We start from the raw sequence: 57,094 nt of genomic DNA on the forward strand, positions 1-57,094 counted from the left end.
CATCGCCGTGTATGCGGCGTCTGCCTGGGCCGCCGAGCGGGCGCGCCGTAACCTTGGGCCAACCCTGATCGAGTGGGTCACCTACCGCGCCGGCCCGCACTCCACCTCGGACGATCCGTCCAAATACCGCCCGGCCGATGACTGGAGCCACTTCCCGCTCGGCGACCCTATCGCGCGCCTCAAACAGCACCTGATCAAGATTGGCCAGTGGTCCGAAGAGGAGCACACGGCGGTCAGTGCCGAGCTTGAGGCCGAAGTGGTCAAGGCGCAGAAAGAAGCCGAACAGTACGGCACCCTGGCCGGCGGCCAGATTCCAAGCGCCGCGACCATGTTCGAAGACGTTTATAAAGAGATGCCGGAGCACTTGAAGCGCCAGCGTCAAGAGTTGGGGGTCTGACATGAACGATCACAACAACAGCATCGAATTGGAAACCGCCATGACCACCACCACCATGACCATGATCCAGGCCCTGCGCTCGGCCATGGATGTGATGCTTGAGCGTGACGATAACGTGGTGGTGTTCGGCCAGGACGTCGGCTACTTCGGCGGCGTGTTCCGTTGCACCGAAGGTTTGCAGACCAAGTACGGCAGCTCGCGGGTGTTTGACGCGCCGATCTCCGAAAGCGGCATCGTCGGCGTTGCCGTGGGCATGGGCGCGTATGGCCTGCGCCCGGTCGCCGAGATTCAATTCGCCGACTACGTGTACCCGGCCACCGACCAGATCATCTCCGAAGCCGCCCGCCTGCGTTATCGCTCGGCCGGCCAGTTCACCGCGCCCTTGACCATGCGCATGCCGTGCGGCGGCGGCATCTATGGCGGCCAGACCCACAGCCAGAGTATTGAAGCGGTGTTCACCCAGGTCTGCGGCCTGCGCACGGTGATGCCGTCCAACCCGTATGACGCCAAGGGCCTGTTGATCGCCTCGATCGAAAACGACGACCCGGTGATCTTCCTCGAACCTAAACGCCTGTACAACGGCCCGTTCGATGGCCACCACGATCGCCCGGTTACACCCTGGTCCAAGCACCCGCAAGCGCAAGTGCCGGACGGTTACTACACCGTGCCGCTGGATGTGGCCGCCATCGTGCGACCAGGCTCGGCCGTGACGGTGCTGACCTACGGCACCACTGTGTATGTATCGCAAGTCGCCGCCGAAGAAACCGGCATCGACGCCGAGGTCATCGACCTGCGCAGCCTGTGGCCGCTGGACCTGGAAACCATCGTCAACTCCGTGAAAAAGACCGGCCGTTGCGTGGTGGTGCACGAAGCCACTCGCACCTGCGGCTTTGGTGCCGAGCTGGTGTCGCTGGTGCAAGAGCATTGCTTCCATCACCTGGAAGCGCCGATCGAACGCGTCACCGGTTGGGACACACCCTACCCGCACGCGCAAGAGTGGGCGTATTTCCCAGGGCCGTCCCGTGTGGGTGCGGCGTTGAAACGGGTCATGGAGGTCTGAATGGGCACGCACGTTATCAAGATGCCGGACATTGGCGAAGGCATCGCAGAAGTTGAACTGTCGGTATGGCATGTCAAGGTCGGCGACCTGGTGGTTGAAGACCAGGTGCTGGCGGATGTGATGACCGACAAGGCGATGGTGGACATTCCCTCGCCAGTGCACGGCAAAGTGATTTCTCTGGGCGGCGAGCCCGGCGAAGTCATGGCGGTGGGCAGTATTTTGATCAGCATTGAAGTCGAAGGCGCCGGGAATGCCAAGGATGCGCCGGTGGTGGCTGAGCCGGTGAAAGCAGCCCCCGTGGTTGAAGCCAAACCAGCGCCAGTGGTTGAAACAAAGCCGGCAGCCAAGCCCGCTGCTGCTCCGGTAGCCCGTGCCGCCGATGAACGCCCATTGGCTTCACCTGCCGTGCGCAAGCACGCGCTGGATGCCGGTATTCAATTGCGTTTGGTGCAAGGTACTGGCCCGGCGGGTCGGGTGCTGCACGAAGATCTGGACGCTTACCTGCAACAAGGTGCAGCCCAGCCTTCGGGCACCGCCAACCCTTATGCCGAACGCAACAGCGAAGAACAGATCCCGGTGATCGGCATGCGCCGCAAGATCGCCCAGCGCATGCAGGACGCCACCCGCCGCGCCGCGCATTTCAGCTACGTGGAAGAAATCGACGTCACGGCGCTGGACGAGTTGCGCGTGCACCTCAATGAAAAGCACGGCGCCAACCGCGGCAAGCTGACCTTGCTGCCGTTTATCGTGCGCGCCATGGTCGTGGCGTTGCGCGAGTTCCCGCAGATCAACGCCCGTTACGACGACGAAGCCCAAGTCATCACCCGCCTGGGCGCGGTGCATGTGGGCGTCGCCACCCAAAGCGATGTGGGCCTGATGGTGCCGGTGGTACGTCACGCCGAAGCCCGCAGCCTGTGGGGCAACGCCGAGGAAATCGCACGTTTGGCCAGCGCCGCGCGCAATGGCAAGGCCAGTCGTGATGAGCTGTCGGGCTCGACCATCACCCTCACCAGCCTGGGTGCCTTGGGCGGCATCGTCAGCACGCCGGTGCTGAACCTGCCGGAAGTCGCGATTGTCGGCGTCAACCGCATCGTTGAACGGCCGATGGTGATCAAAGGCCAGATCGTGGTGCGCAAAATGATGAACCTCTCCAGTTCCTTCGATCACCGTGTGGTCGACGGCATGGACGCGGCGCAATTCATCCAGGCCATTCGTGGCTTGCTCGAACAACCCGCCAGCCTGTTTTTGGAGTAAGGCATGCCTCAGACATTGAACACCACGCTACTGATCATCGGCGGCGGCCCTGGCGGTTATGTGGCGGCGATCCGTGCTGGCCAACTGGGCATCCCGACCATTCTGGTCGAGGGCCAGGCGCTGGGCGGCACCTGCCTGAACATCGGCTGCATTCCCTCCAAAGCCTTGATCCATGTGGCCGAACAGTTCCAGCAAACCGTGCATCACAGTCAAGGGTCGCAACTGGGCATTGAAGTGGATGTGCCGACCCTGAACATCCGCAAGAGCGTGGAATGGAAAGACGGCATTGTTGACCGCCTGACCACCGGCGTGGCCGCCTTGCTCAAGAAGCACAAAGTGCAGGTGATCCACGGCTGGGCCAAGGTGGTCGACGGCAAGACCGTCGACGTCGGCGACCAGCGCATTCAATGCGAGCACCTGCTGCTGGCCACCGGCTCGAAAAGCGTCAACCTGCCGATGCTGCCGATTGGCGGGCCGATCATCTCGTCAACCGAAGCGCTGGCGCCGACCCGCGTACCCAAACGCCTGATTGTGGTGGGTGGCGGTTACATCGGCCTGGAGCTGGGCATTGCCTACCGCAAGCTCGGCGCCGAAGTCAGTGTGGTCGAGGCGCAGGAGCGCATCCTGCCCGCCTACGACGGCGAGCTGACGCTGCCGGTGGCCGAATCGCTCAAGCAGTTGGGGGTCAAGCTGTACCTCAGCCACAGCGTCACCGGTTTCGAAAACAACCGCCTGCAGGTACGTGACCCGAATGGGGAGACGCTGTCGCTGGAAACCGATCAGGTGCTGGTGGCCGTGGGCCGCAAACCCAACACCCAGGGCTGGAACCTCGAAGCGCTGAACCTGGCGATGAACGGTGCGGCGATCAAGATCGACAACCGTTGCCAGACCAGCATGCGCAACGTGTACGCCATCGGCGACCTGAGCGGCGAGCCGATGCTCGCGCACCGGGCCATGGCCCAGGGCGAGATGGTCGCCGAACTGATCAGCGGCAAACACCGCGAATTCAACCCTGCGGCGATTGCGGCGGTGTGTTTTACCGACCCGGAACTGGTGGTGGTCGGCAAGACCCCGGACGAAGCCAAGGCGGCCGGCCTGGACTGCATCGTGTCGAGCTTCCCGTTTGCGGCCAATGGCCGGGCGATGACCCTGGAGTCGAAAACCGGCTTTGTGCGCGTGGTAGCACGGCGTGACAACCACCTGATTGTCGGCTGGCAGGCGGTGGGCGCTGGTGTGTCTGAGTTGTCTACGGCCTTTGGCCTGAGCCTGGAGATGGGTTCGCGCCTGGAAGATGTGGCGGGCACCATTCATGCGCATCCGACCCTCGGCGAAGCGGTGCAGGAAGCGGCTTTAAGAGCATTGGGCCACGCGTTGCACCTGTAAACTGCCGCATTCCCCTGTGGGAGCGGGCTTGCTCGCGAATGCGGTATATCAGTCACCTATGTGTTGACTGACACACTGCATTCGCGAGCAAGCCCGCTCCCACATAAAGCAAGAATGAAGTATTGTTGCGCCCATCCAGTAAAAAACCGACAAGCCTGCCTTCGACCAGGCGGTTGACCAGAGATAGAGGGTGTCATGGGTAACGAAAGCATCAATTGGGACAAGCTGGGTTTTGACTACATCAAGACCGACAAGCGGTTTCTCCAAACCTGGAAAAACGGCGAGTGGCAAGCGGGCACCCTGACCGACGACAACGTGCTGCACATCAGCGAGGGCTCGACCGCCCTGCACTATGGCCAGCAGTGCTTTGAAGGCCTCAAGGCTTACCGCTGCAAGGACGGCTCGATCAACCTGTTCCGTCCGGACCAGAACGCCGCCCGTATGCAACGCAGCTGCGCACGCTTGCTGATGCCGCATGTGACCACCGAAGACTTCATCGAAGCCTGCAAACAAGTGGTCAAGGCCAACGAGCGGTTCATCCCGCCGTACGGCAGTGGCGGCGCGCTGTACCTGCGCCCGTTCGTGATCGGCACCGGTGAAAACATCGGCGTGCGTAGCGCACCGGAATTTATCTTCTCGGTATTCGCCATCCCGGTCGGCGCCTACTTCAAGGGCGGCCTGGTGCCCCACAACTTCCAGATCTCCACGTTCGACCGCGCCGCGCCACAAGGCACCGGTGCCGCCAAGGTCGGTGGCAACTATGCCGCCAGCCTGATGCCGGGCGCTGAAGCACGGACATCCGGTTTCGCCGACGCGATCTACCTGGACCCGATGACCCACTCGAAAATCGAGGAAGTCGGTTCGGCCAACTTCTTTGGTATCACCCGCGACAACCAGTTCATCACGCCGAAGTCGCCTTCGGTACTGCCAGGCATCACCCGCCTGTCGCTGATCGAACTGGCCGAGACCCGCCTGGGCCTGAAAGTGGTCGAGGGCGACGTGTTCATCGACAAACTGGACCAGTTCAAGGAAGCCGGCGCCTGCGGCACCGCTGCTGTGATCTCGCCAATCGGCGGCATCCAGTACGACGGCAAGCTGCACGTGTTCCACAGCGAAACCGAAGTGGGCCCGATCACCCAGGCGCTCTACAAAGAGCTGACCGGCGTGCAGACCGGCGACGTTGAAGCGCCAGCGGGTTGGATCGTCAAGGTCTGACTCAGCAAACGCAAAACCCAATGTGGGAGCCCGCTCCCACATTTGATTTCGGTGTGCTCACACGTCCTTGGGAATATTCACCCCAATCTTCTTGCCCATACTGATCCTCGGCTCCACCCCATACCCCAGCGCCTCGTAGAACCCCACCACCGCGTCATTGCCGCCCGTAATCTGCAGGTTGATCTTCATACAGCCCAACGCAGTCAACGCCTGCTCGGCATAGCGCACCAGCGAAGCACCCAGGCCCTGCCGACGATAATCACTGTGCACCGCCACTGAATACAGCCAGCCGCGATGCCCGTCATAGCCGGCCAGAATGGTGCCGATCACGGCCTTTTTATCCGTCGCGACAAAGAACAGCCCATCGTTGACCGCGAGTTTTTTGTCGATTGCCAGGCTTGGCAGGTTATGCGCAGTGTCATAGCCAAACGCCTGCTGCCACAACGCTACCACCTGGGATCGGTGCGGACGATCGCGATACGGCCCAATGGGGTGGCGCGATAACAAGGCCTTTTCCATCACCAGCGTGCGCTCATTGCCATGGTAGACGTCGCGCACCGTGTGAAAACCCAGCTTGGTATAAAACGGCTCGGCGGTCAGCGAGGACGGCACGCTCAGGACCGTCACCCCGGCTTCAACGGCACGCAGTTCAACCTCGATCATCAGCAGCCGGCCGATTCCCTGCCCTTGTAACGCCGGGTTGACGAACACCGAGCGCACCACATTGCCATCGAGGGCGGCGGTGGCGACGATCACCTGATCCTGAATCGCCACCAGCACCACCCGGCGCTGCAGCAACGCCAGTACGGCGTCGGGCGTAAAGTTGCTGGCAACCCGAGCAATCACATCCGCCGGGTAGTCCCGCGCATTGCTGCTGTGCAAGGCCGCCAGGATAACCTGGCTGATGCCCTCGGCATCGGTGGGTTGGGCAAGACGAACAGCGGTAGACATGATTGCTCCTGACTGACAGCGGTTTGGCAAATGCCACAATACCAATGTGGGAGCGGGCTTGCTCGCGAATGCTGAGTGTCAGCCGCTACATATGGCGCGAAGACACCGCCTTCGCGAGCAAGCCCGCTCCCACACTTGATCGCATTTCACTTCAGCAGCCGATTCGGCTGCGCCACCTCACTTTTCAGCTTTCCCGGCTGAGCCGCCCTGCCATATCAGCCGGGATTCACCCACCACAGCGCACAAAATAGCCCCACAGCTCACCCCATGGATTCGTGCCCCCATGCAAACCACCAACACCGTCTTGATGATTCGCCCGGCGCGCTTTGCCTTCAACCCGGACACCGCGATCAACAACCGCTTCCAACGCCAGCTACTCGATCCACTGAGCGCGCAGCAAAAAGCGCTGCAAGAGTTCGACGGCTATGTCGACACCCTGCGCCAACATGGCGTGGAAGTGCTGGTGGTACAGGACACTCCGGCCCCGCACACGCCCGACTCGATCTTCCCCAACAACTGGTGGAGCAGCCACGCCGATGGCAGCCTGGTGCTGTACCCGATGGAAGGCCGGAACCGACGACTGGAGCGCAACAAAGGCGTGCTGCAAGTACTGGAGCAGCGTTTCGCGATCCATAGCACCATCGACCTGAGCCACCTCGAACAACAGAACATCTTCCTCGAAGGCACCGGCAGCATGGTGCTCGACCGCCAGCACCGCATCAGCTATGCCTGCCACTCCGGGCGTACCCACCAGGACGCCTTGCGTCAGTTTGCCGAACGCCTCGACTACCAACTCTGCGTCTTCCACGCCGTCGACCGCCACCACGCGCCGATCTACCACAGCAACGTGATGATGAGTGTCGGCCGCGACCTCTCGGTGGTGTGCCTGCAAGCCCTGCCCGATGCCAGCGAACGCCAGGCCCTGGAACGCTCGCTGCACGACACCGGCAAAGACATCCTCGCCCTCGACTTCGACCAACTTGAAGCCTTCGCCGGCAACATGCTCGAAGTCCACGACCGTGACGGCCAACCGCTGCTGGTGATGTCAGCCAGCGCCTGGAGCGCCCTGCACCCGGCCCAGCGCACGCATGTAGAACGCCACACCCGCCCGGTGGTGGTGAACATCGACAACATCGAACGCATCGGCGGCGGCAGTGCCCGCTGCATGCTGGCGGAAGTACACCTGCCCGCCCGCGCCTCATTTCAATAAGGAGTCTTGCCATGACCCGTTACATCGACGTCAACGACCTCAGCTACCTGGTTTCACAAAAAGGCCTGCAAACCTGCATCAGCGAGATGGCCGAATACATCCGCGCCGACTACCTGCGCTGGCAGGACTTCGAAAAATGCGCGCGCCTGGCCAACCATTCGCCGGACGGCGTGATCGAGTTGATGCCGGTATCGGATGCCTCGCTGTACGCCTTCAAATACGTTAACGGCCACCCGAAAAACACCCTGGCCGGTATGCTCACGGTGATGGCTTTCGGCGCCCTGGGCGACGTCGACACGGGCAAGCCGGTGCTGCTGGCCGAAATGACCCTCACCACCGCGATCCGCACCGCCGCCACCTCCGCCCTGGTGGCCCGCTACCTGGCGCGCGACAACAGCCGCAGCATGGCGTTGATCGGCAACGGCTCGCAAAGCGAGTTCCAGGCCCTGGCCTTCCACGCCATGCTTGGCATCACCGAAATCCGCCTGTTCGATATCGACGCCAAGGCCACTGCCAAGCTGGCGGCCAACCTCAAGGCGTTCCCGGCGATCAAGGTGATCCTGGCCGCCAGTGTGGCCGAAGCGGTCAAAGGCGCGGACATTGTCACCACCGTGACCGCCGACAAGGCGTACGCCACCATCCTCACCGACGACATGATCGAACCGGGCATGCACCTGAATGCCGTGGGTGGCGACTGCCCCGGTAAAACCGAGCTGGACCGCCGCATCGTCGAGCGCGCCCGGGTAATCGTCGAGTACGAACCGCAAAGCCGTATCGAAGGTGAAATCCAGCACATGCCGCACGATTCGCCGGTTACCGAACTCTGGCAGGTCATCAATGGCCAGCAGCCCGGCCGCGAGAACCCGCGCCAAGTCACGCTGTTCGACTCGGTGGGCTTTGCCATCGAAGACTACTCGGCCCTGCGCTACGTGCTGGACGTGGCCAAGGCGCTGGATGTGGGCAGCACACTTGAACTGGTGCCCGACCTCGCCGACCCGAAAGACCTGTTTGCACGCCTGGCCCAACAGCCCCGCGCGCAGCACAAAAAGCGCGCTTGAAACCGCTCTGGCCTGCCGCTTTGCGCTGAGGGCGGGCCAGACTTTCATCACTGAAAAGCCGATTTCGCGGGTGGCGCAGCCGATTCCGCTGCATTGCGCTTTTTAACAGCGCAATTTGCGCTTTATGCACGGGGTAAACGACACAAAAAACGCACCACCATGAAGCATTCTCTGCTCCCAGCGACTCACTGCCCTGACATCAATTACAAAATATAGGGACTGTCACATGACTCCATTGCGATCACTCTTCGCCGCGTTGCTGTTGCCACTGTGCGCCAGCGCCGCCCACGCCCAGGACTGGAAAGAAATCCGCTTCGGCGTATTCCCCGAGTACCCGCCCTTTGAGTCCGTCGCCGCCGACGGCAGCCTGCAAGGTTTTGATATCGAACTGGGCAACGCCATCTGCGCCAGGCTTGAAGTCAAATGCACCTGGGTGCACAACGAATTCGACGGCATGATCCCGGCCCTGCGCGCGCGCAAGTTCGACGCGATCATGTCGTCCATGGCCGTAACCCCGTCGCGTGAGAAAGTCATCGACTTCAGCGACCGCCTGTTTCTCAGCCCCACCTCGGTGATCACCCGTAAAGACGCCGACTTCGGCGACACGCCGGAGTCGCTCAAAGGCAAGCAGGTGGGCGTGCTCCAAGGTTCGCTGCAGGAAGCCTATGCACGTGCCCACCTGGCCAGGCTCGGCGCGCAGATCAAGGCGTACCAGTCCCAGGAGCAGAACTACGCCGACCTGCAAAACGGCCGCCTCGACGCCACCCTGACCGACAAGCTCGAAGCCCAGCTCAACTTTCTGTCCAAGCCTGAAGGCGCCGACTTCAAGACCGGCCCGGCCTTCAAGGACCCGACCTTGCCGCTGGATATCGCCATGGGGCTGCGCAAGAACGACGCTGAACTGCGCGCGCTGATCAATAAAGGCATCGCCGCCGTGCAGGCCGATGGCACCTACGCACAGATCCAGAAGAAGTACTTCGGCGATCAGGATATCTACAACGAATAGGCCCACCCCGGCCCCTGTGCTGGATCGAGATCCCCTCAATGAACGAACTCCTCAACCTGCAAGGCTATGGCCCGATGCTGGCCCTGGGTGCCTGGATGACGCTCAAGCTGTCGTTGCTGGCGCTGGCCCTGAGCCTCGCCCTGGGCCTGATCGCCGCCGGTGCCAAGCTTTCGAGCGTCAAATGGCTGCGCGTGTCCGCCACCCTCTACACCACACTGATCCGCAGCGTGCCGGACCTGGTGCTGATCCTGTTGATCTTCTACAGCCTGCAACTGTGGCTCAACGACCTGAGCGAAGTGTTCGGCTGGAATTACTTTGAAATCGACCCGTTTACCGCCGGGGTGATCACCCTGGGGTTTATCTACGGCGCGTATTTCACCGAGAACTTTCGCGGCGCCATTCTCAGTGTGCCGGCCGGGCAACTGGAAGCCGCCACCGCCTACGGCCTGAGCCGCTGGCAGCGCTTTCACCTGGTGCTGTTCCCGCAACTGATGCGCTTTGCCTTGCCGGGCCTGAGCAACAACTGGCTGGTGCTGCTCAAGTCCACGGCGCTGGTGTCGATCATCGGCCTGTCGGACCTGGTCAAGGCTGCGCAAAACGCCGGCAAGACCACCAATGAGCCCCTGTACTTCCTGATCCTCGCGGGCCTGGTGTACCTGCTGATCACCACCCTCTCCAACCGCCTCTTCAAGCGCCTCGAACGGCGCTACAACCTCGGCATCAAGGGGATGGCGCGATGATCGAACTGTTCCAGCAATACGGCCTGGCCTACCTGTTCAGCGATGGCTCAGGGTTGTCCGGGGTCGCCATGACGTTGTGGCTGTTTATCATCTCGGTGGTCGCAGGCTTTGTGCTGTCGATTCCACTGGCGCTGGCGCGCGTCTCGCAGCACGTGTGGTTGCGCTGGCCGGTGGAGGTCTACACCTACCTGTTTCGTGGCACGCCGCTGTATATCCAGTTGCTGATTTGCTACACCGGGCTGTACAGCCTGGAGGTGGTACAGGACAACGCGCTGCTCAACCAGTTTTTCCGTAATGCGCTCAACTGCACGTTGCTGGCGTTTGTGCTCAACACCTGCGCCTACACCGTGGAAATCTTCGCCGGGGCGATCCGCAATATTCCCCATGGCGAAATCGAAGCCGCGCGCGCCTACGGCCTGCACGGCTGGCGCCTCAACCTGTTTGTGGTGGTGCCCGCCGCGCTGCGCCGTGCGCTGCCGGCCTACAGCAATGAAATGATCCTGATGTTGCACGCCACTTCGCTGGCGTTTACCGCCACCGTCGCCGATATCCTCAAAGTGGCCCGTGACGCCAACGCCGAAACGTTCCTCACGTTCCAGGCTTTTGGCATCGCCGCCCTGCTCTACATGCTGCTGTCCTTTGCACTGGTGGGCCTGTTCCGACTGGCCGAACGTCGCTGGATGCGTTTTCTTGTTCCTACCCGAGGCTAACCCATGAATCAGTCCGCGCAGGCCCTGGCCGCTTACCCTGTCGACGAACCCGTTGCCCAACCGGCAAGCGCTGCGATCAAGCTTCAAGTCGAAGGCATCCACAAACGTTACGGCGACCACGAAGTGCTCAAGGGCGTGTCCCTCAACGCACGCAACGGCGACGTCATCAGCCTGATCGGCGCCAGCGGCTCGGGCAAAAGCACGATGCTGCGCTGCATCAACTTTCTCGAACAGCCGGATGCCGGGGTGATCACCCTGGACGGCATCAGCATTGAAATGCGCCAGGGCCGCGCCGGGGTCCGTGCCCCCCATCAAGAGCAGTTGCAAAACCTGCGCACGCGCCTGGCCATGGTGTTCCAGCACTTCAACCTGTGGAGCCACATGACTGTGCTGGAAAACATCACCATGGCGCCGCGCCGGGTGTTGGGCCTCAGCGCGGCCGAAGCGGAAAAACGCGCACGCCTGTATCTGGACAAAGTTGGCCTGCCCGGCCGCGTGGCCGATCAATACCCAGCCTTTCTGTCCGGTGGCCAGCAACAGCGTGTGGCCATCGCACGGGCATTGGCGATGGAGCCGGAAATTATTCTGTTCGATGAACCGACCTCAGCGCTGGACCCGGAACTTGTAGGGGAAGTGCTCAAAGTCATACAGACGTTGGCCGAGGAAGGTCGTACCATGCTGATGGTCACCCACGAAATGGGCTTTGCCCGCCAGGTGTCCAGCCAAGTGCTGTTTTTGCACCAGGGCCGGGTCGAGGAACAAGGCGGCGCCGAGATTCTCGACCACCCCAACAGCGAACGCTTGCAGCAATTTCTTTCCAACCGTCTGAAGTGAACTCATGGATACCAAGGCCCACGGACCCCATTCTTCCCCCTCGCTGGACCGCATCGATGAAGCCATCATCGACGTGTTGCGTCACCAGGGGCGTATCACCTACGAAAAGCTTTCATCTCTGGTGCACCTGACACCCAGGCCGTGCCTGGAGCGGGTGCGCAAGCTGGAGCGACGCGGGGTGATCCGTGGTTATGGGGCGATCATCGATGTGCAGATGGTCTCGCCGGGGCTGTCGCTGCTGGTGCTGGTGGCCTTGTCCAATCAGAGCGGGCGCTCGGCGCAAAAGGCCTTTGAGGCCTGCGTGAAAGCGTGCCCCCAGGTGTTCGAGTGCCAACTGATCAGCGGGCCGTTCGACTACAGCCTGCGCATGCGTTGCCGGGATATGGAGCATTACCGGGTGCTGACGGAGACCTGGTTGAATAACGATGAGTTGCACATTGATAAGTTGGTGGCGCATCCGGAGTTGGCGGTGGTCAAAAACACCGCGACCGAGCTGGCATAGAGCGATAGATCGTTCCCACGCTCCGCGTGGGAATGCATCCAGTGACGCTCCGCGTCACGACGTCAAAGCGGACGCGGAGCGTCCAGGGCGGCATTCCCACGCAGAGCGTGGGAACGATCATCGAGCCAGCTCCCACATTTTTCAAGCGTGCCCGCTTGAGATTTTCTTGCCCGGCCTGGCCCCGATCAGCTTCGCCTGCCCATCCTTCTGCTTGCCCGTGCGCGCCTCGCTGATCAACCCCGGTATCAACTTGCCCTCCGGCAGATTCTTCCAGAACCGGCTGGGCAAATGCCCTTCCATCACCTTGGGGTTCAACCGCGCCGGGTTGAAGATATGGCTGTAATAGGTCAGCCACATCGCGCTGTGGGGGTCTTCGACATTCTGCGCCAGCTGTTGCCAGGCTTCGGGGCACTGGCGTTGATGAATCAACTGTTCACCGTCGTAATACACGCCGTCCAGGGGTGTTGCGATCATCCAGCGATGACGGCCCATGCGTCCGACAAAATGCTGGCTGGCGGACTTCAAGATGTCATGGGCCGGCTCATGCCACGCCACATACTCCGGCAGCTGTGGCCCAGCCTCCGCAGGTAGAGCAATAAACCGCACAAACGCATGCAAGTGATGGGCCTCGCGGCTGACCTGCTTGATGCGCCGTTGCAACTCACTGCCCAGCTTGTCCCCGGCCAGCATCGCAGTGCGGTCGCCGTGGCTGACACGCCACAACACCTCGTACAACAGGCTCCAGCGCTGATCACCGTGGTAACAGGCGGCCGATTCCAACAACTCCAGCAACGCCTTGGGGATTCGCGCCTGAAACGGCCCGAGCTGTTCAGGTACAGGCTCGTCCGTGGCAAACAGGTCCGCCACCTCGGCCTCGCCCCAGCTCACCTGGCTGGGGTCGACCTGATGGCTGAGCAGCCAGCGCGCCTGCTCGCGCCAGGTGCTGAAGAGGTTGTCGCATTCCAGGCTGATCATCCCCACAGCCCCATCTGTTGCGGCTGCGGGCGGTCGCGCAGTTGCTCGCGCAGCAGCACGCTGGTGCTGTCTGCCTGTTGCGGGTGGTAGTCGCTGGTGATGAAAAACGGCTTGGCCTTGGCCAGCACGCAGCGCATGCGGGCCAGGTCTTCGAAACGGATCTTGCGTTCGCGGCGCAGGTCGACCAGGCGCTGGGTGGTGCGCAGGCCAATGCCGGGGATACGCGCGATCAGCGTGGGTTCGGCGCGGTTCAGGTCCAACGGGAACACCTCGCGGTGCTCCAGCGCCCAGGCCAGCTTCGGGTCGATATCCAGGGCCAGATGGCCGGGGCCTTCAAACAGTTCATTGGCGCTGAAACCGTAACTGCGCAGCAGAAAGTCGGCCTGGTACAGGCGGTGTTCACGCATCAGCGGCGGCGCGGCCAGCGGCACACTTTTGGGGCTGTTGGGAATGGGGCTGAACGCCGAGTAATACACGCGCCGCAGCTTGTAATTGCCATACAGCGCCTCGGCGCCGTGCAGGATGGTGCTGTCGTCGGTGTCATCGGCGCCGACGATCATCTGCGTGCTCTGCCCCGCCGGCGCAAAACGCGGTGCGCGCGGTTCGTTGAACACCGTCTGCTCGCCGGTGTAGATGGTCTGCATGGCTTGCTTGATCGAGCCGATCTGCTTCTCCGGCGCCAGGGTTTGCAGGCTGGCGTCGGTGGGCAACTCGATGTTCACGCTGAGGCGATCGGCATAACGCCCGGCTTCGGCGATCAGCGCAGGGTCGGCCTCGGGAATGGTCTTGAGGTGGATGTAACCGCGAAAGTCATGCTCTTCGCGCAACAGTTTGGCGACCCGAACCAACTGCTCCATGGTGTAGTCGGCCGAACGAATGATGCCGGAGCTCAGAAACAGCCCGCTGACGCAATTGCGTTTGTAAAAGTCCAGGGTCAGGGTAACCACCTCCTCCGGGCTGAAACGCGCACGGGGCACGTCGCTGGAGCGGCGGTTGACGCAGTATTGGCAGTCGTACAGGCAGAAGTTGGTGAGCAAGACCTTGAGCAACGACACACAACGCCCGTCCGGCGTGTAGCTGTGGCAAATGCCCATGCCATCGGTAGAACCCAGCCCGGCCTTGCCCTCGGAGCTGCGCTTGGGCGCACCGCTGCTGGCGCATGAGGCGTCGTACTTGGCGGCGTCGGCGAGGATGCTGAGTTTTTCGATCAACTGCATGAAGGGCTACCGATACTGGTTTTTTGTACAGTATCAGGCAGCCCAATCAGTCACAAGTACAGCTTGTCAGCTGGCCGTGGCCAGCAGCAAATCCTGCACCGAGCGTGCCTTGCCACGGTGACGATCGTTTTCATACAGCGAGGCGGCAATTTCATCGGCCCGAATCGGCAGTACCGACAGCAAGGTGTCGCTCAACCCATGGCTGGCCTGGCTGAAGCCCTGGATATAGATACCGGCCTTGCAGCGCTCGTCGGTGACGATCCGATAGTCGCGCGCCACTTCGAAGTCGCCCATATAGGCTTGCAGGGGCGCCAGCAGCTCGCGGTGCATCTGGCGCTCGTAGCCGGTGGCCAGGATCACCGCGTCGTAATGGCTGACGCTGGTGTCGCCGTTGGCGTTGTTGCGCAGTGCCAGTTCGATGCCCAGCGGCCCGGCTGTGGCTTTATCGACCACGGTCATGGTGCGGAAGGCCTGGCGGTTGATGCCGGAGACTTTCTGGCGGTAGAAAATCCCGTAGATGCGCTCGATCAGGTCCAGGTCAACCACCGAATAGTTGGTGTTCTGGTACTCGGCCACCAGGCGCTCGCGCTCGGCGCCGACTTGCTGGAACACCAGGTCGGTAAAGGCCGGCGAGAACACTTCGTTGACGAACGGGCTGTCATCCGCCGGTTTAAGCGCCGAACCGCGCAGGATCATGTCCACCTGCACCGACGGGAAGCTGTCGTTGAGGTCGATAAAGGCTTCGGCCGCGCTCTGCCCGCCGCCGATGATGGCAATGCGCATAGGCTTGCCCTCCACGCACGGCTGCCGGGCCATGCGCTCGAGGTATTGGGAATGGTGGAACACTCGGCCGTCTTCCTTGAGCGCGTTGAACGCCTCCGGCACACGTGGCGTGCCGCCGGCGCTGACCACCACCGAGCGGGTGGTGCGCACATGCTGTTCGCCCTGGGCATCACGGGAGATCACGCGCAGCGCTTCAACCTGCTGCTGGTGCAGGATCGGCTCGATGGCCAGCACTTCCTCGCCATACCGCGCCTGGGCCTGGAACTGCCCTGCGACCCAGCGCAGGTAGTCGTTGTACTCCATGCGGCACGGGTAAAAGGTGCCCAGGTTGATGAAATCCACCAGGCGGTCGTGGGCCTTCAGGTAATTGACGAACGAGTACGGGCTGGTGGGGTTACGCAGCGTCACCAGATCCTTGAGGAACGAAATCTGCAGTTCGCTCTGGGTCACCAGGGTATTGCCGTGCCAGCGGTAGTCGGCCTGCTTGTCGAGAAACACCACGTCCAGTTTGCCCTGGGCTTTTTCACGCTCCTGCAGGGCGATGGCCAGCGCCAGGTTCGAAGGGCCGAAACCGATCCCGATCAGGTCGTGAACCGCGGGCGAAGCAATTGCCTGTGTCATTCCAGTGTCCTCTGGATAAGCCCCTTGGCGGTGGGGCGGGAATACCTGCAAAGCCTGAACAACAGGCCATGTGTTGATAGGAAACGAGGACAATGAAATAAAATTTAACTAATCTGCGATCAGTGCGCGTCCCACTCGCGCATGCGCACCCGGCAATGCTTCATGGCATTAACGATATGTTTTTCCACCAGGCTGCGGGAAATGCTCAGGCGCTCGGCGATTTGCAGGTGAGAAAGGCCGTCGAGCTTGCGTAGCAGGAAGCTGTCGCGGCAGGCGCTGGGCAGCTCCGCCAGGGCTCGTTCGAGCAGGGCCAGGCGCTGGGCCTGATCGTGACTGGCGTGGGGCGAACAGGTGGCGAAGCGCTCTTCACTGTCCAGCACCTCCAGGGACTCGGACTGGCGCAAGGCATTGCGCCGATGGCCGTCGATCACCAGGTTCAGCGCAGTACGGTACAAAAATGCGCGCGGCTGTTCGATCGGCGTATCGCTGGCGCGCTCCAGCACCCGCACATAGGCGTCATGCACCACATCTTCGGCCACCTGACGGTTGCCCAGCTTGGCGTTGAGGAAACACACCAGCTCGCGATAGTAGTTTTCCAACATGACTCCCGACCGTCCTGGGGGGGACGGCATCAGTTCCTTGAGTGCTAACGACGACAGGCCATGGATGATGGCAGTTTGAGTGTGTGCAATTTATAGTAATTCTCATCTACTTTTAAACAAGTCTTGCATCAACCGTCGATTTTTTTATTCGACAGAGCTGTTACTACCTATGTAAGCGCCTAAATCGTCGGGCAATTTTCTCGTATAACTGTCAGCCCTCCGCAACTGCGGCCCACATTCCCGGCTGGAAACAACGCATGAAACGCCCTCGCCCCGCCCGACGCGCCCTGCTGGTTGTCGCGTGCCTGATTCCCATCGCTGCACTGGCGGCCTGGCAGATACTGCCGCCGGGCCGCGACAGCCTCGCCACCGTCACCGTCACCCGTGGCAATATCGAAAACAGCGTCACGGCGCTGGGCACCCTGCAACCACGCCGCTATGTCGACGTGGGCGCACAGGCATCCGGGCAAATCCGCAAGATCCATGTCGAGGCCGGTGACCAGGTCAAAGAAGGCCAGTTGCTGGTAGAAATCGACCCCGCCACGCAACAGGCCAAGCTTGACGCCAGCCGCTATGCCATCGACAACCTCAAGGCCCAGTTGCAGGAGCAGAAAGCCCAGCACGAACTGGCGCGCCAGAAATACCAGCGCCAGCAGCGCCTGGTGGCCGGTAACGCCACCCGCGAAGAAGACGTGCAAACCGCCAGAGCCGAGCTGAGCGCCACCCAGGCACGGGTCGACATGTTCCAGGCGCAGATCCGCCAGGCCCAGGCCAGCCTGCGCAGCGACGAGGCCGAACTGGGCTATACGCGCATTTTCGCGCCGATGAGCGGCACGGTGGTGGCGGTAGACGCACGCGTCGGCCAGACCCTCAACGCCCAGCAGCAGACCCCGCTGATCCTGCGCATCGCCAAGTTATCGCCGATGACTGTATGGGCCGAGGTTTCCGAAGCCGACATCGGCCACGTCAAACCCGGCATGACCGCCTATTTCACCACGCTCAGCGGCGGCGGCCGGCGCTGGACCAGCACCGTGCGCCAGATCCTGCCGATCCCGCCCAAGCCCCTGAATGAAACCAGCCAGGGCAACGGCAGCCCCAGCAGCACCAGCAAAAGCGGGAGCGGCCGCGTGGTGCTGTACACGGTGCTGCTGGATGTGGACAACACCGACAATGCCCTGATGGCCGAGATGACCACCCAGGTGTTTTTTGTCGCCAGCCAGGTCAAGGATGTGCTCACCGTGCCGGTCGCGGCCTTGCTCGGCAGTCACGGCACCGACAAGCAAACCGCCCGCGTGGTGGCAAAAAACGGCTCGATCGAAGCGCGCGACGTGCGCTTGGGCATCAGTGACCGTTTGCGCGTCGAAGTGCTGGACGGCCTCAGCGAGGGCGATCACGTGTTGATCGGCCCAGCCGACGGCAACGGGGGTTGAGTTGACCACGCCGCTGATCGAACTCAAAAACATCCGCAAATCCTACGGCGGCGGCGACAGCCCGCAGGTCGACGTGCTGCGCGGGATCGACCTGTCGATCCATGCCGGGGAATTCGTCGCCATCGTCGGCGCTTCCGGCTCGGGCAAATCCACGCTGATGAACATCCTCGGCTGCCTCGACCGCCCTTCCGAAGGCGACTACCTGTTCGCCGGCGAAAACGTCGCGCACCTGGGCAGCGACGAACTGGCCTGGCTGCGCCGCGAAGCCTTTGGTTTTGTGTTCCAGGGCTACCACTTGATTCCGTCCGGTTCGGCCCAGGAAAACGTCGAAATGCCGGCGATCTATGCCGGTATCAGTGCCACCGAGCGGCATGCCCGCGCCAAAGCCCTGCTCACGCGCCTGGGCCTGGCCGACCGCACCGCCAACCGCCCACACCAACTCTCCGGCGGCCAGCAGCAACGGGTGTCGATCGCCCGCGCGCTGATGAACGGCGGGCATATCATCCTCGCCGACGAACCCACTGGTGCCCTCGACAGCCACAGCGGCGCCGAGGTGATGACCCTGCTGGACGAACTGGCGAACCAGGGCCATGTGGTGATCCTGATAACCCACGACCGCGAAGTGGCGGCGCGGGCCAACCGCATCATCGAGATCCGCGACGGGCTGATCATCAGCGACTCGGCGCACAGTGACACCCATGTGCCGGTCACCGCCAACAGCAACGCGCTGCAAGCCGTCGACCTGCGCCAGCGCCTGGCCGACGGGGCCGAGCACAATGGTGCCTGGAAAGCCGAACTGCTCGATGCCATACGCGCAGCATGGCGGGTGATGTGGATCAATCGCTTTCGAACCGCGCTGACGCTGCTGGGGATTGTGATTGGCGTGGCGTCCGTGGTGGTGATGCTGGCCGTCGGCGAAGGCAGCAAGCGCCAGGTGATGGCGCAGATGGGCGCGTTCGGCTCCAATATCATCTACCTCAGCGGCTCCTCGCCCAACCCGCGCACGCCGCCGGGTATCGTGACCCTCAACGATGTCGCGGCACTGGCGATGTTGCCCCAGGTCAAGCGCATCATGCCGGTCAACGGCAACGACGCCGGGGTTCGCTTTGGCAATCTGGACTACCTGGCCTATGTAGGCGGCAACGACGTCAACTTCCCCGAGATTTTCAACTGGCCGGTGGTCGAGGGCAGCTATTTCACCCAGGAAGACGAGCGCGCCGGGGCGACCGTCGCGGTGATCGGTCACCGTATCCGCGAAAAGCTGTTCAAAAACGTCGCCAGCCCCATCGGCCAATACATCCTGATCGAAAACGTGCCCTTCCAGGTCATCGGCGTGCTCGCCGAAAAAGGCTCCGCCTCCGGCAATAAAGACAGCGACGACCGCGTAGCGATCCCCTACACCGCCGCCAGCGTGCGCCTGTTCGGCACGTACAACCCCGAATACGTGGCGATCGCCGCCGCCGATGCACGCAAGGTCCATGAAGCTGAAATGGCCATTGATCAACTGATGCTCAAGCTGCACAACGGTAAGCGTGACTACCAGTTGACCAACAACGCCGCGATGATCCAGGCCGAAGCCCGCACGGCCAACACGCTGTCGCTGATGCTCGGTTCGATTGCGGCGATTTCCCTGCTGGTGGGCGGGATCGGTGTGATGAACATCATGCTGATGACCGTGCGCGAGCGCACCCGCGAAATCGGCATTCGCATGGCCACCGGCGCGCGCCAGCGCGACATCCTGCGCCAGTTCCTCACCGAGGCGGTGATGCTCTCGGTGGTCGGCGGCTTGTTCGGCATCGCCCTCGCGCTGCTGGTGGGCGGCGTACTCATACTGGCCGAGGTGGCGGTGCAGTTTTCCCTGGTGGCGGTGTTTGGCGCGTTTGGCTGTGCGCTGGTCACCGGTGTCGTATTCGGCTTTATGCCGGCCCGTAAAGCTGCCCGGCTCGATCCGGTTAAGGCGTTGACCAGTGAATAAACGATCTTCCCTGCTGGGCGTGTGCCTGTTGCTCAACGCCTGTACCGGCAACCCGCCAACCGTAGATAGCGGCCTCGCACCGCCGCCCGCCTGGCAGTACGCCGAACGCGATGCCACCCAGGCGACCAACCAACGCTGGTGGACACACTTCGCCAGCCCGCCGCTCGACCGCCTGATCGATCAGGCGCGACGCGACAGCTATGACGTGGCCGCCGCCATGGCACGGGTGCGCCAGGCCCAGGCGAGTGCGGTAATTGCCGGGGCGCCGTTGCTGCCTGAGGTCAAGTTCAACCTCACCGCCAGCCGTGAAAAGCTGCTGCGCGGCAGTGGCAATGCCTCGTTGGACGCCACCGACAGCAACAAGACCGTCGACAGTTTCGGTGCCAACCTCACCGCCAGCTATGAACTGGACTTCTGGGGTGGCCGCGTTGCCGCCCGCGACAGCGCCCTGCAAAGCCTGCGCGCCAGTGAGTTTGACCAGGCCACCGTGGAGCTGACCCTGCTCGGCAACGTCGCCGACCGCTACGCGCAAACCCTCGCCGCGCAGCAACGCCAGCAGATCGCCGAGCTGAACCTGGCGAATGCGCGCAGTGTGTTGAACCTGGTGCAAACCCGCTACGACGCAGGCGCAGCCACCGCCCTGGAGCTGGCCCAACAGAAAAGCCTGGTGGCCGGCCAGCAACGGCAATTGCCGCTGATTGCGCAGGTGGCCGAAGAATCGCGGATCACCCTCGCCGCCCTGCTCGGTCAGCCGGTACAAGCCCTGGACCTGGGTACCGAGCCGTTCCAGGCGCTGACCTGGCCAACCATCGGCCCCGGCGTGCCGAGCCAATTGCTCAGCCGCCGCCCCGACCTGGCCCGCGCCGAGGCGCAACTGGCGGCGGCCAGTGCCGACGTCACCGTGGCACGCGCGGCGATGCTGCCCAGCGTGACCTTGGGCGCGACAGTCGGCTCCGGCGCCTATAAAGCTGAAGATATCCTGCGCAGCCCGTTCTACACCCTGACCTCGGGGTTGGTGGCGCCGATCTTCAACAATGGCCGTTTAAGCGCCGAACGCGACAAGGCCCGCGCCCGCCAGGACGAGCTGCTGCAAGCCTATCGCGGCGCCATCATCAACGGCTTTGCCGATGTAGAGAAAGCCCTCAGCAGCATCACGCGCCTGGACCAGCAACGCCAATGGCAGGCCGAAGAACTGCAACAGGCCCAGGCCGCCTTCCAGATCTCCGAGAGCCGCTACCAGGCAGGTGCCGAGGACTTGCTGACGGTGCTGGAAACCCAACGCACCTTGTACGCCGCCCAGGACTTGAACGTGCAGCTGCGGCTGTCACGGCTGCAAGCCAGCATTGCCTTGTACAAAGCGCTGGGCGGCGGCTGGAATACGGATATCCGACAATAAAACTGTAAAGTCCTACACAAAGCGTTTATTCGCCCTACATTCTTTGACCCTGGGTCCTTGGTAAAAAAGCCGCCCTCACACGGCAGCCCGGACCCTCTTGATGAAACCCAGCGTTCTGGTAAAAAACCTGGCGTGTATCGGCCTCTGGCTGCTCGCGGGCCAGGCGTTGGCCGAGCCGCTGATCGCGCCCACCGCGATCGACTGGCTGCTGGATTGCCCCTTCCCCGCCCAGGAGCGCCCGGACCCCGAGGTGCTGGAACGCACCCAATGCGCCAGTGTGAGCGTGCCACGCGACCATGCCGCGCCCAAACGCGGCAGCGTGCGCCTGGCCCTGACCCGCGTGGGCGCCCGCCAGCCGCTCAGCCGTGAAGGTGTGGTGTTTATCCAGGGTGGCGAGCCGCCAAAGGGCCAGGGCGCAACCTTCGCCCTGCACCTGACCAGCCGCTGGGAGTCCTATTCAACCCAGGCCTATCGCACCCTGACCAACCGCTATGACGTGATCGAACTGAGCCCCCGTGACCTGAGCCAAGCCAATGGCGTTGAGCAAGCGGCGCTCGACATGGAGTATGTGCGTGCCCAACTCGGCGAGGCCCAACTCAATTACCTCGGCAACGCGTTGGCCACCCGCCTTGGCAGTCGTTATGCCGCGCTGTTTCCCGAGCGCGTCGCACGCATGGTGCTGGTCAATGCCGAGCAGGCCGAGCCGGTCGCCGCCGGCATCGAGCAATTGCTGCTCAAGGAGCCGGCCCGCCCTGGCACCGGCGCCGGGTGCATCAACCGCTGGGTCGGCGACTTTCTCGTATTCGGGAAACAGCCGCCTGCTTCCACACGTTGCCTCGACCTCGGCAGCTGGGAATAACCCGCGTATTTGCGACCACCTCAGGCCGAAAACGACACCTTGCGTTGACGCTCCGGCTCAATCGTTATTAAGTGCTATTAATCCGCATTAATAGGATCAATAGAACAACATGCTCAGCCGCCCGCTACGACGCAAACGCCAGAAGCTGTCCGATGTGATTGTCGAGTCGGTCAAACGCTCGATCGTCACCGACGCGCTCAAGCCCGGCGACCGCCTGCCTACCGAGCGCGAGTTGATGGAAAGTTTCCAGTGCTCCAAAGGCTCGGCCCGTGAAGCACTCAAGGCCCTGGAAGTGGAAGGCTTGGTGAGCACACGCACCGGCCCCAGTGGTGGCGCGTACCTGAACCAGGCCGGCACTGAACCGGCCAGCCGCGCGTTGCGTAACTACCTGCACTTCCAGCACCTGGATGGCGAGCAGGTGTACCAACTGCGCAAGGTCATCGAGGTGGAGTTGGCAGTGTCGGTGCTGGGGCGCTTGAGCGAAGACGACTATCAAGCCCTGCAAGACAACGTGGATTTTTGCAGCGCCCCCGAAGACAGCGAAGCCGGCCAACGCGAACAGCGCCTGGCCGAGTTGGAATTTCACAACCTGCTGGCCAAGGCCTGCCCCAACCCGCTGCTGAGCTTTATGGCGCAGTTTCTCAACGACCTGCTACGCGACCTGGTGGTGCTGAAAAAAGCCTACAAGCCCAAGCGCAAACAGTTCGACGCGGCCAACCTCGATTACCACAAGCAGTTGCTGCTGGCCTTTCGCGCCGGGGATGAAACGGCCGTGCGCAACCTGATGCATGAACATATGTGCGACGCCGAACACCACATGACGGCGCTGGAAGGCGAGGTCAGCCCGCACTTTTTGCTGGAGTTTGATCACTCTTAAGAACACCCAGGATCCCAAACTGCAAACCCATTCATTGTGGGAGCCGGCTTGCCTGCGACGCGGGCGCCTGGGTGTATCAGTTGAACCTGGCTGATGCCATCGCAGGCAAGCCAGCTCCCACATTTTGACCCGGTTCCAAGCGTTAGACCGTTTCACTCAATTCAATAACAGGCCTGCCCACAGGCCCTTGCTCCACCGTATCGCCCTTGCCGCTCCTGCCAATAACTAAACCAGGGAGTCACCCCATGCAGCGTCGTACGTTGTTGAAAGCCAGTCTCACCGCCGCCGCCGCGCTCAGCCTTCCGCTGAGTGTGCGCTCTGCATTCGCCGCCGAGCCTTTTACCTTTTACGGCCTCAAGTCCATGTCCGGCGCGTTTGCCAGCTATGGCAAGTTTGCCGACATGGGTTCGCGCCTGGCGGTGGAACAGCACCCCGAGATTCTCGGCCGCCCGCTCAACTACAAGGTCATCGACACCGAAGGCAATGCCGGCAAAGCCGTGCGCAAGGTCCAGGAAGCGATCCAGCAGGACGGCGCGCGGTTCTTCCAGGGCTGCACGCTGTCGTCCTCGGCACTGGCGGTGGCCAAGGAAGTCGACAAGGTCGGCGGCGTATTCATGACCCCGGTGGGCGCCGATGAAGTCACCGGCAAAGACTGCAACAAGGCGACCTTCCGCTGGTCGGTGCCCACCTACGGCGCGATCCGCGAAACCATGCTGCCGCTGATCAAGCTGCTGCCCGACGCCAAGCGCTGGTACACCATCACGCCGCAATACGTGTTTGGCGAAGCCTTGCTCGAAGGCGCGAAAACCGTGCTCAAGGACAATGGCCTGGAACATGTCGGCAACAGCTATCACTCGCTGCAGGAACAGGAATTCTCCGGCTACCTGACCAACGCCATCGCCGCCAGGCCCGATGTACTGGTGCTGCTCAACTTCGGCAGCCAGTCGTCCAACACCCTGCGCCAGGCGGTGAACTTCGGGATCAAGGAGCGCATGAAAGTGCTGCTGGTATGGTCCGCCGGGCTCGACCAGTTCCAGGAACTGGGCAGCGACGTGCTCGAAGGCGTATACCTCGGCGCCCAGTATTGGCACCAGGTCGACACCCCGCTCAACCGTGAGCTGGTCAAGCTCACCCAGGCCAAGTACGGCATCAACCCCACCTATCCGCTGGCGGCTGATTACATCAGCACCAAAGTCATGCTCGAAACCATCATCAGCACCGCCAGCTTCGACGGCCCGACCGTGGCCAAAGCCCTGCAAGGTTTGAGCTACGAAGGCCCGACCGGCAAGGAGTCGATCCGCGCCGGCGACCATCAGGTGATCAAGGATTACTACCTGCTGATCGGCAAAGCCGCCGGCGACATGGCCGACAAGGACGACCTGGCCAAGGTGCTCAGCGCCGGGCAATCGTTCCCGCCGGTCGAGGCGACGGGCTGCACGCTCGCCTGATCCTCTGAATTGCTTAGCGCAGGGCCGCGCGAGCGGCTGCCTGCCGAGGGTTACTGCATGCTTAATCTTTACCTGTTCCAGATCCTCAACGGCCTAGGGTTGGGGATGATCTACTTCCTGATTGCAGTCGGGCTGACGATCATTTTCGGCCTGCTCAACTTCGTCAACTTCGCCCACGGCGCATTCTTTCTGCTGGGTGCGTATATCTGCTACACCGCCGTAAGCCTCACCGGCAACTTCTGGCTGGCGCTGCTCATTGCACCGCTGGTGGTGGCCGCGCTGGCGTGGGTGATCGAGCGACTATTGATCCAGCGGATTTACCACTTGCCGCACATGTTCCAGATCCTGGTGACCCTGGGGATCGCGCTGATCATCCAGGAAGCCAGTGTGATGATCTGGGGCCCGGTGGGTAAAAGCGTCGCCGTGCCGGAACTGCTGCGCGGCGTGCTGGTGGTGGGTGATTTCGTCTACCCCTACTACCGCCTGTTTCTCATCGTGTTTTCCGCGCTGATCGGCCTGGCCTTGTGGCTGCTGCTGGAGCGCACGCGCTTCGGCGCCCTGGTGCGCGCCGGCAGTGAAAGCACCGAAACCGTGTCGCTGCTGGGCACCAATATCTTCCGGCTGTTTTCCATGACCTTTGCCCTCGGCGTGGCCCTGGCCGGTGTTGCGGGTGTGCTGTTTGCGCCCTTGCGCGGCGCGCAACCCTTTGTCGGCCCGGAGATCCTCGGGGTGGCCTTCGTGGTGGTGGTGATCGGCGGCATGGGCTCGTTCAGCGGTGCGCTGGTCGGCGGTTTACTGGTGGGCGTGGTGCAAAGCCTGATGACCACACTCTGGCCCCAAGGCGCGAGCCTGATGATCTACGGCGCGATGGCCGTGGTGATTCTGGTACGCCCTTACGGCCTGTTCGGGAGAGCCTGACATGAGCGAGAAAAACCCCCTGCCGTTTGCCAAGACCCAATCCAAGGCCATGTTGCTGTGGGTGCTGGCGGTGCTGATCGGCTTGCCGTTGATTCTGCCCTCGGCGACCCTGGCCACCGAGATCCTGATCTTTGCCCTCGCCGCCCTGGCCTGCAACCTGTTGCTGGGCTACACCGGGCTGTTGTCGTTCGGCCAAGGCATCTTCTTTGGGGCCGGTGCGTATTGCGCAGCGCTGCTGATGATCCACCTGCAACTGGGCTTGTTCAGCGCATTGCTCGGCGCCGCCATTGCCGGTGGTTTCCTGGCGTTTCTGGTCGGTGCGCTGGCGATCCGGCGCACCGGCATTTACTTCGTGATGCTCACGTTGGCGTTCAGCCAGATGGCCTACTTTGTCGCCTACACCTTGAGCGACTGGACCGGCGGCGACAACGGCCTGCTCAGCGTGCCGCGCCCGGAGATCCGTATCGGTGACACCGTGCTGCTGTCGCTGGCCGATGCCCGAGTGTTCTATGGCTTTGTCGCGGTGCTGTTCCTGCTGATCTTTATCGGCGCGCGCCGGGTAATCGCCTCGCCGTTCGGCAGCACCTTGATGGCGATCCGCGAAAACGAAACCCGCGCCTCGGCCATCGGTTATGACACGCGGCATTTCAAGATCCTGGTGTTCGTGCTGTCCGGCGCGGTCACCGGTATTGCCGGCGCGCTGTACGCCATGCTGCTGCACTTTGTGCCGCTGTCGAACATCGACCTGGCGATGTCCGAGAACATCCTGATCATGACCATCGTCGGCGGCACCGGCTCGCTGTTCGGCTCATTGCTGGGCGCAGGTTCCATCGTGCTGTTGGGGGATTTCCTCTCCGACCTGTGGCCGCGCTGGCTGATGTTGCTCGGCGTGATCCTGATCTTCGTGGTGATCTTCATGCGCGGTGGTTTGTGGGGCGGCCTCGCGTCGTTGTTCGAACGGGTACGCGGCAGCCGCAAGAGCGCCGCCGTCGCCAAGGAGGAAGGGCTATGAGCATCCTGCTGGAAACCAAGGACCTGGAACTGGCCTATGGCGCGTTCCATGCGGTCAACGGCGTCAACCTCAAGGTCGAAGCCGGCACCATTCACACCATTATCGGCCCCAACGGCGCGGGCAAGACCAGCCTGTTTCACTGCCTCACCGGCGAGCGCCAGGCCACCGCCGGGGCGATTCATTTTGACGGCAAGAACCTGATGCGCAAACCGGCCCACGGCCGCGTCGGCCTGGGCATGGCGCGCTCGTTCCAGCTCACCAGCCTGTTCCAGAACCTCAGCGTGCGCGAAAACCTGCACCTGGCCGCCCAAGGCCGCGACGGCGCGCGGGCGCTGAACTTCTGGCGTCGCGTCGACAGCACGCGCGAGCATCTGGAGATGGCCGATCAAGTGTTGGAGCGTCTGCAACTCACCCGTCGCGCCGACACCCTGGCGGGCGAGTTGTCCCACGGCCAGCAACGGGTGCTGGAAGTCGGCATGTCGATCTGCTCCAAACCCAAACTGCTGATGCTCGACGAACCGACGTCGGGCATGGGCATCGATGACATTCCGATCATGACCCAACTGATCAGCGACCTCGGCCGCGACCACACGGTGCTGTTGATCGAACACAACATGAGCATTGTCATGTCCATCAGCCAACGCATCACCGTGATGAGTCACGGGCAGATCCTGGTGGAAGGCACGCCGGAGTTTGTGCGTGCCGATGAGCGTGTGCGTGCGGCTTATCTTGGGGAGGCTGCCTGATGCTGATTGTCGAGAATATCCATTCCTACTACGACAAGAGCCATGTGCTCGAAGGCGTGTCGCTCACGGTCAATCCCGGTGAACTGGTGACGCTGCTCGGCCGTAACGGCGCCGGCAAGACCACCACGCTGCGCAGCATCCTCGGGATTATCTGCCCGCGCCAGGGCCAGATTCACTTCAATGGCCAGGCGCTGGTGGGCCAGAAGATCTTTGAGATCGCCCGTCAGGGTTTGGCGCTGGTGCCGGAGAATCGCGGGATTTTCCGCCTGCTGACCGTTGAGGAAAACCTGCGTATCGCCGTGCGCAAGACCAGCCGCTGGCAGCTTGAAGACGTGTACGGCATGTTCCCGCGCCTCAAGGAGCGGCGTAAAAACGCCGGCCACGCGTTGTCCGGCGGCGAGCAACAGATGCTCGCCATCGCCCGTGCGCTGCTCAACGACCCCAAGCTGCTGATCCTCGACGAGCCCACCGAAGGCCTCGCGCCGGTGATCGTCGACGAGTTGGTGAAGATCCTGCGCAAGGTCAAGGACGACGGCCTGCCGGTGTTGCTGGTGGAACAGAACCTGATGGTCTGCGACAAGCTTGCCGACCGCCATTACGTGCTCGAACAGGGCCGCGTGGTGTACGAGGGCAGCGCTGCTGACTTCCGCGCCGACCCGAGCATCAAGAACCGCTACCTGGCCTTGAGTGCCTGACCGGAGATTTGCACATGAATAGTTTTGCGCAACCGCTCAAGAGCAATGCCCCGCTGATCAACCGCGACCGCTTGTGGCAATCGTTGATGGACCTGGCCCAGCTTGGCGCTACGGCCAAAGGCGGCGTGTGCCGCCTGGCCCTTACCGACCTCGACCGCCAGGCCCGTGACCTGTTTGTGCAATGGTGCGAGGCCGCCGGGTGCAGCGTCAGTGTCGATGCCATCGGCAATATTTTTGCGCGGCGTCCAGGGCTTGATCCGACGCTGGCGCCGGTGATGACCGGCAGCCATATCGACACGCAGCCCACCGGCGGCAAGTTCGATGGCTGCTACGGCGTGATGGCCGGGCTGGAAGTGATCCGCACCTTGAATGACCTGAATATCCAGACCCAAGCCCCCATTGAGGTGGTGGTGTGGACCAACGAAGAAGGCTCGCGCTTCCCGCCGTGCATGATGGGTTCCGGGGTGTTTGCCGGCAAGTTCGACTTGCAGGACACCCTCGACAAACTCGATGACCAGGGCCTGTCGGTAGGCGCCGAATTGCAGCGCATCGGCTACGCCGGTTCGCGCGCGGTACTCGGCCACCCGGTTGGCGCGTATTTCGAGGCGCATATCGAGCAAGGCCCGGTGCTGGAAGACCGCGCCACCACCATCGGTGTGGTCATGGGTTGCCTCGGCCAGAAATGGTTCGACCTGACCCTCACCGGCGTCGAAGCCCACGCCGGCCCGACGCCCATGCACCTGCGCAAGGACGCCCTGGTGGGCGCCGCCGAGGTGATCAGCGCGGTCAACCGCATCGCCCATCAACAACAACCCCACGCCTGCGGCACGGTTGGCTGCCTGAACCTGCATCCCGGCTCGCGCAATGTGATTCCAGGCCAGGTGCACATGACCATCGACCTGCGCCACCTGCATGCCGATAAACTGCAAGCCATGGTTGATGAAGTGCGCGGCGTGATTGAAGCCACCTGTGCCCGGCATGGCCTGAGCTTTGAACTGACACCCACCGCCGACTTCCCGCCGCTGGACTTCAACCCGGCCTGCGTCAACGCCGTGCGTGACGGCGCCCAAGCGCTGGGCTTGAGCCACATGGACATCGTCAGCGGCGCCGGGCATGACGCGATTTTCGTCGCCGAACTCGGCCCGGCCGGGATGATCTTTGTGCCCTGCGAAGGCGGCATCAGCCATAACGAAATCGAAAACGCCGCGCCGGATGACCTGGCAGCGGGCTGCGCCGTGTTGCTGCGCGCCATGGTCAACGCGGCGCAGGGAGAAGCGGCATGAGTGAGATTGGCCAACTGACGGCGGTGCAACTGCTGCAGCATTTTCGCGACAAGACCTTGTCACCGGTAGACGTCACTGAAGACGCTTTGCTGCGGATCGAGCGCTATAACCCGGTGGTGAACGCCTACTGCCATGTCGACCCGCAAGGCGCGTTGAACGCGGCGCGGGCCTCGGAACAACGTTGGCTCAAGGGCCAACCCTGCGGTGCCCTGGACGGCGTACCGGCCTCGATCAAAGACCTGACGCTGACCGTCGGCATGCCCACCCGCAAGGGTTCGCGCACCTCCTCTGCCGAAGGGCCGTGGGAGGTGGATGCGCCCTTCTCAGCGTTTATGCGCAAAGCCGGCGCGGTGTTGCTGGGTAAAACCACCACGCCGGAATTCGGCTGGAAAGGCGTCACCGATAACCCGCTGTACGGCATCACACGCAACCCGTGGGACACGCGCACCACGGCGGGCGGCTCGTCGGGTGGCGCCGGTGCGGCGGCGGCGCTGAACCTGGGCGTATTGCACCAGGGCAGCGATGCCGGCGGCTCGATCCGTATTCCGTGTGCGTTCACCGGTACCTTCGGCATCAAGCCGACCTTCGGCTATGTGCCGCAGTGGCCGGCCAGTTCCATGACGATTCTGTCGCATCTGGGGCCGATGACGCGCACCGTGGAAGACACCGTGCTGATGCTGCAAACCGTGGCGCAACCGGATGCGCGCGATGGCCTGATCGGCGCGCCGCGCAATACGCCGTGGTTGTCGGGCGCTATGGATTTGAAGGGCTTGCGTGTGGCCTACAGCCCCACGTTCGGCTATGTGGACGTGGACCCGCAAGTGGCCAACGTGGTTGCCCAGGCGGTTGAGGGTCTCGTGCAACTGGGGGCTCATGTCGAGCAGATCGACCCAGGCTTCAGCGACCCTCTGGAGGTGTTCAGCACCTTGTGGGCAGCCGGTGCGGCGCGCCTGACGGGCTCCATGAGTGATGCGCAAAAACAATTGCTCGACCCCGGTTTGCTGCGTATTGCCCAACGCGGCCAGCAGTTGAGCCTCGGCGCTTTCAACGATGCCCTTGAAGCACGCGCGGCGTTGGTGGCGAGGATGGCGGCGTTTCATGAGCACTATGACCTATTGGTCTCGCCGATGATGCCGATTACCGCCTTCGAGGCTGGGCATAATGTGCCGCCGGGTTCTTCGATGAAAGAATGGATGGAGTGGACGCCGTTTACTTATCCGTTCAATTTGACCCAACAACCGGCAGCCTCGGTGCCCTGCGGGTTAGCGGCGAATGGCTTGCCGGTGGGCTTGCATGTGGTGGGTGCGCGGTTTGCGGATGAGCAGGTGTTGAGGGTGTGTCAGGCCTATGCCAACGCCTTCCCTACCGAACACCTTGAAGCGCCGCGCGGGCTCTGAACCGTGCATGTGCGGTGGCATCGGGCTTATAATCCGCGCTTCATTTTTTGTTGCGCGGATTGTTTCAGATGCGATTTACAAGGACTTTTCTGGCGAGTGCAGTGCTCGCCGTCTTGCCGGTTATGGTCCATGCCACAGCGTTGGACTTGAGCTACGAAGCGCCTGAGCTTGAGGCAGTGCCACACGATGCGCCGGTAACGGCCAAATCGCTGTTTCCGGTTCAGACACAGGCGCCGGTGACGTTCGAGTACAAGTGCAAGGGGCCGCGTTGTCAGTATGAGGATGACCTGGAGCAGCGGCACGAAGACCAGACCACGCAAAGTTGGTCCATCGGTATTCACTAGGGTTCGGCCTGCCTTGAGCTGAAATGCAATCATCAATTGTGGGAGCGGGCTTGCTCGCGAATGCGGTGGGTCAGTCAATTCATCTATAACTGACATACCGCATTCGCGAGCAAGCCCGCTCCCACATTTAAACCGAGTTGCATCAGGTAGATAGGCTTTTGCTTTGCATTTGATTTGGCTTTTGATCTGAGGCGCCCCGTCAACCACGATGGCCGCACTCCGGCTTGAATCCGTGGGCCGTCGCGCTGGGCCATCCTTGGCTCAGCGCGGCTAACCCGGCGTATACACCCAGCACCCCAACAAACCCACACACCCCAGTTCCAAGCACATTCCATTACACTGTCCCCCATTCATCCCAGGGGGCTTCATGGACATCGAACTGGCACGCACTTTCCTCGAAATCACCCGCTGCGGCAGCCTGGCCGCGGCCGCCGAGAAACTGCACGTCACCCAGACCGCCATCACCGCACGGGTCAAGAGCCTGGAGAGCCAGTTGGGCAGCACGCTGTTTGTGCGCAACCGCGCAGGCGCCAGGCTCACCGCCGATGGCGAAGCGTTTGTGGTGTACGCCAACCAATTGCTGCAAACCTGGGAAGCCGCCAAGCGCGACCTGCCGCTGCCCGATGGCTACCGCAACGTGCTGCACATCGGCGGCGAGGTCAGCCTGTGCAACCCATTGATGCTCGGCTGGGCGAAGGCCTTGCGCGAAGAGATCCCCGGCCATGCGCTGCGCACCGAAGTGCGTGAGGGTGAATACCTGTTGCGCCAACTGGAACTGGGCGTACTCGATGCCGCACTGGTATTCCAGCCGCAATACTGGCCGGGCCTGCAGGTCGAACAAGTGCTGGAAGAAAAACTGATCCTGGTGCAGTTAACCAGCAAACCCGCCCCTTACGTGTATATCGACTGGGGCCAGGGCTTTCGCCAGCAACACGACGCCGCGCTGCCCGACAAGGCCCGCGCCGCGCTGAGTTTCAACCTCGGGCCGCTGGCCTTGCAGTACATCCTGGAGAACGGCGGCGCCGGGTACTTTCGCACGCGGGTGGTGCAAAGCTACCTGGACAGCGGCGTCATGCAGCGCGTCCCGAAAGCGCCGGAATTCAGCTTCCCGACCTATCTGGTCTACTCACGGGCGCGGGATTCGGCGGTACTGCAGCAGGCGCTGGGGCTGCTGCGCGAAGTGGTCAAGGCCGAAAGCGACTGGTCACAACGCTGGGACCCGCTGATTTGAATCACCCTACGCCCGCGCGCATGCTAGCCTGCGGATGTTTCCCAGCGCAGCCTTACCGATGAACAAGAAAAAGTCCGTCACCATCAGCGACATCGCCAAACGGGTGGGCATGACCACCATCACGGTGTCCCGCGCACTGAGCAAGCCCGACCTGGTCAAGCCCGCCACCCTGGCGCGCATTCTCGAGGTCGCGCGCGAGCTGGACTACGTGCCCAATGCCTTCGCACGCGGGCTCAAGCGCAGTGAAAGCCTGATCATCGGCGTGATCACAGCCTCAGTCGACAACCCGTTTTACAGTGAGATGATCAAGGCGATTTCCCGCGAGGCGAAAAAGCACGGCTACACCATCATGCTGGTGGACACCGATGAGCTGGAAGAGCTCGAAAGCAAAGCCGTCGATACTCTGCTGGGCTATCGCGTGGCGGGCATCATCTTGTCGCCGGTCTCCGACGAGCCCAGCTACCAACCCGACTACCTGGAGCGCCTGGGCAACGGCAAAACCCCGGTGGTGCTGCTCGACCGCACGCTCCACGACAGCCCGTTCAGCCGCGTGGTGCTCGACAACTACCACAGCGGCATCCAGGCCGCGCACTACCTGTTGCGCCAGACACCCGACCTTAAACGTCTGCTGGTACTGACCGGCCCGGAGCATTCACGTATCACCGTGGAACGCCTCAAGGGCCTGCGCGAAGTGCTGGCTGAGCACCCCCATATTCAGGTCGAAGTGCAGGCCGGCGACTACACGCTGATGCCGTCTTACCTGCACACCCTCGATTACCTGGCCGAGCAGGCCGCGCCCGATGCGATCATGGGTTTTAACCAGCTGATCACCCTCGGCGCCCTGCGTGCCTTGCGCATGCACAACATCGCCCACGACAGCCTGACCATCTGCGGCATCGACCGCCTGCCCTTCGCCGATATCTTCGGCGTGCCGATCGCCTGCGTGGCCCACGACGCCTCACTCGCCGGCAGCAGCGCGGTACGCCTGCTGCTTGACCGCTTGCAGGACCCGCACAAGCCACGGGACAAAGTGGTGATCGCCGGCGTGCTGGAAAACGGCTAGCGGCTGGTGTAGCCCCCATCGATCGGCAGGCTCACGCCGCTGATCATGCTGGCGGCATCGCTGAGCAGGAACAGCACCGGCAGCGCGACTTCCACGGTTTGTGCGAAACGCCCCAACGGAATGGCCGCCAGCGCCGGGTCGCGTTTGGCCGGGTCAGACCAGGCCTTGGTCGCCATGGGCGTGAGTGTGACCGTGGGATTGACGCTGTTCACACGAATGCCAAAGCGCCCCCACTCGGCGCACTGCACGCGGGTGATCGCGTCCAGTGCGGCCTTGGACGCGCAGTAGCCGAGGTGATCGTCCAGCGCCACCAGCGAGGCCTGGCTTGAGACATTGACGATGCTGCCGGAGATATTGGCTTCGATCATTTTTGCCGCCACTCGGCTGGCGACTTGTGCGGCGGCGCGGGCGTTGACCTGCATGACCTGATCGAACGCCTGCGCACTGATGGCAGCGGCGGGTTCCAGGCGTGAGATGCCGGCGCAGTTGACCAGGCCATGCAGTGGCGGCAAGTCGGCCAGGGCTTTATCCAGGCCGATGCTGTCGGCGATATCCACGCATAAGCTGTTGCAGCCCAGCTGTGCCAAGGCTTGCGCGTCGCGGCCGAGGGCGAAGACGTCGGCACCGGCGGCGATCAGCTGTTGGGCGATTTCGCGACCGATGCCGCTGCTGGCGCCGGTGACGAGGATGCGCTGGCGGGTGAAGTTGAAGGTGGTGGTCATGGATCACAGTCTCGAAAAAAGTGGAGATCCAGTGTGGGAGCGGGCTTGCTCGCGAATGCGGTGGGTCAGTTATAGATGAAGTGACTGACACACCGCATTCGCGAGCAAGCCCGCTCCCACTTTTGGACCGCGTGAATTCAGTTGGTTTGCAGGTTGTGCATGATCGGTTTGAGGGCTGGATACAGCTTCAAGTACTCGGCAAACGCCCGGTCATACGTCATGACATTCTCGCGTTTGGGCTGCGCCCGCAGTTCCAGCTGCACCCAGCCTTTGTCCATCTGGTCATCACTCACCAACCCCACCGTATGCGCCGCCAGCAACGCCGCGCCCAAGGCCGCTTCCACCTCCTGCACGATGGTGTAAACCGGGTAGCGGGTGACATCGGCAATAATCTGCATCCACAAATCCGAATGGCTCGCGCCGCCCACCACAATCAAGCGTGGGTCCAGTGAATGTGCGCCCTGGGTACCGGCTTCAATGTTGTGGCGCAGGGCAAAACTCACGCCTTCAAGCACCGCGCGGTACAGGTGAATACGGCTGTGGTACAGGTTCAGCCCGACGAAACTGCCACTGGCGCGGTCATCCCACACCGGGCTGCGTTCGCCCATCAGGTACGGCAAAAACAACAAACCTTCGCTGCCCGCCGGCACCTGGGTGGCGCTCTGTTCCAGCAACACCAGGCTGTCCTGGCCGCTGGCCTGGGCCTGCTGTTCTTCGGCCTGGCAGAACTGCTCGCGAAACCAGCTGACCGACGCCCCGGCGGTGATCGCGCCGCCAAAGATGTACAGGTCCCGACGGCCGTTGTAGACATGCGGCATGCTCACTAACCCGTGGTGTGCGTCCACGTGCTGGTTCAAGTAACCCCAGCACATGCTGGTGCCGATCATCGCCACATGGTTGCCCGGCTGCGTAACACCCGCCGCCAGCGTCGCCATGGCTGCATCCACACCGCCGGCCAGGATTGGCGTACCGGCCTGCAAGCCCAGGCGCGTGGCCCAGCTTTCGAGCAAACCGCCCACCACCTCACCGGAGTACACCAACCGCTCGGGCATCATGGCCTGTGGAATGCCCAGCGCAGCGAGCATCTCGGCGGACCAGCCGCGCGCCTTCACGTCATAGACCCCGCCGATATTGCCGGCGCTGCTATGGTCCACCGCCAATTCGCCGGTAAGGCACCAGTTGATATAGCTGTTGGGCGGCAGCAGGTAGCGCGTGTCAGCCCACACCTGCGGCTGATGCTGCTTGAGCCAGAGCATCTTGGTGAAGCCGTAGTAGCTGTCCACCGAGTTGCCGGTGATTTCGAACAAGCGCTCCAGATCCAGGTGCTCACGCACCCACGCCACCTGCTCGCCCGCGCGGCGGTCCATCCAGATCAGGCACGGGTGCAGCGGCGTGATCTGAGCGTCCACGGCAATTCCCGAACCGCCGTACAGGCTACTGATGCACAGCGCGTTGACCTGCCCGGCCGCCACGCCGGACTTGGCCATGCACTGCGCCACACACGCCTCGACCGCCTCCAGCCACACCTGCGGCCATTGCTCGGCCCAGCGCACTTTCGGGGTATCGACGCGATACCCCTGGCTGTGCTGGGCAATGATCGTACCTTGACCATCCACCAGCAGCGCCTTGGTGCTCTGGGTTCCTATATCGACACCCATTACATAGTTCATAGATCAAATCACCGGCTTCAACAGCACCTTGATCGACTTGGTCGAGTTGGCCAACGCAAAGGCCTCGGCGAAATCATCCAGCGGGAAGTCATGGGTCACGATGCCCTTGGACGTCACCAGGCCGCGCTCGAACAGGTCGATAGCGATCGGGTAGCAATACGGGCCCAGATGCGCGCCGCGCACGTCCAGCTCCTTGCGGTCGCCGATGATCGACCAGTCGACGCTGGTTTCGGCGCCAAACACACTGAACTCGACAAAACGCCCGAGCTTGCGGATCAGGTCCAGGCCTTGGGTCACGCCCGCCGGCACGCCGGTGGTTTCGATGTACACGTCGCAACCATAGTTATCGGTGAGGCCATTGATGATCTCGCGGGCATTGTCGCGGGACGGGTTGATCACCACGTCGGCGCCGAACTGCTTGGCCAGTTCCAGGCGCTCGTCGACCATGTCGATCACCACCAGTTTTTTCGGGGTTTTCAGCGCGGCGACCTGAACCATGCACAGCCCCAGCGTCCCGGCACCGGCGATCACCACCACGTCGTCGAGCTGGATTTCGCCACGGTTGACGGTGTGGATCGAACACGCCATCGGCTCCACCAGCGCCGAGTCTTCCAGCGACACCGACTCGGGAATCCTGTGCACGATGGCAGTCTTGGGGATGCGCATGTACTGGGCCATGCCGCCTTCGGCGACTTCTCGCTGGAAGCCGAAGATATTGTGCACTTCGCACATCCAGTACTTGCCCGACTTGCAGAAGCGGCACTTGCCGCACGGTACGATCTGCTCGGCGATCACCTTGTCGCCCACCGCCACCTCAAAGTGCTCGCCGGCGCCCTCGCCCACTTCCTCCACGTAGCCGAAAAACTCGTGGCCCGGCACCACCGGCGCCTTGACCCACGGGTTGTCGCCGCCCCAGAACATCGCCGCGCCGGAATGGCATTTGCAGTCGCTGGCGCAGATGCCGCAGGCGGCAATGCGGATCACCAGTTCATTGGGGCGCGCCTTGGGTTTGCCGATGCGCTCCAGGCGGTAGTCTTTGGGGCCGTGGCAGACGACGGCTTGCATCTCGGTGTGCTTGTCCATGTGTTCGGTCCTTTCTTGTCAGGTGTTTATTTATGGCGCTGACGGCTGATGAAAATCGCCAGCAAAATGATCCCGCCCTTGATCACGCTCTGGACGTAGGGCGAGACCCCGAGCATGTTCAAACCGTTATTGAGTACGCCCAGCAGCATGGCGCCGAGCAAGGTGCCGACAATCACCCCGCGCCCGCCGGCAATCGACGCACCGCCGAGTACCACGGCCGCAATCGCATCCAGCTCGAACGACACACCGGCATTCGGCTGGCCGCTCATCAAGCGTGAGGTGAGCACCAGCCCGGCAATCGCTGCGGTCAGGCCGCTGATGCCGTACACCAGCAACTTGAAGCGCGCCGCCCGTACGCCCGACAAACGCACCGCTTCTTCATTGCCGCCGATGGCGTAGATGTAGCGGCCGATACGCGTGTGTTGCAGCAACACATAGGCGGCAAAGTAGGTGACCAGCATGATCAGGATCGGCACGTCGACGCCGAACAGGCTCTGGCGGCCGAAGAAACCGAACCACTCCGGCAACCCCGAAATCGGGTAGCCGTCGGTGTACATCAGGCCCAGGCCACGGGCGATGCCCATGGTCGCCAGGGTGACGATGATCGGCGGCATGTGCAGGTAGGCGACGAACACGCCATTGCCGATGCCGAAGGCCACGCCGATCAGCAGGCCGGCGCCAATCGCCAGGCCCGGCGGCAGGCCTGCGACCATCAGCCCTGCGGTCAAGGTGCCCGACAGCGCCATCACCGGGCCTACCGACAGGTCGATGCCACCGGTGAGAATCACGCAGGTCATGCCCACCGCGATAATCGCGTTGATCGACACCTGGCGCGCAATGTTCGACAGGTTGCTGGTGGTGAGGAAGTTATCGCTGGCGAAGATCATCACCAGGGTCACCACCACCAACCCCACGAAGGGATAAAACGCCGGCGAGCGCACCAGCCGCGCCAGGTTCAGGCGCAGTCGGCTGGTGTCGCCGGTATTAACGGACATATTCACTTGAGCCCCCTGTTGCATGGCGCATGACCTCTTGTGGGTTGACGGCGGCCGCTTCCAGCAGCTTGACGATGGCGCCCTTGTGGAACACGGCGACGCGGTCGCACATGCCGATGACTTCGGGCAGTTCGGAAGAAATCATGATGATCGCGTAGCCTTGTTCGGTGAGGCTGCGCATCAGCGCGTAGATCTGCGCCTTGGCGCCGACGTCGATGCCGCGTGTGGGTTCATCGAACACCAGCACGTCGCAGTGGTGGTTGATCCAGCGTGCGATCACAACCTTTTGCTGGTTGCCGCCACTGAGGTTGAACACCCGGCTTTCGCCGCTGGGCGCCTTGATCGACAGCTGGCGCATCAACGCCTCAACGCCGGCGCATTCCTTGGCCTTGTTGATCAGGCCCGAGGCGTTCTGGTACTTGGGCAGGTTGTTCAGGGAGATGTTTTCGCGAATGCTGAAATCGGTGATCAGCCCTTCGCTCTTGCGGCTTTCCGGCAGCAGGCCGATGCCGTGGGCCAGAGCCTGCGCCGGGTCATTGAGGGTGACTTTCTCGCCGCGCAACCACACGTTTTTGCTCACCGACGGCAGCGCGCCCATCATGCCCAGCGCCAGCTCGGTACGACCGGAGCCGACCAGCCCGGCAAAGCCGAGGATCTCGCCCTTGTGCAGCTGAAAGCTGTTGTGCGGGCCATTGCGTACCAACTGGATGTCCTTGACCTCCAGCAACAGCGGGCCACGGTCTTTCGTGGGTTTGGGTGGAAAACTGTTTTCCAGGCGGCGGCCGACCATCATTTCGACGAGCCGGTCGATATCACTGTCGGCCACATCGGTCACGCCGACGTTACCGCCATCGCGCAATACGCTGATGCGGTCGCACACCTGGAAAATCTCCTCCAGGTGGTGAGAGATAAAAATCACCGCCACGCCCTGGCGCTTGAGTTCGCGCATGATCTCGAACAGCAGTTCGGCTTCGCTGGGTGTGAGGGTGGCGGTCGGTTCATCGAGTACCAACAGGCGTGCATCCAGGGCCAGGGCCTTGGCAATTTCGACGAATTGCTGCTCGGCCACGCTCAGGTGCTTGACCGCGCATTGCAGGTCGATACTCACACCCAGGCGCTTGAATAACGCCTGGCTGGCCTCGACCATTTTCCGCTTGCGCAGCAGGCCGAAGCGGTTGCTGAGCTCATGGCCGAGGAAGATGTTTTCCACCGCCGTGAGGTAGGGAATCAGGCTGAATTCCTGGAACACGATGCCAATACCGGCAGCGATCGCGTCGCGGTAAGTGGCAAATTTTTGCGCCTGGCCGTCGATCAAAATTTGCCCTTCGTCCTGATGCTCGACACCGCCGAGGATCTTCATCAGGGTCGACTTGCCCGCGCCATTTTCACCCAGCAACGCATGGATTTCGCCGCGCTCGACCTGCAGGTTGATGGACTTGAGGGCCTGTACGCCCGGGTAGCGCTTACAGATATTTTCCAGCTTCAGAAGACTGCTCATACCGCCGACCTCGTATTCAGAAGGAGACCTCAAGCCCCACGGTTCACGTGGGGCCGGGGCGATTTACCAGCTGAAATCCTTGGCCTTGGCCTGGTCGATCAAAGTGATGTCGACGGGAATGGTGGCCGGCACTTGCGAGCCCCACTTCTTGGCCAGGGCGATGCCCAGGGCCAGGCGAATCTGATCGCGCGGGTATTGCGCCGAGGTGGCGATGAACTTGCTGCCGGGCTTCTGGATCGCCTTGATGGCTTCCGGCGCGCCGTCGACGCTGACCAGTTTCACGTCCAGGCCGCTGGCTTCGATGGCCGACAGGGCGCCGAGCGAGCCGTTGTCATTCACGCTGAAGATGCCCTTGAGACCCGGCTGGGCCTGCAGCATGTTTTCGGTGACGGTCAGCGCCTGGTCACGTTCCTGCTTGCCGTTCTGGATGCTGACAATCTTGATGTCCGGGTGCTTGGCCACCGCCTCTTTGCAGCCGCGCACACGCTCAAGGATCGGCACCACGGCGATGCCGTCGAGGATCGCGATATTACCTTTGTCGCCGATGTTCTTGGCCAGGTATTCGCAGGCCTGGAAGCCGGCGTCGAAGTTTTTCGAACCGACGAAGGAGTCCAACGGGCCGTCGGCCTGGGCGTCCACTGCGACCACCACCACACCCGCAGCGTGGGCAGATTTGACCGCCGATTGCACGCCGACCGAGTCGGTGGGGTTGATCAGCAGGATATCGATGCCCTTTTGCAGCATGTCTTCGACATCGCTGACCTGCTTGGACACGTCATGGCGGGCATCGGTGATGATCAGCTTCGCACCGATAGTCGCGCCGGCTTCTTCCAGGGCGTTTTTCATAGTGACGAAATAGGGGTTGTTGATTTCCTGGAAGGAGGCGCCGATGCGGATCGGTTTGGCGGCGTCGGCAAACGCTGTAGTGGTGGCGCCGAGGGTGATGCTGACAGCCAGTAAACACAGGGTTTTCGGGAGCATTTTCATGGCGTGGTTCTCTGTTTTGTTTTTATTTTTAGAGCAAATGTTATCGTTAACATTTTGCGAGAAGCTAACAAGTAAATGGGGGCTGTGCAAGCCCCCGTTGGTCGCCCACGGTTCAAGTGTGGGAACTGGCTTGCCTGCGATAGCATCTACTCGCTCTACCTGACACACCGAGGTGTCTGCATCGCAGGCAAGCCAGCTCCCACAAAAGCCTGTTTCCACACAAGCCAGCTCCCACACTTGAACCACGTACCGCGCAAAAACTCGCACTATCTCGCGTACCAACTAAGCTCAGGCTCCAACAAAAAACCCGAGCGTGCCGCCATGGCCCACCCCACCGAGACCTTCCGCGCCGGCTACCGCGCCGCCGTGAGCGCCCGTTACAACCCCTGGCTGCACGCCGGTTTCGTGCTCGGCTACGGCATCATCTGCATCGCCCTGGCCTGGTCCTCCACCGCGCACATCACCGCGCTCCAGTGGCTGACCGTGCCGCTGACGCTGGTGTTCTTCAACCTGTGCATCTACCTCGTGCACCGCCACCTGGGTCATCACAAACACAGCCTGGCCCGGCTGTTCTATGCGCGGCACACGGGTGACCACCACAGCTTTTTTACCCCCGGCCACATGACCTACGACAGCCCGCGAGACTGGCGGGTGATTCTGTTCCCGGCCTGGCTGATCGTGCTGCACAGCCTGGCGATCACCCTGCCCGCCTGGTGGCTGCTCAAACAATTGAGCCCCAACGTCGCCGGACTGTTTGCCGGGTGCATGATCCTTGGGTATTTACTTTACGAAGTGTTTCACGCCTGCGAGCACTTGCCCGCCGAGCACCCGGTGGCGCGCCTGCCATGGATTCGCCAGATGCATCAGTTGCACGCCCTGCACCATCGCCGTGAGCTGATGCAGGGGCGCAATTTCAATATCGTCCTACCGCTGATGGATTACCTGTTCGGCACCCTGCACTGGGAACCGAACGCCCACGACAACCAGGAATAGTCATGAGTACCCGTCCCAAAAAATTGCGCCACTTGCTGTTCGTACTGCTGCTTGCAGTCATCGCTTTTCTGCTGCTGATGCCGACCAACGTGCAACCGGTGAACTGGTCGCCGCCCACGGCGCCCTCGCTGAAAAACGGCGCCTACGCCGAGAACCAGCGGCTCAAGGGCATTGAAAAAATCGGCGCCCAGGACATCGCCGGCCCCGAAGCCTTGCTGCTCGACCCCCAGGGTTTTCTGATCAGCGGCCTGCAGGACGGGCGCATTATCCGCACCTCGCCAAACAGCCACACCCTGGAGGTGCTCGCCAACACCGGCGGCCGCCCGCTCGGCCTGGCGTTACACCCGGATGGGCGCTTGATCATTGCCGACGGGGTAAAAGGGTTGCTCGCCTTGGATGCCAACCGTCAACTCAAACTGTTGAGCAGCAGCGCTGACGGCGTGCCCTTTGGTCTCACCGACGATGTGACCGTCGACGCCGGCGGGCACTATGCCTACTTCAGCGACGCATCGAGCCGCTGGGGCTACGGCCAGGACGGCACAGCGGTGATCGAGCATGGCGGCGACGGCCGGTTGCTGCGCTATGACTTCAGCAACGGCCGCACCGAGGTGTTACTGGACCGGCTGCAATTTGCCAATGGTGTGACCCTGGGCCCGGATGAAAACTACGTACTGGTGAATGAAACCGGCGCCTACCGCATCAGCCTTTACTGGCTCAAGGGCGAGCGCAGCGGCACCCATGACCTGTTTATCGACAACCTGCCGGGCCTGCCGGACAACCTCAGTTTCAACGGGCGCGATCGCTTCTGGGTCGCCCTGTATTCGCCACGCAACCCGTTGCTTGACGGTTTCGCCGGCTACCCACTGTTACGCAAGGTGATGGTGCGCGCACTGATGGTGGTGCCCAAGCCCATCGAGCGCAAAGCCTTTGTGCTGGGGCTGGACACCGATGGCAAGGTCATCGCCAACTTGCAGGATGGCAGTGCGGGCAATTACTCGCCGGTCACTACCGCACGCGAATACGGCGACTGGTTGTACCTGGGCTCGCTCACGAGCACCAGCATGGCGCGCCTGCCGTTGAAGCTGGCGCTGGCCGGCGAATAACAAAAAGGGGCAGCCTGTTCAGGCTGCCCCTTCTGATTTACATCACGGTATCAATGGATGATGTTTTGGGTGCAGATGTGCCCAAAGGTCACATATTGCACATTGTCACCGCCGACACCCACGCCCGGGAACTCGTCCAGCTCAATACGCCAGCCGCCGAAGTTGAAGGTGGTGTCCCAGGTGTACTGCACGCCGGTGCTGCTGTCCGGGTACTGCACGCGGTTATCGCCAAAGCAGGTACCGAGCGCGGCACTGGCCTGGGACGTGCCGGCACTGTTGGTAGTGGCCTTGAAGTCGGTCCAATGGAACTCGGTGCCCTCAAAGCGTTTGTCGACACGCAGCACAGGTGTGACGCCGAGCAGTGGCGCACCCGTGGAATCGGACCAGTTGGTGGTCCAGTTCAATGTGCGCCCCGCCTGAGTCGCCATCCAGAATATCGATGCCGGCACCCGCACGATGTTGTCACCGGTTACCTGCGAGCTATTCAGGCGTGGCGCAGAGCCGAGGCTCAATTTGTAGTACTTGCTCGGGTCCTGCGTCACGGCCGGGTTGGCCCGCACACGCACCTTGACGGTGGTACCCGGCGTGACGCTCGGGTAAGTGGAGGTAGAGCCGGCTGGCACGACGATCCAGTTGACGCCATCAAAGCGCTCGAAGATCCACTGGTTACGGCTGCCACTCTCATCGCCTGCCAGGTACATGCTCACGGCCTGGCCACGCACGGCCTTGAAGTCGAAGTAATCGACGTCGTTGGCGTTGTCGAGGTTGCCGCTCACCTTGTTCATGGTGTCCGGCAGCGCAAAAGCATCTTGCGCCGTGTCGTTGGGCTCGAAGGCATCGATGTTGGTGTCTGCCGCCACGCCAAAACTGAACTGCGCATTGGTTGCGGTCTTGGCCACCATGTACCAGTAGTAGTCACCGGCCGGCAGCACGCCGTCGATGTATTCATCGGCATTGCCGGCGTTATCGGCGGTGGCCAGCAGTTGCAGGTTGCCTTGGCCGTCATCGCGGAACAGGCTCAGCGACATGTCGGCGCCGGCACTCTGGTTGATCAACTGCACCAGCACCCGCGCGCTTTTTGGCAGGTTGAAGTGGTAAGGGAAATCCTGGCCCGTTTGCACTTCGCTGATGGTGTAGAGGGTGTTGATATCCAGGGTCGGAAACAGCGGAACAAAGTCGGCGACCGCGGCACTTTTCAGCTCGCTCTGACTCGGCTTTTTCAACGTGCCGATAACGGTGTTGAACGGTGCGGATTTGGCAGCCTTGGTAACCGCCTTGGCCTTGCCGTCCCGTGCATCCAGCAGCTTTTGCCGCAGCGCCTCCGACATCGGCACCGCAGTGAGCGTGCCGCCAGGTTTGAGCGCGTCAATCTCGCTTTGGCTGACCGTGCCGGGGGTGAGTTTGGGAAGGTTCAGATCGGCCAGGGCAGAGGCCGAGATAAAGCAGGAAGCCATCATGGCCGCGCCCAGCATAAGAGCTTTGGTTGGTTTCATTTTTTATCCATCCATAGTTAAAAAATTGATGCTCAGGTGAGCGGTGACATCCGGTCACCTGGGATGGAATGTAGAACAATACTGTATGCATGAACAGTATTTTTTAGAAAAAAATTAACCTCCTTCAAATAGGTAGGTCACCCCACCTGCGCCAAACGGACCAGACCACGGTTGTGATCAGCCAGATAAACCCCCAGGTAATAAGGCCATACCACCCAACGTTTGAGCGCCAAAGGCACAGACGCCAGTTCGTCCTCGGTCACAACACCGGCTTTCACGTGGCGCGTTGAATCGGACAGGAACTCAAAAATCAGCAACATGCGGTACTGCCTGTCTATCCACTCCTTTCGTCTCCAAAAACGTTTATTGCCACCAACCCTCCCGTTTCCACACGCCTCTTTGATCTCAAATCCTTTGCGTCTACAGCCAAGTGCCCCAATAGCCCCAACTGATCGACCAAAACATCACAAGGCGATAGGGCCAAACGGCCCAACGCTTGAGTGTTAATGGAATGGCGGCTAATTCAGCCTCGGTCACAAGACCTTCTTTCACGGAGTGTTTAGGCCTGCGAAGAATGTCAATCATCAGGCCCATGCGATTGAACCTGACGAACCGCTGGTTAGGTCGCCAGCGTTGCTGATATTTGCGCACCTCTGCGTTTTCACTGAAGTAGCTTTCGAGTGCTTCGAGCTTTGTGCAGCCAGCAAATAGCATCAGCCCCAAAACGATGAACGTTCCAACAACCATCACAGCGGTATAGACGAGAAAATAATCCATGGTTAAGCGCCCTCCGGCTGGAATATCAAATCACCATCGTTTTCTATGATCGTACCGCCCAACCACGCCCCACCATCACCGACTTTACTGCCGCCTAAATATCCTCCCGCAGCACCGCCAATTACTCCGCAACTCAGGGCGCCGCTCCCTCTAGTCGCAATACCCAAAAAAAAGGTGCATGCGCGACGCGTTAATTCAGCGCCTAAAATACCGCCGCCAGCCGCGCCCACTACCCCGCCTACCAACCGCCCACTCTCCACATACTTCGCCCTTCTGCACTGCGCCTCCCTTCCCGTCATACACGCCTCCTTGACCTCCAATCCTGTCACCCCCACATCCATGGCCAACCCCACATAAGTCCCCTTCCCCAACCACTTCGACACCTGCGCCACGTCCCCGACCCGCTGCGCATACCCCGCAATCTCACCTTTATGCAGGTAGCTTCTGGTCGAAATCCCCAACACCTTCTTCAACGATTGATTGCCCCGCAGCCCCGTGCCAAACCGCGCCGCGCCTTGCAGTTGCCCATCCAGCTGCCGAAACAGCCCTTGGCGCTGGCGAGCAAACTCACCCCTGTCCAACCCACCGCCCTTCAACCTCTGATGCAAGCGCTCAATCGCCTCCAGGGTCTGCGCCACCTCATCCAGATGCCGCGCCCACGCCGACGTGGCGCTGCCGATACCGATCGAGCCATTCGCCAGCAAACTCTGCAGCAAGTCGTAGTTATTGATCACTGCCGAGCCGGCCGATGGCTCCAGCCGCCAGCGGATCTGCTCGCCATAACGCATCAACCAGGCTTCTTCACTGCGGCAGCTGAAGCTGAAGTCGTCAGGGATAATCACCAGTTGCCCAGGAGTCACCAGGCCAGTACGCAAGTGCCGGTTCAACACGTCAAAGTGATCAGAACGCTGACGATTTGGCGCCCCGCCCATCGCCCTGGATTTCAGACTGTTGTAGTCCGTTGTGCGGTCATTGATAAATCCCTGCGCCATGCCTTCCATCCCGGATGCAATGAAGATGGCGTCGGAATATAGGCACGTGAAGGCGGCCTGCACACAAGGGCAGGCGCGGGAAATCACATTTGGGAAGTTGCCTACTCGGCAGAGAAAAATCGCCTACAAGAAACCGCGATTAATAGCCGGTCATCTCCAGATACCCCACACCACCGTCAAACTGCACCGGCCCTTCCCAGTACGGAATACTGAGGTTCATCCATGCCTTCGGGTTGACGGCCTGGGGCGTAATGTCCAGTTGTTTGCCGGGAATTTTCAATGACCAGCGCGTGGGCACAATGCGCCCGTCAACCTCGGTGGTGGCCAGCGGTGTGAGCTGAATATCGGCGTTATGCAGGGTCTGGGTGTGCCCTTGCTGGTCGATCCAGGTGCCGGTCAGGTAACCCGCGCCGTCCTTTTGCCGCACGCGAAACAGCATCAACTGCTCGCCACGGTCCAGGTGCAGGGAGAACCAGTCCCAGCCGGTCTGGCTGGCGGCCAGCGGTTGGCTGCTCCACTCGCGGTCGAGCCAGGCCGGGCCGCTGACCTGGTAGGTGGTGCCGTCGATACGGACGCTGCCCGTCGCCGTGAAAAACGGCTGGCTGTAGTAGTAGGACGCCTGGCCTTGGTCGGATTTGCGGCTGTAGCCGTTATCGCCTTGCAGCACCAGCGGGCGGCTGGAGGTCAGGTGCAAATCGTAGGCGAACTGTGGGCCTGCGGCCTTGAGTTGCATATCGGCCAAGGCGCTGGCGGAACCTGGTCGGGTGGCAAAACGCCAATCGTCGAGCCAGGCCGTGAACGGCGCTGCCTGGGCGCCGGCCTGGCCAACGCCGCCACGGGCGTAGCGCTCAGCAGCGTAATGGCGGNGTGACGGCGGCATGGCCCAGCCAGATCGTCGCGTCGCGCCAGCCCGCCTGTACCGGCCCGGCCTTCAGCGCGTTGCGAAACAATGTCCATTGCACACCGAACACACGGCCTTGCTCGTCCTTGAGGTTGGCGGTGACGTACCACCATTCGATGCGAAAGCCTGGGTGCGGGCCGTGGTCTTCGGGAAAGCTGAAGACCTTGCCAGGCACCACCTGGGCAAAATCCGCCGCCTCGCTGCCAAGGCCGGCGAAGCTTTCCGGCGGCGCGGGGGCTTTGTCGCAGGCCGTTAACAGCAATACGGCGGCCCAGCACCAGGGGTTAATCTTCATTGGCAAAGGTCCTCAGCAAATCCGCCGGGCGACTGCGGTACAACTGCCACAGTGGCCAGGCCGAGGCCAGCAGCGTGGCAAGCATGGCCAGCCCCAACAATTGCGCCAGCTGCCACGGAAACACTTGCAAGGGCAAGCGCCAGCCGAACGCCTGCACATTGATCACCGCGTCCAGGCACCATGCCAGCAGCAGGCCCAAGGGCAAGGCGAGTACCAGCGTCAACACCGCCAGCAGCCAGGTTTGGCCGAGGTTGAGCAACATCAGTTGCCGGCGCGTCACGCCCAGCGCCCACAGCGGTGCGAGTTGGCCAAGGCGGCTTTGGCTCTGGGTCAGCAGGCTGATAAACAGCGCCACACCGGCGACACCCAACGTCAGGCTGTTGAGTGCGGCAGTGGCGGCGAAGGTGCGTTCGAACACCTGGCTCGACCAGCCTTTAAGCTGCTGCTGATCGACGATGCGGCTGTCCTCAAGGGCAAAGGCGCGCCGCACCTCCTGCACCAGCGCCGGTACATTGCCGGGCAGTACGCGCAGGTTGAAGCGTGCCGGTGCCAGGCCCGGCCAGTGCGCCAGCAGGTGTTGCGAATTAACCAGCAGATGGCCCTTGGGGTTGCCGTAGTCGGCGTAAACCCCCACCACTGTTGGCGACCAGACGCCTTGCGGCGTGGGGAGCTGGATGGCGTCGCCCAGCCGCACATTCAGGCGGCGTGCCAATTGCTCGCTGAGCATCACGCTATCGCCCTGCAGCAGTTGGTCCCAAGGCGCGCTCGCCGCTTGCAGCAAGGGCCAGTGCTGGCGATAGGTCGGGTCATCGACCACGCCGAACACATCTGCCGGCCAGCCCTGCAATTGCACCGCCACCTGCCAGGTCGGCAGCACCGCCTGCACCAGCGGTTGCTGCGCCAACCAGCTGGAAAGCTGCTCGGCCTGGGCCGGATTCTGCGGGTTGAGGTACAGCTCGGCGGTAAGGCGTTGTTCCAGCCAGTTATTGAACGTCTGGCGAAACCCCGAAGTCATGGAGCCCGCGCCGATGTTCGCCGCCAGCGCCAACAGCAACGCCATCAACGCCAGGCTCAAGGCCGGCAACTGCTGGCGGCAGTCGGCAAGAAACCACTGGCCCAACACCGAACGGCTGCGTCCAAGCACCGCCGTCAACAGCGCATTGAGCACCACCGGCAGGCCAAGCGCCGCGCCCAGCAGCAAGGCGGCCATCAGCACAAACCCGGCGGCGAGGCTGTTGCCCCACCACAGCGCCAGCAGTGCAATCGCCAGCGCGGTAGCCGCCACCCCACCCTGACGGCGCAGCCAGCGCCCATGCGCCTCGTGCCAGGCCTGGGCATTGGCCAGGGCCAGCAAGGGCAAACGGGCCGCACGCCACAGGCTGCCGGCACCGGCAAGCAGGGCGCCGAGCAGGCCCAAGCCCAAGCCGGCCAGCCACCACCACGGGCTGAGGCTCAACTGGCCCGCCACTTCGGCGCCATACAGGCCGCGCAGGCTGGCGGCCACGTCCGGCAGCAACAGGCTGGCCAGCAGGTAACCACTGATCACCCCCAGCACGCCGCCCAGCAACGACAACACCCCCAGCTCAACCGCCAGGCTGACGATCAGCAGGCGCGCGCTGACCCCGCAGGCACGCAAGGTGCGCAGCAAACCACGGCGTTGCTCCAGGGCCAGGCCGATGGCGGCGTGGACAATAAACAGGCCGACCACAAAGGATAAAAAGCCCAAGGCATCGAGGTTCAGGTGAAAGCTTTCGGTGAGGCGCGAGAGGTTATTGTCCTCGCCTTGCTTGAGTTGCAGCGCGGCAGGCGGCGTCGGCTGGGTGGCGGCAAAGGCCTTGTCCACCAACAGGCGCGACAGGCGCCCCGGCATGTCCAACAGTGGCTGGGCGAAGCCGATATCGGTCAGCAACAGCCCGGGGGCCATGTCGGGCTGAACCTGTAAAGGTGGTAGCCGTTGCCCGCTGACCGTCAATGGCTGCTCACCGGCCTGCAACCCCAACGCCTGCAAGGTTTGCGCAGCGATCCAGGTTTGCCCGGGCGGGTTGAAAAACCCGAGCATCTGCGCCTGGCTCAAGCGCTGCCCCGCCACCGCGCCGCCACCGGGCAAGGACAACGGCTCGATGCCCATCAACTGCAGGCGCAGCTCTTCATGCCCCTTGAGCTGCAGCCGCCCCTGCACCACCGGCGACACCGGCCAGCCGGCACGGCGCAGTTCGGCAAACAGCGCCTGCGGGAAACTCGCACCGTCCGGCGCACTCAGGCTGGCTTGGGGTTCACCGCCGATCAATTGGCTGGCACGTGCATAGCTGTCGCGCGCCTGGCTGTTAAGGGCTTGCACGCCGGTCAACAGTGCGGTGGCCAGCCACAAGCCGGTGAGCACGCTGAAAAACTGCACCGGGTGCCGCCGCCAATGGCTCAACAGTGCGCGCAGTGCCCAATAAAATACCCTCATCTCACGCGACCACACGGCCATGCCGCAACACCACCTGGCGGTCCAGGCGTGCGGCGATGCGCGGGCTGTGGGTCACCATCAACAGGCTGGTGGGGCTGTCTCGCAGCAGGTCCAGCAGCAATTGCAGCACGTCATCGCTGGTGGCCTCGTCGAGGTTGCCGGTGGGTTCATCCGCCAGCAACAAGCCGGGGCGCGAGGCCAACGCGCGGCCCACCGCAACCCGCTGCTGTTGGCCGCCGGAGAGTTGTTCGGGATAACGCTTGAGCAAGTCGCCCAGGCCCAGGCGCTCAACCAGCTGCGCCTGCCATTGCGGGTCGAAGCGCCCGGCCAGGCGGGCCTGGAACGCCAGGTTGTCGTCGACACGCAAGCTGCCGATCAGGTTGAACTGCTGGAACACCAGGCCGATTTGGGTACGCCGCCAATGGGCCAGTTGCGCCTCGCTCAGTTGGTCCAGGCGCTGCTCGCCCACCTGGACAGTGCCGCTGTCCACGCGGTCGAGCCCGGCGACCAGATGCAACAACGTGCTTTTGCCACTGCCCGACTCGCCCATCAGCGCCAGGCTGCTACGTTCGCCCAGGTACAGGTCGACACCCGCCAGCACCGGCAGTGGACCTTGCGGGGTGGCGTAGCTCTTAACAACACCTTGCACCTGCAACATAAACACGCTCGTTTAAAGGACTGCAAACGAGCATAACGGCTGGTTGACGACCCCATGCAAATTTTTCACATCGATTTCACTGCTTGCCCACCCTCACCCCTCTAAATTGCCCCCCAGTATCGATAGTCGGCAACTTGTTAGTTGCCGCCCACGGCAACTTCTAACGGCTGGGTGTTCAGCCAAAAGACAGCAGCGCTATGACACGCTCCGCTTCAACTACGGGCATCCGTCAGTGCGTTGCGCCTATTTGAATAAAACACTGAAGACAGTGCCCATGGTGAATGATGTGGTTGACCTTACCCTGACCAAACCGCGCTCACGCCGGGGCTATCTCAAGCGCCTGCGAAAGTGGTGGGCGGGCCTTGCCGTTATCGGCTTGCTGCTCGCCGGTTTCCTGTTTTGGCCGTTCTCGCCGCGCGACCTGAGCGTCGATAACCGCCTGCTGACCTCACAAGTGCTGCCGGCCTGGCGCGATGGCGACCTGATCGTGCTGGTGCGTCACGAAGAGCGCTGCGACCGCTCGGCCAATGCCTGCTTCGGCGCACCTGAAGGCCTGACGACCGTCGGCACCCAGCGCGCCGAAGAAGTGGGCAAGGCCTTCAAACTACTGGGCCTGGAAAACACCGACATCGTTGCCAGCCCGGCCTTGCGCACGGTACAGACCTCGCACTTCATGTTCGGCAAAGCCGAGCTGACCCCAGGGGAAAAGACCATCTGCGGCGAGGACATCGATGAAGAACTGCTCAGCCGCAAACGGTCTGGTCGCAACCTCGTTTTTGTCACCCACAGTGGCTGTATTGCCGACTTCGAAAGCGCCCTGGGCTACCCCCGCGCAACGTTTGCCGAGTACGGCAGTGCCCTGTTCGTGCGCGTACTGGGCAACGGCAAATTCGAGACGCTTGGCATCATGAAAGGCCCGGCCTGGTCCGCCGTACTTAAAAAGCTATAGACACTTTTTTACCTATAACTTTCTTCATGTTCAGCAAAACGACAGCCCTCTTCTGGCATGTTCAACTACGCCCGCTACTATTGGACGTCATGATTTTTTTCATCGACTTAGTGAACTTTGTGATTCTTCCTACAAACTTTTACATATCTGCTTACTTCACCATTAAACGTCAAGGAGTGACGTTTTCATGACTCGACTGCTTAAACCCTTACCTCTATTGCTATTGGCCTTCGCGGTGTTCTATCTACTGCCCATGGGCCTGCACGGTTTATGGATCCCGGATGAAACCCGCTATGCCCAGATCAGCCAGGAAATGCTGCAGAGCGGCAATTGGGGCGCACCGCACTTCATGGGTGTGCGCTATTTCGAAAAACCCGCCGCCGGCTATTGGCTGATCGCCCTCGGGCAGGCGGTGTTCGGCGAAAACCTGTTCGGCGTGCGTGTGGCGTCGGCCTTGACCACCGGCCTGAGCGTGGTGCTGGCCTACCTCATCGCCCGCCGCTTGTGGAACGACCCGCGCAAAAGCTTCGCCTGCGCCCTGCTCTACATGAGCTTCGGGCTGGTGGCCGGGCAAGCGGGGTATTCCAACCTCGATCCGCAATTCACCTTCTGGGTCAACCTCAGCCTGGTAGCGCTGTGGTTTGCCCTCGACAGCCGCACGCCGCGTGCTCGTCTGGGTGCCTGGGCAGTGCTGGGCGTGGCCTGCGGCATGGGCTTTATGACCAAGGGCTTTCTGGCCTGGCTGTTGCCCGTGCTGATCGCCGTGCCCTACATCCTCTGGCAGCGCCGCCTGGGTGAACTGCTGTGCTACGGGCCTTTGGCGATTGTGGTCGCCGCCATCGTGTGTGTGCCCTGGGCCCTGGCCATTCACGTGCAAGAGCCTGATTACTGGCGCTTCTTCTTCTGGCACGAGCATATCCGTCGCTTCTCTTCCGCCAATGCCCAGCATGCGCGGGCCTGGTGGTTCTTCCTGCCGATCATGGTGGTCGCCTGCCTGCCCTGGGCGGCGTTGCTGCCGGCCACACTGATCAAGACCTGGAAAGACAAAGCCCAGCCGGCCATCGTGTTCCTGGCCCTGTGGCTGCTATTGCCCCTGGCCTTCTTCAGCATGAGCCGCGGCAAATTACCCACCTACATCATGCCGTGCCTGCTGCCGCTGGCCTTGTTGATGGGCCATGCGCTGATCGACTTGATCCGGCAAGGCAAGGCCCGCGCGATCCTGATCAATGGCCTGGTCAACGCCGTGATCGGCCTGGCAGCGATGGTGGCGTTGATCTACCTGCAAATCTGCAACCCGATGTACGGCAACAGCCACGCGGAGATGTTCAGCCTGTCGCTGGCGTTTATCGTATTGCTGGCCTGGATCCTTGCCAACCTGCTGCAAGCGCTGCGCCCGCTGACCCTGTGGGCAATGCCGGCGCTGGGCATCGGCTTGCTGGTGGCGTTACTGCCGGCGGGCATGCCGGCGATGATCACCGATACCGAAATGCCCGACCAGTTCGTGCTTGAGCATCTGGATGAATTGCAACAAACCCATGCTTTGATCAGCAACGAGTTGGGCTCGGCGTCGGCCTTGTCCTGGCGCCTGGGCCGCACGGAAGTGGCGTTTTACGACACCGAAGGCGAGCTGCGTTATGGCCTCCAGTACGCCGACTCGGTGCACCGCAAGGTCGACCTGGACAGCGTGCAGAGCTGGCTTGCGCAGGCGCGTCAGCAAGGCTCGGTCGGTGTGCTGATGCGCGTGCGCAGCACCAGCGAACACCGCGAAGAAGGGCAACTGCCACCGGGTGGCAAACGCTATCGCAAAGGCGCCCTGCTCTTGATTATCTATCCGCAGCTTCCCTAACGTTACGTCTGCCTTGAGAGCCGCCCATGAGTGTTTTCAAAACCGAACGCGGCGCCCTGGTGCTGCTGCTGGGCGTCTCGGCGCTGCTCCTGCTGCTGGGCCTGGGCAGTCGCGACTTGTGGGGGCCGGAAACCCGCTGGGCCAACATCGCGTTGCAGATGCTGCAAAGCGGTGACTACTTCGACCCCTACCTCAAGGGCGCGCCCTACTACGACAAACCCCTGCCCTCCTATTGGCTGATCACCGGCTTCGCCAACCTGATGGGCGGACTTGGCCCCTGGTCGCTGCGTTTGTCGTCGGTGATTGCGGCGTGGCTGAGCATCTGGCTGGTGTACCTGATTGGCGAACGCCTGTTTCGCAAAGGCACCGGGTTGATTGCCGGCTGGATGCTTGCCACCACCTTCTACTTTCTGTTCTGGGCCCGGCTGGCCACGGCCGACATCCTCACCGTGTGCGGCGTGCTGGCGGCGGTGTGGTGGTATTGGCGCGGGCCGGACGACACGCGGCTGGGGCGTTACACGGTATTTTTCCTGCTGCTGGCGGCCACTTCGCTGTTCAAAGGCCTGATCGGTTTTGTGCTGCCGGGCCTGGTGCTGCTGCCGCACCTGCTCAGCGAGCAGCGCTACAAGCGCCACCTCAACCTGCGCCTGCTGCTGGCCATGCTGATTGCAGCGGCGTTTTACGCGATTCCCTTCGTGCTGTCCCACCTCTATGGCGCGCCGACTTACGGCGAGAGTGGCCTTGAACTGGTGTTCAAGGAAAACGTGGTGCGCTTCTTCGACCCGTTCGACCACATGGGGCCGATCTACACCTACCTGATCTACCTGCCCGCCTACACCTTGCCCTGGGCACCGTGCTGGTTGCTGGGCCTGTGGCTGGCGCTGCGCAACTGGCGCCAAACGCCGCCGAACGTGCGCTGGCTGGTGTGGGGCCTGGGCCTGCTGTTCGTGTTCTTCACCGCCAGCGGCAGCCGACGTAGCTACTACGTGTTGCCGCTGGTGCCTTTTGCCCAACTCTTGGCCGCCTGGTGGTTGAGCGAACGCCTGGAGCAAAAAACCGCCAGTTGGCCACGTTGGCAAAAAGGTTTCGGCTTTACGGCAGGCTTGCTGTTGCTGGTACTCGGCGGCATCTATCCCTGGGTCACCGGCAATGGCGGCGTGACCCGCTTCGCCGACGACGTACAGGCCGAAGCGGTCAAAACTGCGCCGTGGGCTCACTGGCAGATGGTGATGGTAGAAGTCGACAACAAGGTGCCGATGTACCTGCAAAATGGCGGCAAGCCGTTCTACTACGTCAGCGAAACCCAGGACTTCCCCCGCCAGGGCGACAGCGCGGCATTCATGGCCTGGCTGGAAAAAACCAGCGGCCAGGGCTTCAACCCGCAACGCACCATTATCGTCGCGCAGTATTCCAAGGAAGACCCGACGCCGCTGGCCTACCTGGGCGCGGATCACACGGTGATTACCACGCAGCCGGACAATGGCGAGCGGTTGTTCCAGAAGCGCTCGGGGGGCAGTGTGGCGTTTGTTCCAACGCCACGCTGACGGCATTATCGGCGTCAGCGTGCCTGGAATGCCGCTAGCGCTTCTCAAACACGGCATAACCGACATAAGCAAAATCCGACAACCGCCGTGCTTCGGAACCGGGGTACGTGAAATGCTCGCGCGTCAGGTAAGGCGCAGGAAGATCAGGAACGTCTTCCACCTTTCCGTCTATTTCGCCGTTACTGGCAGTGGAATGGGCGCCGCCTTGCTGGTCAATGAATTCAAGGACGTGTTCAGCCTTCGCGGCACTGGCTGCGCGAACATCGGCGGGTAAGCGGGGGTCGTTCCAGTCACCGCCTACGAACACCTTGAAGGCGAGCCGTTCGTTCCCGTCGAGCACATCATCAAGTGCCTTGAACAAGGGATTCACCGTGATTGCCTGCACCGAGCGTTGGTCACCTGTTGCGCGACCGTGGGGGGCAGGCTTTGGCCAGATGCCCCCGCGACCGCCCTCCCCGAGCACGCGGTAGCCTTGCTCGGCGAATTGAGTCAGGCGGTCCACCTCGGACGCAAACCCCTTCATACCCTGCACGTCCAGGTGCCCATCACCTGGATAACTGCCTTTGACCCGGCGCAGGCAGGGGTCGTTGTCAATGTGGTGGATCACCCGCGCCAGGCGATACATGGCGTTGGCACGTGACACCGGGTCTGGGTTGGCGGCGGTAAAGTCGCCCACCTGTCGCTTCAAGTGGGTGATCAATCGGGTTTGGCGCTGACGCCTTTGCGGGTTCCAGCCAAAGGCGCGGGACATGATGCCCGTGCCCAGCATGGGGTTGTCCTTGTAGATTTGCGTGGCTGAGCGCAGATCGTCCGCCGGCCGTGTTTGCCCGCGCGTCGGCAGGCTGGAGGTGTCGGCCTCCGTGCGAGGAGCAGGCAACGTCGGCAAGCGCGCCTGTATGAAAGGCTGAAAGTGTCCAAGCGTTGGGGTCATGAGCCACGTTGTCCATCAAAATCCAACAGCGTCGAAGGGCTGACGTTTCAGGCGAAACTGCACAGTGTGTTGGTGGCGACGGCGCAAAAGGTTCCATCGAAACCTGCGGTTGATGGCCTTTGGTGATCGTTCCCATTGCGCACGTGCGACGCGGAGCGTCGCGGGCTGCATCCCCACGCGGAGCGTGGGAACGATCAAATCGGAACCTGCGGTTGATGGCGTTTGGTCATGGTTTGTAAAAGGCCAGCAAGGCGTGTCCCTTTTAATTGCAGGACGTTTCCTAGACAATCCCTGCCGCCTTGTGCCTGTTGGAATCGATGGCTAGTCTGCGATCCGTCACTGCTTATCAGTGATCGGGTTTAGTCGCCCGACCTTCCAACGCGTGCATGGTCCTCCATGAGGTTTTATGGTGGCTGTGCGCAGGGCACCTTCGGGTGCGCCGGATTTTGCGTGTTGGGCCGGTCGACTAACCTGCGTACAGCCGCCACCCTCGTTTAGTCGCGAAGGGTGTCGTCCCTAATCCGACACGAAGGTACACCATGAAAAAAGTCGTCCCCGACCCACCCCGCAATTCCGCCAAAGACCGCGCCGCTTTCAATCGCGCCATCGACCATTACCTGCCCTCCAAAGGTGTTCAAATCGAAGACCTGAGCTTCGAAGATGCCCTGCTCTACACCGCCAGCTTGCTCGACAGCGCTTCAGCGACCGCGCTCAATTGCGGTGATCTGCTGGCCAGTCCCCAGCGGGCGAAGATTCTGGCGGTGTGGCATTTGCTTGAGGTGGCCAAGACCACGGTGGACCGCTCTATCGAGTGCCTGAACCCCTCAAAACCAACTGCCTGACTGTGGTCTGAAAGTGTGGGAGCTGGCTCCCACATTGCCCACCTCCAGGCTTCAGATCCGCCGGCGGCGGTTGAGTTGGGGGATCGCGGTGTGCGGCACCTCCACGCGCTCCACTTGCGCAGTGGTGCAGGCCGCCAATTGCGCCAACGTGGGCTGGCTGAACAGGGTGCGCGCATCCACCTCCAACCCAGCCTTGCGCATCCGCGCCACCAGGGTCACCGCCAGCAATGAATGCCCGCCCAGCTCGAAAAAGTGGTCGTGACGCCCTACCCGCGCAAGCTTCAACACGTCGGCCCAGATGCCCGCCATCAGGGTTTCCACCTCACCCAGCGGTGGCTCATAGGCACGACTCACCACCGCCTCCAACCCAGGCGCCGGCAGGGCCTTGCGGTCGAGTTTGCCGGCCGGGTTAAGCGGCCATTGATCAAGCTGCACAAAGGCCGACGGCACCATGTACTCGGGCAACTGTTCCAGCACATAGGCACGCAAGGCTTCCAGGCCGGGCGCTTGCCCACGCAAAGTAAAGTACGCCACCAAACGCTCATCACGCATCAGCACCGCCACGTCCCGCAGCGCCGGGTGCGCGGCCAGGCGTGATTCGATTTCGCCCAGTTCCAGGCGCACGCCCCGCAGCTTGACCTGAAAGTCATTGCGCCCCAGGAACTCAAGGTTGCCATCGGGCAAGTAGCGCACCAGATCGCCGCTGCGGTACAGCCGATCACCGGCCACAAACGGGCTGTCGATAAAGCGCTCGGCGGTCATCTGTTCCAGGCCCAGATAACCCCGCGCAACGCCGACGCCGCCGATGTGCAGTTGGCCGCTGACGCCCATGGGCACCGGCGTGTCATGTTCATCCAGCACATACAGGCGGGTGTTGTTGATCGCCCGACCAATCGGCAATTGCACGGCCGGCACGGCGGCGCCGGGTTCCAGGGTCCAGGCGCTGCTGTCCACCGTGGCTTCGGTGGGGCCATAGACGTTATGCAAGCGCACGTTGGGCAGCCGCGCCTGCACGCCTCGGGCCAGGGCTTGCGTGAGTTCGCCACCGCCACACAGCACGTCGGTGAGGCTGGTGCACAGCGCCGACGCTTCCAGTTCCAGAAACTGCTGCAACATCGCCGGCACAAACTTGATCACGCTGATCTGTTGCTCGCGGATCACCTGGGCCAGG

General features: G+C 62.2%; 52 protein-coding genes and 1 pseudogene (2 of these 53 running past the window's edge). 33 read left to right on the forward strand and 20 right to left on the reverse strand.

The features are described from left to right. The 5 genes from BFP92_RS22410 to BFP92_RS22430 all read left to right on the forward strand — a co-directional run. Window positions 1–397, forward strand: partial view of a 3-methyl-2-oxobutanoate dehydrogenase (2-methylpropanoyl-transferring) subunit alpha gene (locus tag BFP92_RS22410; RefSeq protein WP_017136256.1) — the 3' portion only. 839 nt of this gene lie to the left of the window's left edge; only the last 397 of its 1,236 coding nucleotides appear in the window; its start codon lies off the left edge, out of view; the stop codon is at window positions 395–397. A 1-nt stretch (window position 398) separates the two neighbouring features. Beyond that, window positions 399–1,457, forward strand: a complete 1,059-nt coding sequence (locus BFP92_RS22415) for an alpha-ketoacid dehydrogenase subunit beta (protein WP_017136257.1) — start codon at window positions 399–401, stop codon at window positions 1,455–1,457. Then, complete coding sequence (locus BFP92_RS22420; RefSeq protein ID WP_065931136.1) at window positions 1,458–2,711, forward strand: dihydrolipoamide acetyltransferase family protein; 1,254 nt, start codon at window positions 1,458–1,460, stop codon at window positions 2,709–2,711. 3 nt (window positions 2,712–2,714) lie between these two features. Further along, window positions 2,715–4,094, forward strand: a complete 1,380-nt coding sequence (lpdA, locus tag BFP92_RS22425) for a dihydrolipoyl dehydrogenase (protein WP_065931137.1) — start codon at window positions 2,715–2,717, stop codon at window positions 4,092–4,094. Window positions 4,095–4,289: 195 nt separating this feature from the next. Then, complete coding sequence (locus BFP92_RS22430; protein WP_065931138.1) at window positions 4,290–5,309, forward strand: branched-chain amino acid aminotransferase; 1,020 nt, start codon at window positions 4,290–4,292, stop codon at window positions 5,307–5,309. Between the two features lie 57 nt (window positions 5,310–5,366). Here the strand turns inward: BFP92_RS22430 and BFP92_RS30675 are convergent, their stop codons facing one another. Beyond that, a complete protein-coding gene (locus tag BFP92_RS30675; RefSeq protein WP_083221777.1) occupies window positions 5,367–6,260 on the reverse strand; it encodes a GNAT family acetyltransferase in 894 nt (297 codons plus the stop codon). Window positions 6,261–6,543: 283 nt separating this feature from the next. Here BFP92_RS30675 and BFP92_RS22440 point away from each other — a divergent pair, with 283 nt between their 5' ends. The 7 genes from BFP92_RS22440 (at window position 6,544) to BFP92_RS22470 (ending at window position 12,320) form a co-directional block, all read left to right on the forward strand. After that, entirely contained in the window at window positions 6,544–7,470 is a 927-nt protein-coding gene (locus BFP92_RS22440; protein ID WP_065931139.1) for a citrulline utilization hydrolase CtlX, read from the forward strand. An 11-nt stretch (window positions 7,471–7,481) separates the two neighbouring features. Then, window positions 7,482–8,528 carry an ornithine cyclodeaminase gene (locus tag BFP92_RS22445; protein ID WP_065931140.1) on the forward strand — a complete coding sequence of 349 codons (1,047 nt, stop codon included), beginning with the start codon at window positions 7,482–7,484 and terminating at the stop codon, window positions 8,526–8,528. Window positions 8,529–8,754: 226 nt separating this feature from the next. Next, window positions 8,755–9,534 carry an ABC transporter substrate-binding protein gene (locus BFP92_RS22450; RefSeq protein WP_065931141.1) on the forward strand — a complete coding sequence of 260 codons (780 nt, stop codon included), beginning with the start codon at window positions 8,755–8,757 and terminating at the stop codon, window positions 9,532–9,534. Between the two features lie 38 nt (window positions 9,535–9,572). Then, window positions 9,573–10,274, forward strand: a complete 702-nt coding sequence (locus BFP92_RS22455) for an ABC transporter permease (protein ID WP_065931142.1) — start codon at window positions 9,573–9,575, stop codon at window positions 10,272–10,274. Next, a complete protein-coding gene (locus tag BFP92_RS22460) occupies window positions 10,271–10,984 on the forward strand; it encodes an ABC transporter permease (protein ID WP_065931143.1) in 714 nt (237 codons plus the stop codon). Before BFP92_RS22455 ends, BFP92_RS22460 begins: the two co-directional genes overlap by 4 nt. Before the next feature lie 3 nt (window positions 10,985–10,987). Further along, on the forward strand, window positions 10,988–11,818 hold the full coding sequence (locus BFP92_RS22465) for an ABC transporter ATP-binding protein (protein WP_065931144.1): 831 nt from the start codon (window positions 10,988–10,990) through the stop codon (window positions 11,816–11,818). 4 nt (window positions 11,819–11,822) lie between these two features. Then, window positions 11,823–12,320, forward strand: a complete 498-nt coding sequence (locus BFP92_RS22470; protein ID WP_056861351.1) for an Lrp/AsnC family transcriptional regulator — start codon at window positions 11,823–11,825, stop codon at window positions 12,318–12,320. 141 nt (window positions 12,321–12,461) lie between these two features. Here the strand turns inward: BFP92_RS22470 and BFP92_RS22475 are convergent, their stop codons facing one another. From BFP92_RS22475 to BFP92_RS22490, 4 genes are all read right to left on the reverse strand, one after another. Beyond that, window positions 12,462–13,295 carry a TIGR03915 family putative DNA repair protein gene (locus BFP92_RS22475; protein WP_056861350.1) on the reverse strand — a complete coding sequence of 278 codons (834 nt, stop codon included), beginning with the start codon at window positions 13,293–13,295 and terminating at the stop codon, window positions 12,462–12,464. Next, window positions 13,292–14,512, reverse strand: coding sequence for a putative DNA modification/repair radical SAM protein (locus tag BFP92_RS22480; protein WP_056861349.1), 1,221 nt, complete (start codon window positions 14,510–14,512; stop codon window positions 13,292–13,294). Before BFP92_RS22480 ends, BFP92_RS22475 begins: the two co-directional genes overlap by 4 nt. A gap of 66 nt (window positions 14,513–14,578) precedes the next feature. Then, on the reverse strand, window positions 14,579–15,916 hold the full coding sequence (locus BFP92_RS22485; RefSeq protein ID WP_065931145.1) for a lysine N(6)-hydroxylase/L-ornithine N(5)-oxygenase family protein: 1,338 nt from the start codon (window positions 15,914–15,916) through the stop codon (window positions 14,579–14,581). Window positions 15,917–16,035: 119 nt separating this feature from the next. Further along, window positions 16,036–16,518 carry a sigma-70 family RNA polymerase sigma factor gene (locus BFP92_RS22490; RefSeq protein WP_065931146.1) on the reverse strand — a complete coding sequence of 161 codons (483 nt, stop codon included), beginning with the start codon at window positions 16,516–16,518 and terminating at the stop codon, window positions 16,036–16,038. 257 nt (window positions 16,519–16,775) lie between these two features. On the opposite strand from BFP92_RS22490, the gene BFP92_RS22495 reads away from it, so the two are divergent. The 15 genes from BFP92_RS22495 to BFP92_RS22565 all read left to right on the forward strand — a co-directional run bounded on the left by BFP92_RS22495 (window position 16,776) and on the right by BFP92_RS22565 (window position 33,192). Beyond that, window positions 16,776–17,948, forward strand: a complete 1,173-nt coding sequence (locus BFP92_RS22495; protein ID WP_065931147.1) for an efflux RND transporter periplasmic adaptor subunit — start codon at window positions 16,776–16,778, stop codon at window positions 17,946–17,948. Between the two features lies 1 nt (window position 17,949). Then, entirely contained in the window at window positions 17,950–19,923 is a 1,974-nt protein-coding gene (locus BFP92_RS22500) for a MacB family efflux pump subunit (protein WP_065931148.1), read from the forward strand. Beyond that, a complete protein-coding gene (locus tag BFP92_RS22505) occupies window positions 19,916–21,319 on the forward strand; it encodes an efflux transporter outer membrane subunit (RefSeq protein WP_065931149.1) in 1,404 nt (467 codons plus the stop codon). The genes BFP92_RS22500 and BFP92_RS22505 overlap by 8 nt, the downstream gene beginning before the upstream one ends. A 100-nt stretch (window positions 21,320–21,419) precedes the next feature. Continuing rightward, complete coding sequence (locus tag BFP92_RS22510; protein ID WP_065931150.1) at window positions 21,420–22,178, forward strand: alpha/beta fold hydrolase; 759 nt, start codon at window positions 21,420–21,422, stop codon at window positions 22,176–22,178. A gap of 109 nt (window positions 22,179–22,287) precedes the next feature. Beyond that, complete coding sequence (locus BFP92_RS22515) at window positions 22,288–23,055, forward strand: FadR/GntR family transcriptional regulator (RefSeq protein WP_017136273.1); 768 nt, start codon at window positions 22,288–22,290, stop codon at window positions 23,053–23,055. A gap of 245 nt (window positions 23,056–23,300) precedes the next feature. Continuing rightward, a complete protein-coding gene (locus BFP92_RS22520) occupies window positions 23,301–24,503 on the forward strand; it encodes an ABC transporter substrate-binding protein (protein WP_065931151.1) in 1,203 nt (400 codons plus the stop codon). Between the two features lie 57 nt (window positions 24,504–24,560). Beyond that, window positions 24,561–25,421 (forward strand): branched-chain amino acid ABC transporter permease, encoded by an 861-nt coding sequence (locus BFP92_RS22525; protein ID WP_056861341.1) that lies wholly within the window; start codon window positions 24,561–24,563, stop codon window positions 25,419–25,421. Window position 25,422: 1 nt separating this feature from the next. Then, window positions 25,423–26,433 (forward strand): branched-chain amino acid ABC transporter permease, encoded by a 1,011-nt coding sequence (locus BFP92_RS22530; protein ID WP_065931152.1) that lies wholly within the window; start codon window positions 25,423–25,425, stop codon window positions 26,431–26,433. Further along, complete coding sequence (locus tag BFP92_RS22535; protein WP_065931153.1) at window positions 26,430–27,179, forward strand: ABC transporter ATP-binding protein; 750 nt, start codon at window positions 26,430–26,432, stop codon at window positions 27,177–27,179. Before BFP92_RS22530 ends, BFP92_RS22535 begins: the two co-directional genes overlap by 4 nt. Then, window positions 27,179–27,874 carry an ABC transporter ATP-binding protein gene (locus BFP92_RS22540; RefSeq protein WP_065931154.1) on the forward strand — a complete coding sequence of 232 codons (696 nt, stop codon included), beginning with the start codon at window positions 27,179–27,181 and terminating at the stop codon, window positions 27,872–27,874. The genes BFP92_RS22535 and BFP92_RS22540 overlap by 1 nt, the downstream gene beginning before the upstream one ends. A gap of 14 nt (window positions 27,875–27,888) precedes the next feature. Then, the gene (locus tag BFP92_RS22545) at window positions 27,889–29,157 is read left to right on the forward strand and encodes a Zn-dependent hydrolase (RefSeq protein ID WP_065931155.1); all 1,269 of its coding nucleotides are present in this window, start codon (window positions 27,889–27,891) and stop codon (window positions 29,155–29,157) included. Next, complete coding sequence (locus BFP92_RS22550) at window positions 29,154–30,554, forward strand: amidase (protein WP_065931156.1); 1,401 nt, start codon at window positions 29,154–29,156, stop codon at window positions 30,552–30,554. The genes BFP92_RS22545 and BFP92_RS22550 overlap by 4 nt, the downstream gene beginning before the upstream one ends. Before the next feature lie 101 nt (window positions 30,555–30,655). Next, on the forward strand, window positions 30,656–30,898 hold the full coding sequence (locus tag BFP92_RS22555; RefSeq protein ID WP_170875856.1) for a hypothetical protein: 243 nt from the start codon (window positions 30,656–30,658) through the stop codon (window positions 30,896–30,898). Between the two features lie 367 nt (window positions 30,899–31,265). Continuing rightward, window positions 31,266–32,129: a LysR family transcriptional regulator gene (locus BFP92_RS22560; RefSeq protein ID WP_065931158.1), complete on the forward strand. Its 864-nt coding sequence runs from the start codon at window positions 31,266–31,268 to the stop codon at window positions 32,127–32,129. Between the two features lie 58 nt (window positions 32,130–32,187). Next, complete coding sequence (locus BFP92_RS22565; protein ID WP_065931190.1) at window positions 32,188–33,192, forward strand: LacI family DNA-binding transcriptional regulator; 1,005 nt, start codon at window positions 32,188–32,190, stop codon at window positions 33,190–33,192. On the opposite strand, the gene BFP92_RS22570 is transcribed toward BFP92_RS22565, so the two are convergent. The 6 genes from BFP92_RS22570 to BFP92_RS22595 form a co-directional block, all read right to left on the reverse strand. Beyond that, window positions 33,189–33,914, reverse strand: a complete 726-nt coding sequence (locus tag BFP92_RS22570) for an SDR family oxidoreductase (RefSeq protein WP_065931159.1) — start codon at window positions 33,912–33,914, stop codon at window positions 33,189–33,191. The two genes, BFP92_RS22565 and BFP92_RS22570, sit on opposite strands and share 4 nt — an antisense overlap. A 137-nt stretch (window positions 33,915–34,051) precedes the next feature. After that, window positions 34,052–35,584 (reverse strand): FGGY-family carbohydrate kinase, encoded by a 1,533-nt coding sequence (locus BFP92_RS22575; protein WP_065931160.1) that lies wholly within the window; start codon window positions 35,582–35,584, stop codon window positions 34,052–34,054. Between the two features lie 3 nt (window positions 35,585–35,587). Next, window positions 35,588–36,667 carry an alcohol dehydrogenase catalytic domain-containing protein gene (locus BFP92_RS22580; RefSeq protein WP_065931161.1) on the reverse strand — a complete coding sequence of 360 codons (1,080 nt, stop codon included), beginning with the start codon at window positions 36,665–36,667 and terminating at the stop codon, window positions 35,588–35,590. 26 nt (window positions 36,668–36,693) lie between these two features. Beyond that, on the reverse strand, window positions 36,694–37,686 hold the full coding sequence (locus tag BFP92_RS22585; protein ID WP_065931162.1) for an ABC transporter permease: 993 nt from the start codon (window positions 37,684–37,686) through the stop codon (window positions 36,694–36,696). Next, entirely contained in the window at window positions 37,652–39,160 is a 1,509-nt protein-coding gene (locus tag BFP92_RS22590; protein ID WP_065931163.1) for a sugar ABC transporter ATP-binding protein, read from the reverse strand. Before BFP92_RS22590 ends, BFP92_RS22585 begins: the two co-directional genes overlap by 35 nt. A gap of 63 nt (window positions 39,161–39,223) precedes the next feature. Next, window positions 39,224–40,147: a substrate-binding domain-containing protein gene (locus BFP92_RS22595; protein WP_056861330.1), complete on the reverse strand. Its 924-nt coding sequence runs from the start codon at window positions 40,145–40,147 to the stop codon at window positions 39,224–39,226. Window positions 40,148–40,468: 321 nt separating this feature from the next. Here BFP92_RS22595 and BFP92_RS22600 point away from each other — a divergent pair, with 321 nt between their 5' ends. After that, entirely contained in the window at window positions 40,469–41,140 is a 672-nt protein-coding gene (locus tag BFP92_RS22600) for a sterol desaturase family protein (protein WP_065931164.1), read from the forward strand. A 2-nt stretch (window positions 41,141–41,142) separates the two neighbouring features. Beyond that, entirely contained in the window at window positions 41,143–42,243 is a 1,101-nt protein-coding gene (locus BFP92_RS22605; protein ID WP_065931165.1) for an SMP-30/gluconolactonase/LRE family protein, read from the forward strand. A 50-nt stretch (window positions 42,244–42,293) separates the two neighbouring features. On the opposite strand, the gene BFP92_RS22610 is transcribed toward BFP92_RS22605, so the two are convergent. The 7 genes and pseudogenes from BFP92_RS22610 to BFP92_RS22640 form a co-directional block, all read right to left on the reverse strand. Beyond that, complete coding sequence (locus tag BFP92_RS22610) at window positions 42,294–43,736, reverse strand: hypothetical protein (RefSeq protein WP_065931166.1); 1,443 nt, start codon at window positions 43,734–43,736, stop codon at window positions 42,294–42,296. Window positions 43,737–43,873: 137 nt separating this feature from the next. Beyond that, entirely contained in the window at window positions 43,874–44,056 is a 183-nt protein-coding gene (locus tag BFP92_RS22615) for a hypothetical protein (RefSeq protein WP_239694303.1), read from the reverse strand. A gap of 100 nt (window positions 44,057–44,156) precedes the next feature. After that, a complete protein-coding gene (locus tag BFP92_RS22620; protein WP_065931167.1) occupies window positions 44,157–44,513 on the reverse strand; it encodes a hypothetical protein in 357 nt (118 codons plus the stop codon). Window positions 44,514–44,515: 2 nt separating this feature from the next. Next, window positions 44,516–45,505 carry a hypothetical protein gene (locus tag BFP92_RS22625; protein ID WP_065931191.1) on the reverse strand — a complete coding sequence of 330 codons (990 nt, stop codon included), beginning with the start codon at window positions 45,503–45,505 and terminating at the stop codon, window positions 44,516–44,518. A 139-nt stretch (window positions 45,506–45,644) separates the two neighbouring features. After that, window positions 45,645–46,701, reverse strand: a pseudogene (locus BFP92_RS22630) (lipocalin-like domain-containing protein). Next, window positions 46,691–49,153 carry an ABC transporter permease gene (locus tag BFP92_RS22635; protein WP_065931192.1) on the reverse strand — a complete coding sequence of 821 codons (2,463 nt, stop codon included), beginning with the start codon at window positions 49,151–49,153 and terminating at the stop codon, window positions 46,691–46,693. Before BFP92_RS22635 ends, BFP92_RS22630 begins: the two are co-directional and overlap by 11 nt. Before the next feature lies 1 nt (window position 49,154). Continuing rightward, window positions 49,155–49,811: an ABC transporter ATP-binding protein gene (locus BFP92_RS22640; protein ID WP_065931168.1), complete on the reverse strand. Its 657-nt coding sequence runs from the start codon at window positions 49,809–49,811 to the stop codon at window positions 49,155–49,157. 274 nt (window positions 49,812–50,085) lie between these two features. On the opposite strand from BFP92_RS22640, the gene BFP92_RS22645 reads away from it, so the two are divergent. From BFP92_RS22645 to BFP92_RS22655, 3 genes are all read left to right on the forward strand, one after another. Beyond that, entirely contained in the window at window positions 50,086–50,760 is a 675-nt protein-coding gene (locus BFP92_RS22645; protein WP_065931169.1) for a lipopolysaccharide core heptose(II)-phosphate phosphatase PmrG, read from the forward strand. A 187-nt stretch (window positions 50,761–50,947) separates the two neighbouring features. Further along, window positions 50,948–52,606 carry a lipid IV(A) 4-amino-4-deoxy-L-arabinosyltransferase gene (gene arnT, locus BFP92_RS22650; protein WP_065931170.1) on the forward strand — a complete coding sequence of 553 codons (1,659 nt, stop codon included), beginning with the start codon at window positions 50,948–50,950 and terminating at the stop codon, window positions 52,604–52,606. A 26-nt stretch (window positions 52,607–52,632) separates the two neighbouring features. Further along, on the forward strand, window positions 52,633–54,150 hold the full coding sequence (locus BFP92_RS22655) for an ArnT family glycosyltransferase (RefSeq protein ID WP_065931171.1): 1,518 nt from the start codon (window positions 52,633–52,635) through the stop codon (window positions 54,148–54,150). 34 nt (window positions 54,151–54,184) lie between these two features. On the opposite strand, the gene BFP92_RS22660 is transcribed toward BFP92_RS22655, so the two are convergent. After that, complete coding sequence (locus BFP92_RS22660; protein ID WP_139114100.1) at window positions 54,185–55,081, reverse strand: hypothetical protein; 897 nt, start codon at window positions 55,079–55,081, stop codon at window positions 54,185–54,187. A 539-nt stretch (window positions 55,082–55,620) separates the two neighbouring features. On the opposite strand from BFP92_RS22660, the gene BFP92_RS22665 reads away from it, so the two are divergent. Further along, window positions 55,621–55,923 (forward strand): DUF6124 family protein, encoded by a 303-nt coding sequence (locus BFP92_RS22665; RefSeq protein WP_065931173.1) that lies wholly within the window; start codon window positions 55,621–55,623, stop codon window positions 55,921–55,923. 51 nt (window positions 55,924–55,974) lie between these two features. On the opposite strand, the gene BFP92_RS22670 is transcribed toward BFP92_RS22665, so the two are convergent. Then, window positions 55,975–57,094 carry the end of a non-ribosomal peptide synthetase gene (locus BFP92_RS22670; protein WP_065931174.1) on the reverse strand. The gene runs 5,138 nt beyond the window's last position, so only the last 1,120 of its 6,258 coding nucleotides appear in the window; the start codon falls outside the window, past its right edge; the stop codon is at window positions 55,975–55,977.

The organism is Pseudomonas sp. 58 R 3, assembly GCF_900006605.1.
In the GTDB taxonomy this organism is placed as follows: domain Bacteria; phylum Pseudomonadota; class Gammaproteobacteria; order Pseudomonadales; family Pseudomonadaceae; genus Aquipseudomonas; species Aquipseudomonas salomonii.

Excerpts from the sequence above, each read along its gene's own strand:
- BFP92_RS22655 (WP_065931171.1), top strand. The coding sequence starts at position 52,633 with ATGAGTGTTTTCAAAACCGAACGCGGCGCCCTGGTGCTGCTGCTGGGC.
- BFP92_RS22545 (WP_065931155.1), top strand. The coding sequence starts at position 27,889 with ATGAATAGTTTTGCGCAACCGCTCAAGAGCAATGCCCCGCTGATCAAC.
- BFP92_RS22515 (WP_017136273.1), top strand. The coding sequence starts at position 22,288 with ATGCTCAGCCGCCCGCTACGACGCAAACGCCAGAAGCTGTCCGATGTG.
- BFP92_RS22565 (WP_065931190.1), top strand. The coding sequence starts at position 32,188 with ATGAACAAGAAAAAGTCCGTCACCATCAGCGACATCGCCAAACGGGTG.
- BFP92_RS22575 (WP_065931160.1), bottom strand. The coding sequence starts at position 35,584 with ATGAACTATGTAATGGGTGTCGATATAGGAACCCAGAGCACCAAGGCG.
- BFP92_RS22525 (WP_056861341.1), top strand. The coding sequence starts at position 24,561 with ATGCTTAATCTTTACCTGTTCCAGATCCTCAACGGCCTAGGGTTGGGG.
- BFP92_RS22580 (WP_065931161.1), bottom strand. The coding sequence starts at position 36,667 with ATGGACAAGCACACCGAGATGCAAGCCGTCGTCTGCCACGGCCCCAAA.
- BFP92_RS22465 (WP_065931144.1), top strand. The coding sequence starts at position 10,988 with ATGAATCAGTCCGCGCAGGCCCTGGCCGCTTACCCTGTCGACGAACCC.
- BFP92_RS22475 (WP_056861350.1), bottom strand. The coding sequence starts at position 13,295 with ATGATCAGCCTGGAATGCGACAACCTCTTCAGCACCTGGCGCGAGCAG.
- BFP92_RS22570 (WP_065931159.1), bottom strand. The coding sequence starts at position 33,914 with ATGACCACCACCTTCAACTTCACCCGCCAGCGCATCCTCGTCACCGGC.
- BFP92_RS22490 (WP_065931146.1), bottom strand. The coding sequence starts at position 16,518 with ATGTTGGAAAACTACTATCGCGAGCTGGTGTGTTTCCTCAACGCCAAG.
- BFP92_RS22520 (WP_065931151.1), top strand. The coding sequence starts at position 23,301 with ATGCAGCGTCGTACGTTGTTGAAAGCCAGTCTCACCGCCGCCGCCGCG.
- BFP92_RS22590 (WP_065931163.1), bottom strand. The coding sequence starts at position 39,160 with ATGAGCAGTCTTCTGAAGCTGGAAAATATCTGTAAGCGCTACCCGGGC.
- BFP92_RS30675 (WP_083221777.1), bottom strand. The coding sequence starts at position 6,260 with ATGTCTACCGCTGTTCGTCTTGCCCAACCCACCGATGCCGAGGGCATC.
- BFP92_RS22480 (WP_056861349.1), bottom strand. The coding sequence starts at position 14,512 with ATGCAGTTGATCGAAAAACTCAGCATCCTCGCCGACGCCGCCAAGTAC.
- BFP92_RS22635 (WP_065931192.1), bottom strand. The coding sequence starts at position 49,153 with ATGAGGGTATTTTATTGGGCACTGCGCGCACTGTTGAGCCATTGGCGG.
- arnT (WP_065931170.1), top strand. The coding sequence starts at position 50,948 with ATGACTCGACTGCTTAAACCCTTACCTCTATTGCTATTGGCCTTCGCG.
- BFP92_RS22460 (WP_065931143.1), top strand. The coding sequence starts at position 10,271 with ATGATCGAACTGTTCCAGCAATACGGCCTGGCCTACCTGTTCAGCGAT.
- BFP92_RS22550 (WP_065931156.1), top strand. The coding sequence starts at position 29,154 with ATGAGTGAGATTGGCCAACTGACGGCGGTGCAACTGCTGCAGCATTTT.
- BFP92_RS22445 (WP_065931140.1), top strand. The coding sequence starts at position 7,482 with ATGACCCGTTACATCGACGTCAACGACCTCAGCTACCTGGTTTCACAA.
- BFP92_RS22600 (WP_065931164.1), top strand. The coding sequence starts at position 40,469 with ATGGCCCACCCCACCGAGACCTTCCGCGCCGGCTACCGCGCCGCCGTG.
- BFP92_RS22450 (WP_065931141.1), top strand. The coding sequence starts at position 8,755 with ATGACTCCATTGCGATCACTCTTCGCCGCGTTGCTGTTGCCACTGTGC.
- BFP92_RS22585 (WP_065931162.1), bottom strand. The coding sequence starts at position 37,686 with ATGCAACAGGGGGCTCAAGTGAATATGTCCGTTAATACCGGCGACACC.
- BFP92_RS22605 (WP_065931165.1), top strand. The coding sequence starts at position 41,143 with ATGAGTACCCGTCCCAAAAAATTGCGCCACTTGCTGTTCGTACTGCTG.
- BFP92_RS22610 (WP_065931166.1), bottom strand. The coding sequence starts at position 43,736 with ATGAAACCAACCAAAGCTCTTATGCTGGGCGCGGCCATGATGGCTTCC.
- BFP92_RS22430 (WP_065931138.1), top strand. The coding sequence starts at position 4,290 with ATGGGTAACGAAAGCATCAATTGGGACAAGCTGGGTTTTGACTACATC.
- BFP92_RS22660 (WP_139114100.1), bottom strand. The coding sequence starts at position 55,081 with ATGACCCCAACGCTTGGACACTTTCAGCCTTTCATACAGGCGCGCTTG.
- BFP92_RS22560 (WP_065931158.1), top strand. The coding sequence starts at position 31,266 with ATGGACATCGAACTGGCACGCACTTTCCTCGAAATCACCCGCTGCGGC.
- BFP92_RS22470 (WP_056861351.1), top strand. The coding sequence starts at position 11,823 with ATGGATACCAAGGCCCACGGACCCCATTCTTCCCCCTCGCTGGACCGC.
- BFP92_RS22535 (WP_065931153.1), top strand. The coding sequence starts at position 26,430 with ATGAGCATCCTGCTGGAAACCAAGGACCTGGAACTGGCCTATGGCGCG.
- BFP92_RS22645 (WP_065931169.1), top strand. The coding sequence starts at position 50,086 with ATGGTGAATGATGTGGTTGACCTTACCCTGACCAAACCGCGCTCACGC.
- BFP92_RS22620 (WP_065931167.1), bottom strand. The coding sequence starts at position 44,513 with ATGGATTATTTTCTCGTCTATACCGCTGTGATGGTTGTTGGAACGTTC.
- BFP92_RS22420 (WP_065931136.1), top strand. The coding sequence starts at position 1,458 with ATGGGCACGCACGTTATCAAGATGCCGGACATTGGCGAAGGCATCGCA.
- BFP92_RS22625 (WP_065931191.1), bottom strand. The coding sequence starts at position 45,505 with ATGGCGCAGGGATTTATCAATGACCGCACAACGGACTACAACAGTCTG.
- BFP92_RS22665 (WP_065931173.1), top strand. The coding sequence starts at position 55,621 with ATGAAAAAAGTCGTCCCCGACCCACCCCGCAATTCCGCCAAAGACCGC.
- BFP92_RS22440 (WP_065931139.1), top strand. The coding sequence starts at position 6,544 with ATGCAAACCACCAACACCGTCTTGATGATTCGCCCGGCGCGCTTTGCC.
- lpdA (WP_065931137.1), top strand. The coding sequence starts at position 2,715 with ATGCCTCAGACATTGAACACCACGCTACTGATCATCGGCGGCGGCCCT.
- BFP92_RS22485 (WP_065931145.1), bottom strand. The coding sequence starts at position 15,916 with ATGACACAGGCAATTGCTTCGCCCGCGGTTCACGACCTGATCGGGATC.
- BFP92_RS22510 (WP_065931150.1), top strand. The coding sequence starts at position 21,420 with ATGAAACCCAGCGTTCTGGTAAAAAACCTGGCGTGTATCGGCCTCTGG.
- BFP92_RS22415 (WP_017136257.1), top strand. The coding sequence starts at position 399 with ATGAACGATCACAACAACAGCATCGAATTGGAAACCGCCATGACCACC.
- BFP92_RS22595 (WP_056861330.1), bottom strand. The coding sequence starts at position 40,147 with ATGAAAATGCTCCCGAAAACCCTGTGTTTACTGGCTGTCAGCATCACC.
- BFP92_RS22540 (WP_065931154.1), top strand. The coding sequence starts at position 27,179 with ATGCTGATTGTCGAGAATATCCATTCCTACTACGACAAGAGCCATGTG.
- BFP92_RS22530 (WP_065931152.1), top strand. The coding sequence starts at position 25,423 with ATGAGCGAGAAAAACCCCCTGCCGTTTGCCAAGACCCAATCCAAGGCC.
- BFP92_RS22455 (WP_065931142.1), top strand. The coding sequence starts at position 9,573 with ATGAACGAACTCCTCAACCTGCAAGGCTATGGCCCGATGCTGGCCCTG.
- BFP92_RS22495 (WP_065931147.1), top strand. The coding sequence starts at position 16,776 with ATGAAACGCCCTCGCCCCGCCCGACGCGCCCTGCTGGTTGTCGCGTGC.
- BFP92_RS22640 (WP_065931168.1), bottom strand. The coding sequence starts at position 49,811 with ATGTTGCAGGTGCAAGGTGTTGTTAAGAGCTACGCCACCCCGCAAGGT.
- BFP92_RS22615 (WP_239694303.1), bottom strand. The coding sequence starts at position 44,056 with ATGTTGCTGATTTTTGAGTTCCTGTCCGATTCAACGCGCCACGTGAAA.